Annotated in this window: 47 protein-coding genes and 1 riboswitch (2 of these 48 running past the window's edge); of the genes, 23 read left to right on the top strand and 24 right to left on the bottom strand. The window is 38.9% G+C overall.

From position 1 onward, the window contains the following. From purB to AC27JP_RS07785, 3 genes are all read left to right on the top strand, one after another. Positions 1-888 carry the 3' portion of an adenylosuccinate lyase gene (purB, locus tag AC27JP_RS07795; protein WP_487113754.1) on the top strand. 483 nt of this gene lie to the left of the window's left edge, so 888 of the gene's 1,371 nt are visible here — the last part of the coding sequence; its start codon lies off the left edge, out of view; the stop codon is at positions 886-888. A gap of 98 nt (positions 889-986) precedes the next feature. After that, positions 987-2,141 (top strand): cupin domain-containing protein, encoded by a 1,155-nt coding sequence (locus tag AC27JP_RS07790; RefSeq protein ID WP_487113753.1) that lies wholly within the window; start codon positions 987-989, stop codon positions 2,139-2,141. Between the two features lie 6 nt (positions 2,142-2,147). Further along, positions 2,148-2,609 carry a GNAT family N-acetyltransferase gene (locus AC27JP_RS07785; protein ID WP_487113751.1) on the top strand — a complete coding sequence of 154 codons (462 nt, stop codon included), beginning with the start codon at positions 2,148-2,150 and terminating at the stop codon, positions 2,607-2,609. Positions 2,610-2,639: 30 nt separating this feature from the next. On the opposite strand, the gene AC27JP_RS07780 is transcribed toward AC27JP_RS07785, so the two are convergent. Further along, the gene (locus tag AC27JP_RS07780; RefSeq protein ID WP_487113749.1) at positions 2,640-3,044 is read right to left on the bottom strand and encodes a DUF4826 family protein; all 405 of its coding nucleotides are present in this window, start codon (positions 3,042-3,044) and stop codon (positions 2,640-2,642) included. 201 nt (positions 3,045-3,245) lie between these two features. Here AC27JP_RS07780 and AC27JP_RS07775 point away from each other — a divergent pair, with 201 nt between their 5' ends. Beyond that, positions 3,246-4,289: a Leu/Phe/Val dehydrogenase gene (locus tag AC27JP_RS07775; protein WP_487113747.1), complete on the top strand. Its 1,044-nt coding sequence runs from the start codon at positions 3,246-3,248 to the stop codon at positions 4,287-4,289. Between the two features lie 110 nt (positions 4,290-4,399). On the opposite strand, the gene ydiJ is transcribed toward AC27JP_RS07775, so the two are convergent. Both ydiJ and ppsA read right to left on the bottom strand, forming a co-directional pair. Then, the gene (ydiJ, locus tag AC27JP_RS07770; protein WP_487113745.1) at positions 4,400-7,477 is read right to left on the bottom strand and encodes a D-2-hydroxyglutarate dehydrogenase YdiJ; all 3,078 of its coding nucleotides are present in this window, start codon (positions 7,475-7,477) and stop codon (positions 4,400-4,402) included. A 153-nt stretch (positions 7,478-7,630) separates the two neighbouring features. Then, on the bottom strand, positions 7,631-10,012 hold the full coding sequence (gene ppsA / locus AC27JP_RS07765; protein ID WP_487113743.1) for a phosphoenolpyruvate synthase: 2,382 nt from the start codon (positions 10,010-10,012) through the stop codon (positions 7,631-7,633). Positions 10,013-10,235: 223 nt separating this feature from the next. Between ppsA and ppsR the strand changes: the two genes are divergently transcribed. Both ppsR and AC27JP_RS07755 read left to right on the top strand, forming a co-directional pair. After that, a complete protein-coding gene (gene ppsR, locus AC27JP_RS07760; RefSeq protein ID WP_487113741.1) occupies positions 10,236-11,045 on the top strand; it encodes a posphoenolpyruvate synthetase regulatory kinase/phosphorylase PpsR in 810 nt (269 codons plus the stop codon). A gap of 131 nt (positions 11,046-11,176) precedes the next feature. After that, a complete protein-coding gene (locus AC27JP_RS07755) occupies positions 11,177-12,226 on the top strand; it encodes a 3-deoxy-7-phosphoheptulonate synthase (protein ID WP_487113739.1) in 1,050 nt (349 codons plus the stop codon). Between the two features lie 149 nt (positions 12,227-12,375). Here the strand turns inward: AC27JP_RS07755 and AC27JP_RS07750 are convergent, their stop codons facing one another. Next, positions 12,376-14,637 carry a TonB-dependent receptor gene (locus AC27JP_RS07750; RefSeq protein ID WP_487113737.1) on the bottom strand — a complete coding sequence of 754 codons (2,262 nt, stop codon included), beginning with the start codon at positions 14,635-14,637 and terminating at the stop codon, positions 12,376-12,378. 98 nt (positions 14,638-14,735) lie between these two features. Next, positions 14,736-15,959 carry a phosphopentomutase gene (locus tag AC27JP_RS07745; protein WP_487113735.1) on the bottom strand — a complete coding sequence of 408 codons (1,224 nt, stop codon included), beginning with the start codon at positions 15,957-15,959 and terminating at the stop codon, positions 14,736-14,738. Between the two features lie 352 nt (positions 15,960-16,311). Between AC27JP_RS07745 and udk the strand changes: the two genes are divergently transcribed. The 4 genes from udk (at position 16,312) to AC27JP_RS07725 (ending at position 19,821) form a co-directional block, all read left to right on the top strand. Next, positions 16,312-16,953 carry a uridine kinase gene (gene udk / locus AC27JP_RS07740; protein WP_487113733.1) on the top strand — a complete coding sequence of 214 codons (642 nt, stop codon included), beginning with the start codon at positions 16,312-16,314 and terminating at the stop codon, positions 16,951-16,953. A gap of 66 nt (positions 16,954-17,019) precedes the next feature. Beyond that, positions 17,020-18,264, top strand: a complete 1,245-nt coding sequence (locus tag AC27JP_RS07735; RefSeq protein ID WP_487113731.1) for a NupC/NupG family nucleoside CNT transporter — start codon at positions 17,020-17,022, stop codon at positions 18,262-18,264. 148 nt (positions 18,265-18,412) lie between these two features. Then, the gene (gene deoC, locus AC27JP_RS07730; protein ID WP_487113729.1) at positions 18,413-19,186 is read left to right on the top strand and encodes a deoxyribose-phosphate aldolase; all 774 of its coding nucleotides are present in this window, start codon (positions 18,413-18,415) and stop codon (positions 19,184-19,186) included. Positions 19,187-19,245: 59 nt separating this feature from the next. Next, positions 19,246-19,821: a thymidine kinase gene (locus AC27JP_RS07725; protein WP_487113727.1), complete on the top strand. Its 576-nt coding sequence runs from the start codon at positions 19,246-19,248 to the stop codon at positions 19,819-19,821. A 103-nt stretch (positions 19,822-19,924) separates the two neighbouring features. Here the strand turns inward: AC27JP_RS07725 and deoA are convergent, their stop codons facing one another. The 3 genes from deoA to AC27JP_RS07710 all read right to left on the bottom strand — a co-directional run bounded on the left by deoA (position 19,925) and on the right by AC27JP_RS07710 (position 25,049). Then, the gene (deoA, locus tag AC27JP_RS07720; RefSeq protein ID WP_487113725.1) at positions 19,925-21,241 is read right to left on the bottom strand and encodes a thymidine phosphorylase; all 1,317 of its coding nucleotides are present in this window, start codon (positions 21,239-21,241) and stop codon (positions 19,925-19,927) included. 12 nt (positions 21,242-21,253) lie between these two features. Further along, positions 21,254-21,673, bottom strand: a complete 420-nt coding sequence (locus AC27JP_RS07715) for a cytidine deaminase (protein ID WP_487113723.1) — start codon at positions 21,671-21,673, stop codon at positions 21,254-21,256. A 199-nt stretch (positions 21,674-21,872) separates the two neighbouring features. Further along, positions 21,873-25,049: a TonB-dependent receptor gene (locus AC27JP_RS07710; protein WP_487113721.1), complete on the bottom strand. Its 3,177-nt coding sequence runs from the start codon at positions 25,047-25,049 to the stop codon at positions 21,873-21,875. Between the two features lie 687 nt (positions 25,050-25,736). Here AC27JP_RS07710 and AC27JP_RS07705 point away from each other — a divergent pair. The 3 genes from AC27JP_RS07705 to AC27JP_RS07695 all read left to right on the top strand — a co-directional run bounded on the left by AC27JP_RS07705 (position 25,737) and on the right by AC27JP_RS07695 (position 29,035). Continuing rightward, complete coding sequence (locus AC27JP_RS07705) at positions 25,737-26,369, top strand: TetR family transcriptional regulator C-terminal domain-containing protein (protein WP_487113719.1); 633 nt, start codon at positions 25,737-25,739, stop codon at positions 26,367-26,369. Between the two features lie 9 nt (positions 26,370-26,378). Then, the gene (locus AC27JP_RS07700) at positions 26,379-27,584 is read left to right on the top strand and encodes an endonuclease/exonuclease/phosphatase family protein (protein WP_487113717.1); all 1,206 of its coding nucleotides are present in this window, start codon (positions 26,379-26,381) and stop codon (positions 27,582-27,584) included. Between the two features lie 107 nt (positions 27,585-27,691). Then, positions 27,692-29,035, top strand: coding sequence for an alkaline phosphatase (locus AC27JP_RS07695; protein WP_487114363.1), 1,344 nt, complete (start codon positions 27,692-27,694; stop codon positions 29,033-29,035). A 284-nt stretch (positions 29,036-29,319) separates the two neighbouring features. Here the strand turns inward: AC27JP_RS07695 and AC27JP_RS07690 are convergent, their stop codons facing one another. Both AC27JP_RS07690 and AC27JP_RS07685 read right to left on the bottom strand, forming a co-directional pair. Then, positions 29,320-30,495, bottom strand: a complete 1,176-nt coding sequence (locus tag AC27JP_RS07690) for a cystathionine beta-lyase (protein ID WP_487113715.1) — start codon at positions 30,493-30,495, stop codon at positions 29,320-29,322. Positions 30,496-30,651: 156 nt separating this feature from the next. Then, complete coding sequence (locus tag AC27JP_RS07685; RefSeq protein ID WP_487113713.1) at positions 30,652-33,120, bottom strand: DNA polymerase II; 2,469 nt, start codon at positions 33,118-33,120, stop codon at positions 30,652-30,654. Between the two features lie 93 nt (positions 33,121-33,213). Between AC27JP_RS07685 and dinG the strand changes: the two genes are divergently transcribed. Together dinG and AC27JP_RS07675 are read left to right on the top strand one after the other, a co-directional pair. Beyond that, positions 33,214-35,316 carry an ATP-dependent DNA helicase DinG gene (dinG, locus tag AC27JP_RS07680; protein ID WP_487113712.1) on the top strand — a complete coding sequence of 701 codons (2,103 nt, stop codon included), beginning with the start codon at positions 33,214-33,216 and terminating at the stop codon, positions 35,314-35,316. Positions 35,317-35,382: 66 nt separating this feature from the next. Next, the gene (locus AC27JP_RS07675) at positions 35,383-36,255 is read left to right on the top strand and encodes a LysR family transcriptional regulator (RefSeq protein WP_487113710.1); all 873 of its coding nucleotides are present in this window, start codon (positions 35,383-35,385) and stop codon (positions 36,253-36,255) included. A gap of 51 nt (positions 36,256-36,306) precedes the next feature. On the opposite strand, the gene AC27JP_RS07670 is transcribed toward AC27JP_RS07675, so the two are convergent. From AC27JP_RS07670 to pdsO, 5 genes are all read right to left on the bottom strand, one after another. Next, on the bottom strand, positions 36,307-36,822 hold the full coding sequence (locus AC27JP_RS07670; RefSeq protein ID WP_487113708.1) for a hypothetical protein: 516 nt from the start codon (positions 36,820-36,822) through the stop codon (positions 36,307-36,309). Positions 36,823-36,973: 151 nt separating this feature from the next. Further along, positions 36,974-37,345 carry a VOC family protein gene (locus AC27JP_RS07665; RefSeq protein WP_487113706.1) on the bottom strand — a complete coding sequence of 124 codons (372 nt, stop codon included), beginning with the start codon at positions 37,343-37,345 and terminating at the stop codon, positions 36,974-36,976. A gap of 173 nt (positions 37,346-37,518) precedes the next feature. Beyond that, positions 37,519-37,677 (bottom strand): YqaE/Pmp3 family membrane protein, encoded by a 159-nt coding sequence (locus tag AC27JP_RS07660; RefSeq protein WP_487113704.1) that lies wholly within the window; start codon positions 37,675-37,677, stop codon positions 37,519-37,521. Between the two features lie 91 nt (positions 37,678-37,768). Beyond that, positions 37,769-38,308: a DUF924 family protein gene (locus AC27JP_RS07655; protein WP_487113702.1), complete on the bottom strand. Its 540-nt coding sequence runs from the start codon at positions 38,306-38,308 to the stop codon at positions 37,769-37,771. A gap of 228 nt (positions 38,309-38,536) precedes the next feature. Continuing rightward, positions 38,537-39,376: a sortase-associated OmpA-like protein PdsO gene (gene pdsO, locus AC27JP_RS07650; protein WP_487113700.1), complete on the bottom strand. Its 840-nt coding sequence runs from the start codon at positions 39,374-39,376 to the stop codon at positions 38,537-38,539. 248 nt (positions 39,377-39,624) lie between these two features. Here pdsO and pdsR point away from each other — a divergent pair, with 248 nt between their 5' ends. Both pdsR and pdsS read left to right on the top strand, forming a co-directional pair. After that, entirely contained in the window at positions 39,625-40,347 is a 723-nt protein-coding gene (gene pdsR, locus AC27JP_RS07645; RefSeq protein WP_487113698.1) for a proteobacterial dedicated sortase system response regulator, read from the top strand. 12 nt (positions 40,348-40,359) lie between these two features. Then, a complete protein-coding gene (gene pdsS / locus AC27JP_RS07640) occupies positions 40,360-42,579 on the top strand; it encodes a proteobacterial dedicated sortase system histidine kinase (RefSeq protein WP_487113696.1) in 2,220 nt (739 codons plus the stop codon). A gap of 130 nt (positions 42,580-42,709) precedes the next feature. Here the strand turns inward: pdsS and AC27JP_RS07635 are convergent, their stop codons facing one another. From AC27JP_RS07635 to queE, 3 genes are all read right to left on the bottom strand, one after another. Continuing rightward, the gene (locus AC27JP_RS07635) at positions 42,710-43,141 is read right to left on the bottom strand and encodes a nuclear transport factor 2 family protein (RefSeq protein WP_487113694.1); all 432 of its coding nucleotides are present in this window, start codon (positions 43,139-43,141) and stop codon (positions 42,710-42,712) included. A gap of 83 nt (positions 43,142-43,224) precedes the next feature. Further along, complete coding sequence (locus AC27JP_RS07630) at positions 43,225-43,473, bottom strand: DUF3297 family protein (RefSeq protein ID WP_487113692.1); 249 nt, start codon at positions 43,471-43,473, stop codon at positions 43,225-43,227. Between the two features lie 127 nt (positions 43,474-43,600). Further along, a complete protein-coding gene (queE, locus tag AC27JP_RS07625) occupies positions 43,601-44,275 on the bottom strand; it encodes a 7-carboxy-7-deazaguanine synthase QueE (RefSeq protein WP_487113690.1) in 675 nt (224 codons plus the stop codon). Between the two features lie 69 nt (positions 44,276-44,344). Here queE and queC point away from each other — a divergent pair, with 69 nt between their 5' ends. Further along, a complete protein-coding gene (queC, locus tag AC27JP_RS07620; protein WP_487113688.1) occupies positions 44,345-45,004 on the top strand; it encodes a 7-cyano-7-deazaguanine synthase QueC in 660 nt (219 codons plus the stop codon). Between the two features lie 143 nt (positions 45,005-45,147). On the opposite strand, the gene lysC is transcribed toward queC, so the two are convergent. Further along, positions 45,148-46,524, bottom strand: coding sequence for a lysine-sensitive aspartokinase 3 (gene lysC / locus AC27JP_RS07615; RefSeq protein WP_487113687.1), 1,377 nt, complete (start codon positions 46,522-46,524; stop codon positions 45,148-45,150). A 262-nt stretch (positions 46,525-46,786) separates the two neighbouring features. Continuing rightward, positions 46,787-46,987: riboswitch (Lysine riboswitch) on the bottom strand. Between the two features lie 224 nt (positions 46,988-47,211). Continuing rightward, the gene (locus AC27JP_RS07610) at positions 47,212-47,952 is read right to left on the bottom strand and encodes a substrate-binding periplasmic protein (protein WP_487113685.1); all 741 of its coding nucleotides are present in this window, start codon (positions 47,950-47,952) and stop codon (positions 47,212-47,214) included. Positions 47,953-48,134: 182 nt separating this feature from the next. Between AC27JP_RS07610 and elyC the strand changes: the two genes are divergently transcribed. Then, entirely contained in the window at positions 48,135-48,890 is a 756-nt protein-coding gene (gene elyC / locus AC27JP_RS07605; protein WP_487113683.1) for an envelope biogenesis factor ElyC, read from the top strand. A gap of 106 nt (positions 48,891-48,996) precedes the next feature. On the opposite strand, the gene AC27JP_RS07600 is transcribed toward elyC, so the two are convergent. Both AC27JP_RS07600 and AC27JP_RS07595 read right to left on the bottom strand, forming a co-directional pair. Then, positions 48,997-49,755, bottom strand: coding sequence for a Nif3-like dinuclear metal center hexameric protein (locus tag AC27JP_RS07600; RefSeq protein ID WP_487113681.1), 759 nt, complete (start codon positions 49,753-49,755; stop codon positions 48,997-48,999). 70 nt (positions 49,756-49,825) lie between these two features. Beyond that, positions 49,826-50,578, bottom strand: coding sequence for a class I SAM-dependent methyltransferase (locus AC27JP_RS07595; RefSeq protein WP_487113679.1), 753 nt, complete (start codon positions 50,576-50,578; stop codon positions 49,826-49,828). Positions 50,579-50,637: 59 nt separating this feature from the next. Here AC27JP_RS07595 and gloB point away from each other — a divergent pair, with 59 nt between their 5' ends. Together gloB and AC27JP_RS07585 are read left to right on the top strand one after the other, a co-directional pair. Beyond that, the gene (gene gloB / locus AC27JP_RS07590; protein WP_487113677.1) at positions 50,638-51,447 is read left to right on the top strand and encodes a hydroxyacylglutathione hydrolase; all 810 of its coding nucleotides are present in this window, start codon (positions 50,638-50,640) and stop codon (positions 51,445-51,447) included. A gap of 79 nt (positions 51,448-51,526) precedes the next feature. Next, positions 51,527-53,179, top strand: a complete 1,653-nt coding sequence (locus AC27JP_RS07585) for a lytic transglycosylase (RefSeq protein WP_487113675.1) — start codon at positions 51,527-51,529, stop codon at positions 53,177-53,179. A 76-nt stretch (positions 53,180-53,255) separates the two neighbouring features. On the opposite strand, the gene AC27JP_RS07580 is transcribed toward AC27JP_RS07585, so the two are convergent. After that, positions 53,256-54,443, bottom strand: a complete 1,188-nt coding sequence (locus AC27JP_RS07580) for a pyroglutamyl-peptidase I (protein ID WP_487113673.1) — start codon at positions 54,441-54,443, stop codon at positions 53,256-53,258. A 450-nt stretch (positions 54,444-54,893) separates the two neighbouring features. On the opposite strand from AC27JP_RS07580, the gene asnB reads away from it, so the two are divergent. Continuing rightward, on the top strand, positions 54,894-56,558 hold the full coding sequence (gene asnB / locus AC27JP_RS07575) for an asparagine synthase B (protein ID WP_487113671.1): 1,665 nt from the start codon (positions 54,894-54,896) through the stop codon (positions 56,556-56,558). Positions 56,559-56,729: 171 nt separating this feature from the next. Beyond that, positions 56,730-57,506: a hypothetical protein gene (locus AC27JP_RS07570; protein ID WP_487113669.1), complete on the top strand. Its 777-nt coding sequence runs from the start codon at positions 56,730-56,732 to the stop codon at positions 57,504-57,506. A gap of 132 nt (positions 57,507-57,638) precedes the next feature. Here AC27JP_RS07570 and pyrD read toward each other — a convergent pair whose 3' ends face one another. Continuing rightward, positions 57,639-57,671, bottom strand: partial view of a quinone-dependent dihydroorotate dehydrogenase gene (pyrD, locus tag AC27JP_RS07565; protein WP_487113667.1) — the end only. The gene runs 978 nt beyond the window's last position; only the last 33 of its 1,011 coding nucleotides appear in the window; its start codon lies off the right edge, out of view; it ends in the stop codon at positions 57,639-57,641.

Below are 57,671 nucleotides of genomic sequence, written 5' to 3'. Positions count from 1 at the left end.
CAAAGTATCCCTATGATGTGTCGTACTCACGGCCAGCCTGCTTCGCCAAGTACATTGGGTAAAGAAATGGCTAACGTATACGTACGTTTGAAACGTCAACGTCAGCAAATTGCACAAGTTGAAATGTTAGGTAAAATTAACGGCGCTGTCGGTAACTACAACGCTCACTTATCAGCATACCCAGAAGTTAACTGGCACAATTTTGCTAATGAATTTGTTAATTCATTAGGTTTAAGCTGGAATGCCTTTACTACGCAAATTGAACCGCATGATTACATTGCTGAGCTTTTTGACGCGATCGCACGTTTCAACACCATTTTAATCGATTTTGATCGTGATGTTTGGGGCTACATTGCTCTTGGTCATTTCAAGCAAAAAACCATTGCTGGCGAAATTGGCTCTTCAACTATGCCGCATAAAGTTAACCCGATTGATTTTGAAAACTCTGAAGGTAACTTAGGTATTGCAAATGCACTATTTACACACTTAGCGCAAAAGTTACCTATTTCTCGCTGGCAGCGAGACCTTACTGACTCTACCGTTTTACGTAACTTAGGTGTTGGTTTTGCACACACGCTTATTGCTTATCAAGCAACACGTAAAGGTATTAGCAAGTTACAAGTAAACGAAGAAAACTTACTTGCTGAGCTTAATTCAAACTGGGAAGTGTTGGCTGAGCCGATTCAAACGGTTATGCGTCGTTACGGTATTGAAAAACCATACGAAAAATTAAAAGAACTGACTCGTGGTAAACGTGTCGATGGCGATTCAATGCGTGAATTCATTATGACGTTGGAATTACCAGAAGCGGCAAAAGCACAACTTTGTGAAATGACACCGGCTTCATATATTGGTCGCGCGGTTTCATTTATTAATGACCTAGACTAATCATTCCACACTTGTTTGATAAAAAGGGATCCGTAATGGCTCCCTTTTTTATTTTATATTTATATATACACAGTTACAGTTAACACATGGCAAAGCATATGAACATTGAATCATTAAATTGGGGTGAGCTAAGCCCAGAACTATTTCTTAAAGAATATTGGCAAAAAAAACCATTATTGCTCAAGCAAGCGTTCAAAAACTTTCAAGATACCATTCCAGCTGATGAATTAGCGGGCTTAGCCATGGAAACTGAAATTGAATCTCGTATTGTCAGCAATGATGGTAATGATAATTGGCAAGTCGATCATGGCCCATTTGATGATTTTAGCCAATACGGTGAAGAAAATTGGACTTTATTAGTGCAAGCAGTAAACAACTGGTCACGCCCAACTAATGCCTTATTAACACCATTTTCTTTTATTCCTCGCTGGCGTATTGACGATGTGATGGTAAGCTTTTCTACACCTAATGGTGGCGTTGGTGCCCATTTAGATCAATACGACGTATTTATTATCCAGGGCAGTGGTAAAAGGCGCTGGCAAGTCGGTGCTCCTGATAGCACATTAAAAACTCTTTTACCGCACCCAGATCTTAAGCAAGTATCAGCTTTTGAGCCCCTAATTGACGAAGTGACTGAAGCGGGCGATTTACTCTATATTCCCCCTAATCATCCACATAATGGCATATCGATTGAAAACTCTGTTAACTTTTCTGTCGGCTTTCAAGCACCATCAAGTCAAGAGCTTTGGTCTAGTTTTGCTGACAAACTAATCGATAACAATCTTGGCGAGCAACGTTTTGGTGATGCCGCACGTCAAGTTACTCAGCACAGCGCCTTGATAAGTAAGGAAGATCAACAACATCTAAAAGCTTTTATGCTAACACAGCTTGAAAATAACGAATTGTTTGAACAATTTATTGGCCAGTATTTGACACAAAGTCATCACGCATTAGAGCTACTGATGCCAGTAACTGATATAGATGACGAAAAACTTACCGACATTTTATCTGAGCCAGAGATATTATTTATGCCAGTATCAGGCATAAAAGCCGCAATAATTGATGAGCAGCAGACAACACTATTTCTAAATGGCGATAGTTTTCCTATAGATAAGCAAACCTTGCCTTTAGGCCAATTGTTAGCCCAGCAAACGCCTTTGACCACAAGCCAAGTAAAAAGTTTCAACACATGTTTGAAAAACAGCCAATTGTTAACTAGTGTTTTAAATAAGGGTTATTGGTATATAGAATAGAGTGCAATGTCATACACAGTCAGTAGAGTACGATGGGAGCAAGCTGCTCCCCTACTTAAAAACGTAAGAGAACAAGTTTTTGTCTGTGAATGGCGCATTCCGAAAAACATCGAGTTTGATCAAAAAGACAGATTTGCCTTCCATGTATTAGCCTGTAACGATATCACCAAAGAGCCCATTGGTACCGGTCGAATTCTGACCACAGGTGAAGTTAGCCGCATTGCGGTGTTAAAATCTTGCCGTAAAGATCAAGTTGATAAAGTCATCTTACAAGCATTATTTGATATTGCTAAAGAGATGAATCTAAAAGAGATTTTTATTTACAGTCCATTAGAGTCTATTGATTATTTTCGAAAATTTAATTTCAATACCGCAGGCGCTGTGTTTATGGAAGCTGGCATGCCAAGGCAAAAAATGACCTGCCCACTTGATAACGCCAGCCTAGCTAAATATTATTTAAGCCATTAAATCAAAAATTAATGGCTTTTTATTGTTCTATTACCCTTGCCACAACTCGTCTTTTTCATAGATTTTATAAAGTCCGTCTGCACGTCCTATTAACAACTGAGCAAATTCTTGTTGTTCTTTATCCTCTTGTTGCAATAAATTCTCAGCTTGTAGCTGCCATTTTAACGAGAAATGTCGAATAACTTCTCGTGCTGATTCACTACCATCAAGTGCAACATGATCAGTTGGTAAATCACCAGAAATAACCCAAACGGTAGATTTATCTAACAGGTTGATTTTCCATACTGACAATACCGGCACTAAATAGCGACTTTCTTTATCAGCAACACTTTCGGTCACTAAACCCTTGTCTGCAAGATACTTGGTTGCTTTTAGGTACTGTTCTCGGATCCACGCCTGTTGCTGCTCTGGGGTCATTGCTTGCTGTTGAGTCATGATTATTATCTTTTTTGTTAATTATTTTAATGAGATGTTAACTTTGGAAAGTTGTATGAATTAATTCACAGTAAATTTCAGTTTTATTTATTGCTTCACTAGCGAAGCACTTACCTAAATGGTATTGTGCGCAGCAAATTATTACAACCTTTGTTCAATAAAATAATTGAACAAATTCTATAATCATTGGAGATTACGATAGTGGCCGTTTTTGATTTAGTAGATTTTGATAACCACGAACAAGTCGTTTATTGTAGCGATGAAGCCTCAGGGCTAAAAGCCATCATCGCAGTGCACAGTACTGCTTTAGGACCCGCGGCAGGTGGTTGTCGTTTTTGGGATTATGCGACTGATGAAGCGGCATTAAAAGACGTTTTACGTTTGTCAAAAGGCATGACCTATAAAAATGCCATGGCAGGTTTGAAGTTAGGTGGTGGCAAAGGCGTTATTATTGGCGACCCTAAAAAATTAAAGTCAGAAGATTTATTCAAAGCCTTTGGCACAGCCGTTAATAACTTAAATGGCCGCTACTATACGGCAGAAGATGTTAATATCACCACAGGTGATATGGCAATTGTTAATCAAAGTACTGAGTTTGTTTCTGGCCTTGAAGGCAAAAGTGGCAACCCAGGTCCATTCACTGCCTTAGGTACGTTTTTAGGTATTAAAGCAGCGGTTAAGTTTAAGTTAGGTAAAGACGACTTAAATGGAATTAAAGTAGCAGTACAAGGCCTTGGCAGTGTTGGTTATTCACTTTGTGAAAAATTACACCAAGCTGGCGCAGAGTTAATTGTCACTGATATTAACCATATAGCATTGGACAAAGCCGCTACTGAATTAAACGCAACGGTTGTTGGATTAGACGAAATATACAGCCAAGACGTTGATGTCTTCTCGCCATGTGCGCTTGGCGCATCGATTGATGACAACAGCATTGAGCAAATGAAAGCCGTGATCATTGCCGGTTGTGCAAATAACCAATTAGCAGAAGCTCGTCATGATCAACTATTGCTAGAAAAAGGTATTTTATACGCGCCAGATTACGTGATAAATGCCGGTGGCATCATTAACGTAGCGTTAGAAATTTATCCTGAACCTTACTGTGCAGATAGTGCAACCGCGTTAGTTGAAAACATTTATCACACCTTGATGAATGTATTTGAAACCGCGGCATCAAAAAATATGCCGACAGGTATTATTGCAGATGAAATGGCGCGAGAAATTATTGCTAACGGCCACAAATAAATTACGCGGTAATATCACACGCTGATACGTACTAAAACTACAAGATTAAAAAAGCACCTATTAAGGTGCTTTTTTATTATTGACGAATTAGCCAAGCGAGCATACTGGAGCTAATCGAGCGCATGTAATAATGCTTGCACTGGGTGCTGTGTTATCTTGTTATCTAAACGTTTTATTTGACTTCGACATGAGTAGCCGGTAACCAATAGCTGTTCTGTTGCAAGGTCTGCCACTTTATTTTGCCAACTCATCTGATAAAGCGCCTTAGAATTATCTAAATTTACTTTCTCATGTCCATAAGTACCTGCCATACCACAACAGCCGACAGAAACATTAGCTAATGACAAACCAAAGTGTTGGAAGATATCTCGCCACTGACCTTCACTACCCGCCAATGCAGTTTTCTCTGTGCAGTGTGCAAAAAGTTTATACGCTATTGGCTTAGCGCTTTTAGAGGTTTCATCTTTCAGCACTTTATTTTGGTGATCGAGAATAGTAATTAGCCATTCATGTGCCAGAACAACATTAAACTCTCCTCTCGCTTTCCCCAAAGTCTGATGATACTCATCTCGATAACATAAAGCTAAAGAGGCATCTAAGCCAATCATAGGTAGGTTTAACTGATGTACTTTATTAAGAAAGTCTGCTGTTGATTTTGCAGTCTTAGCAAATTTTGCCAAAAAGCCTTTTACATGTTGCGGCTTACCATTGGGTTTAAATGGCAACAATATTGGTTGATAACCAAGCTTTCTCACCAATAACATAAAGTCTTCCACCACTTTTGCATCATAAAACGAGGTAAAAGGGTCTTGCACAACGAGCACTTTCTTAGCACGTTCATCCGAATTCATTTCGCCAAGCTGCTCTAAATCAAAGCTTTCAAATTGATGCTGATTAGTACGCTCTGTTAAGGTAGGTACAGACAACAAAGGTGTATCAACATAGCCGATTGTCGCTTGCGATATTTTATTATAAATATTTGAACCTAAAACACTATTAACCAGTTTTGGCGCTTTGGCCATGATTGGTGTCATCACTTCAACATTAGCCACTAGGTGATCTTTTGCTGGTCTAAAATATCTTGAGTGGTAAAGATTAATAAATCGGGCTCTAAAATCAGGCACATCGACTTTAATTGGGCATTGGCTAGCGCACGCTTTACAGGCTAAACAGCCTTGCATAGCGGCCATCACTTCATGAGAAAAATCATCACTTTCTTGGCTAGAAGTTTGGCGACTAAAGCGATTTTTGACTTTATCTAATAATTGTTTTACCGACCAATGCTGTATATTTTGCTCTAATGCTAAAATATCAACACCTTTTGCTTCAACAAGCCTTAACCACTCTCGCATCAAGCCAGCTCTGCCTTTTGGCGAATGCCTACGGTCACGCGTAACCTTGCTTGAAGGACACATAGGACTATTAACGTCATAATTAAAGCATAAACCGTTGCCGTTACAATCGAGTGCGGAGTTAAAAGAGTCTTTTACCGTTACCGGGATTTGTCGATCATAAAAGCCACGTTTTCTATCATCAACTGAGACTAATTTTTCTTCCGATTGATATGGCGTACAAATTTTCCCTGGATTCATTTTATTCAATGGATCGAATGCTGCTTTTATTTTTCTTAATTCTGTAAATAGTGCTTCACCAAAAAATTCAGGTCCGTATTCACTACGATAGCCTTTACCGTGCTCTCCCCACATTAAACCACCATATTTAGCCGTTAATGCCACAACCTTGTCAGAAATTTCTCGAAGTAAAATTTCTTGTTCGGGATCACACATATCCAATGCAGGACGAACATGTAAAACGCCAGCATCAACATGACCAAACATGCCATAATGTAAACCATAGCCATCAAGTAATTCTCTAAACTCAGCAATAAAGTCTGCTAAATTTTCTGGCGGTACGGCGGTGTCTTCTGCAAAAGCTAAAGGCTTTTGGCTGCCTTCAGTATTACCCAATAGGCCAACCGCCTTTTTGCGCATGGTATAAAGTTTAGCAATGCTGCCTAAATCAGAGGTAACTTGATAACCAATAACACCCGTGCCATTAGCAATATCTTCATCAAGCACAGCACAAAGGTCGTTTACCTGCTCAGCAACCGCTTCTATACTTTCGCCGTTATACTCGACCATATTGATGCCATCCATCACAGCACCTTCAACGTCTTGCAGCATATCGCTAACTAACTGCCAAACAATATCTTGTTTAGCTAAGTTCAGTACTTTACTGTCGATGGTTTCCACTGAGGTTGCTTTGGCTTTAACTAGCGACGGAGAATGACGTAGCGCCGAGTCAAAACTATCATACTTAATATTAATTAAGGTTTTGGCATTGGCGATTGGTGTTAAGTTTAGTTTGGCTTCACAAACAAAGGCTAATGAGCCTTCTGAGCCAGTAATGATACGACTGAGATCAACCTGAGTGAGCTCTTGGTTAAAGACATTTTCTAAATCATAACCGGTTAGAAATCGATTTAAACGAGGAAACTTTGCAAGAATAAGATCACGATTATCGCGACATGAACTCAGTACTTGCTGCATTAATTTACCAATCGTGGTTTCTTCTTCTGCCAACTCTTGGGCTGCTACCATTGATATTGGTGATGTTGCTAACAACTCGCCATTGGCTAGCACACTCTCCAATCCTAAAACATGATCTGAAGTTTTACCGTACACCAAAGAGCCTTGTCCTGAGGCATCTGTGTTGATCATGCCACCTATAGTTGCACGGTTACTGGTTGATAAATCTGGAGAAAAGAAAAAGCCATGAGGCCTTAAATAATCATTGAGCTGATCTTTAACAACGCCCGCCTCTACACGCACCCAGTTTTCGGCGACATTGATCTCTAATATACGGTTCATATATTTTGACAAATCAACCACAATGCCCGGCGTTAAACTTTGACCATTGGTACCGGTTCCGCCACCACGAGCACTAAACTTTATTTCATTAAAGCGTTGCTCTGCACCGAGTGCTGTGATCTGTTGAATATCTTGCTTGCTACGCGGGTGCAGCACCAACTGAGGCAATTGCTGGTAAACGCTATTATCTGTGGCATGGGCTAATCGAGCACTGTACTGAAAATTAATATCGCCGGTAAAGCGTTTGCTTGCTAATTCTTTGGCATATTCTTGATATAAAGGAGAAACAAGCTCTTGTGGGGCTAGCTTAGGTAACATGAAGTAAATTTTCTATTAACAATAATATGATGGCAACATTATATCATGGCAAAGTAATATTTGGCCCTGTTAACAAAAAAAGCCTAAGAACTTTTTTATCACAAGCATGACAAAAAGCACCTAGGCTTACTTTCAACAAAAAGAATTAACAAGTTAATTCTTTTTGTTATGTTGCTCAGCTAAATACAACCAAGTTGGTAATACAGTATCAGGGTTAAGCGACAAGCTTTCTATACCCTGCTCGACTAACCAAGCAGCAAAATCAGCGTGATCAGAAGGACCTTGCCCACAAATCCCTACATACTTACCACGTGCTTTACAGGCCTTAATAGCCATTTCTAGTAGTAATTTGATCGCAGGATCTCGCTCATCAAATAAGTGCGCTACTAAGCCAGAATCACGATCTAAGCCTAAGGTTAGTTGCGTTAAATCATTTGAGCCTATAGAAAAACCATCGAAATAATCTAAGAATTGGTCCGCTAATAAAGCATTAGATGGCAATTCACACATCATAATAATGCGTAAACCATTTTCACCGCGCTTTAAGCCATGTTCACCCAGAATATCAATTACCGCTGACGCTTCTTCTAATGTACGAACAAATGGGATCATAATTTCAACATGGGTCATCCCCATATCATTACGCACGCGTTTTATTGCTTCACATTCAAGTGCAAAACAATCTCTAAAATCTTTAGAAATATAACGTGAGGCACCGCGATAGCCAATCATCGGGTTTTCTTCTTCCGGTTCAAACGCTTCGCCGCCAACCAAATTAGCATATTCGTTAGATTTAAAGTCAGACATACGCACAATAACTTTTTCTGGTGCATAAGCTGCTGCTAATGTCGAAATGCCTTCCGTTAGCTTAGCAATATAAAATTCTACTGGGTTGTCATAACCGGCGGTAATATCGCGAATTTCATCTTGTAAATCAGCAGACTGCTCATCAAAGTTCAATAACGCCTTAGGGTGTACGCCGATCATTTTATTGATGATAAATTCAAGTCGCGCTAAACCAATGCCGGCGTGTGGTAAACGAGCAAAGGCGAAGGCGCGGTCTGGATTACCAACATTCATCATAACTTTCAGTGGTAAATCAGGCATTGAGTCCACTTCAGAAGTCGTCACAGTAAAGTCTAACTTGCCCTGATAAATAAAGCCGGTGTCACCTTCAGCACATGACACGGTAATTTCGTCACCGTTGGCAATTTTACTGGTGGCGTCGCCACAACCAACTACTGCAGGAATACCCATTTCACGAGCAATAATAGCCGCATGACAGGTACGACCGCCACGATTAGTTACAATAGCAGAAGCACGTTTCATGATAGGTTCCCAATCAGGATCTGTCATATCGGTCACTAATACATCACCAGGTAAAATTTTATCCATTTCTTCTAATGAAGATAGAACTTTTGCTTCACCACTACCTATTTTGTGACCAATTGAACGTCCTTCACAAACAATAGCTGCACTTGCTTGTAATTGAAATTGTTCCATTACATTTGCATTTTCGCGACTTTTCACTGTTTCTGGACGTGCTTGTACAATATACAGTTTACCGTCTAAGCCATCCTTAGCCCATTCGATATCCATCGCACGGCCGTAATGCTTTTCAATTACTACCGCTTGTTTAGCTAATTCTTCTACTTCATTATCGGTCAATGAAAAAGTATCAGACTGCGCTTGCTCAATATCAACTACTTCTACCTGCTTACCATGCTCTTGGGTATCAGCGTAAATCATTTTAATGGCTTTACTACCAATATTTCGGCGCACAACCGCTGGCTTGCCTTTAGCTAATGTTGGTTTATGAACATAAAATTCATCAGGATTAACAGCGCCTTGTACCACCATTTCACCTAAACCATAGCTAGAAGTTACAAAAACCACGTCTTCAAAGCCAGACTCTGTATCAATTGAGAACATAACACCGCTAGATGAAATATCACTGCGCACCATACGCTGGATACCTGCAGATAACGCCACCCCACGATGATCATAGCCTTGGTGAACACGGTAAGAAATTGCGCGATCGTTGAAAAGAGAAGCAAAAACATGCTTAATCGCAATCATCACCGCGTCTAAGCCACGAACATTAAGAAAAGTTTCTTGTTGACCAGCAAAAGAAGCGTCTGGCATATCTTCGGCCGTAGCTGATGAGCGAACAGCAAAGGAAGCATCGTCAGCAAAACCACCAGCAAGTTGTGCGTATGCTTGTTCGATGTCTTGCTGCATTTGAGGTAGGAATGGCGTATCAATAACCCATTGACGAATTTTATTACCACATTCAGTCAAAGCATTAATATCACTAACATCTAAATCATCTAAAAGAAGATAGATTTTGTCGTTAAGACCACTTTGTTCAAGAAATTCATTAAAGGCAAACGAGGTTGTAGCAAATCCCCCCGGCACCTGTACACCCATATTTGAAAGATTTGAAATCATTTCGCCCAATGATGCGTTTTTACCGCCGACGCGATCAACATCATTCATGCCTAAATCTTCATACCAAAGTACGTTTTCTTGCACGTCACCATCTCCATTCGTAATAAAAGAATTTAAGAAAGCTATCTTTTCTTATTAAGTCTCAAAATCAATAGCCTTAAAATAACTTTCTTAAATCTTTTCTCGAAGATAATTTTCATTTAACGGTAGTTTTCACGCCGCAGACATTTTACACTGCTAAACGTTAAACTAAAGCACTATTTGAAAGTTTTCACCTTCCATTACAGAATAATATATAGGATTATTTATGCGGGCAGCGTTTTACATTTCTGACGGCACAGCTATCACTTCTGAAGTTTTTGGTCATGCATTGTTATCACTTTTCCCTACCGAGTTCGAACACGATACCATTTCATTTGTCGAAACCAAAGAAAAAGCGCTGAAAGCCTGTGAACGCATAAATCGCGCGGCAAAGCGCACCGGTATACCTCCGTTAGTATTTCACACCTTTGTTAATCCAGATATTCGCGAAATAATCGACGGCTGCGACGGTATTATTTACAATTTCCTTGAACATTTTGTCGCACCGTTAGAGCAACATTTAGGGATTGAAGCAAAACCCAAAGCCCACAGAACACACAGTATTCACGAAAATAGCTATGACTATCGCATTGACGCGGTAAACTATTCATTAGCCAATGACGATGGTTCAAATGTCACTAACTATGAACACGCAGATGTGATTCTTGTTGGGGTTTCACGCTCAGGTAAAACGCCTACGTCACTTTACCTCGCCCTGCAATACGGTATTAAGGCGGCTAACTACCCTTTTACTGATGACGATATGGATGAGCTTAAATTGCCTGCATTTCTAAAAATGCACAAAAAGAAAATATTTGGCTTAACCATAGACGCTGAGCGCCTAGTTGATATTCGTGATGGTAGAATGGCCAATACTAAGTACTCTTCGGCACGACAATGTCGTATGGAAGTACGAGAAGTTGAAAAGCTCTACAAAAAAGAAAAGATCCCTTTTTTAAATACCACTAAGCTTTCCGTCGAAGAAATAACTGCAAAAATATTGTCAGAAACTGGCCTTCAGCGCTATAAATATTAACTTATGACAAATTAGTTGCTTAAAAACTCAGAAAGCGGTTCACTTAACAGATTATATTGGTTATGTTAGCGCGATATTATTATTGCGCTGCATATAAATAGATATGCAAGCTAACAAGCATTTGATAGCACATGACCATAAAAACAGATGAATTTAGAACCACGTTAATTGAAAATTTAGTTTCTCCAGCCGAACTTGCCCAGCAAATTCCCCTTGATGATGACACTGCCAGTTTTATTATTAATAGCCGCAAAGACATTGAAGCGATTATTAACGGTGAAGATAATCGTTTGCTTGTGATCATCGGCCCTTGTTCGATACACGATACCGATGCTGCCATTGACTATGCTAAAAAATTAAAAGTACTTCATGATAAGTATGCAGATGAATTACTTATTGTGATGCGTGTTTACTTTGAAAAACCTCGTACAACTGTGGGTTGGAAGGGGCTAATTAGTGATCCTGACTTAGACAAATCATTCCATGTTGCTAAGGGCTTAGATTTAGCTCGTAATTTATTAATGGAAATTAATAAATTAGGCTTGCCCGCAGGCACTGAATTTTTAGATATGGTTACTGGCCAATATATTTCTGATCTGATCAGCTGGGGAGCTATTGGCGCGCGTACCACTGAAAGCCAAGTTCATCGAGAACTAGCTTCTGCCCTTTCATGCCCAGTGGGTTTTAAAAACGGTACCGATGGCAATATTCAAATCGCCGTTGACGCCATTAAAGCGTCTAGTGTGCCACACGTACTTTATTCGCCAAATAAAAGCGGCCAAATGTGTATTTACCAAACCCATGGCAACCCATTTGCTCATGTAATATTACGAGGCGGAAAATTACCTAATTATCACTCCGATGATGTTAAAGGTACCTGCGCAACGCTTTCAAAAGCGGGCTTGGCTGAAAAAGTCATGATTGACTGTAGCCACGGCAATAGTTTTAAAGATCATAATAAGCAAATCGATGTTGCTCGTTCACTTGCCACTCAAATTGAAAACGGTGAAGAATCTATTTTCGGTGTCATGATCGAAAGCTTTTTAATTGCCGGTAATCAAAAAGTCATTCCTGAACAGCCATTGGTATATGGCCAAAGTATTACCGATGCGTGTATTAATTTAGATACTAGTGAAGAAATTCTTAGTGTTTTAGCGACTGCGATTAAGACAAGAATGTAATAAGGCAAATACCAAACGCTTTAAAAGTGATTTAAAATATCGTCATTCATTCACATCCATGTGATCATGACATACCGTTCATCCTGAACATAAAAAGCCGATTATCAATTTGATAATCGGCTTTTTTTTATCACTAAATAATATTTAACTTAGAAGAAGTTAGCTTTAAACTCAACGCCCCAGAAACGAGGTTCGTTAACAAAGCCAGTTAAGTTGTTAAAGTCAATTGCCCCTGTTAACTGTTCTTCATCTGTAATATTACGGCCGAACAAGGCAACTTCATATTCAGCGTCATCACCGAACCATTCATAACCAACGCGAATACCGCCTTCTAACAATGCATCACCAGTAAACTCTGTTGATTCATATAGGAAGAAATTAACTTCACTGCGATAAGACCAATCGGTATAAATGTATAGCTCACCATCGGCAATTTCTTTTGTCCAACGGGCGCTTAAGTTACTGATCCACTCTGGCGATTGTGGTAATGAATTACCATCAATAATCGCTAAACCATCGGCATTTAATGGATCGGTTACCGTACAACCACCACCACAGCCAGGTACAGCTACATTACTATCTTGCAATTCAGTGTGGTTATAACTAACACTTGCTGCCAGCACAAAATCAGGCGTAACGAAGTATTCTGAATCAAGTTCAAATCCATAGCCTACCGCCTTATCGGCATTTAGCAAGCTTGCGACATTGCCTGTACCACCAACAGCAGTTAATTGCTGATCTTTAACTTCATAATAAAACACAGAACCGTCAACACGGGCAGTATTTTCTAAAAACACTGATTTAAAACCTGTTTCTACCGAGTCTACTATTTCTGAATCAGCTGTCGTTGAATTCGCTGAGAATAATAAACTACGTCCTTGAATACTAGGTGCACGGTAACCGCGAGCAATTCGTGCATAAATATTTGTCTCATCATTAAGTACATATGATGCACTTAAATCACCGCTCACTTGCGAATCTTCAACATCATTACTTTCTTTAAATCCAGGTGCGCCAAATGGAGATTGTACTAATTCACCATCCCATTTACGTTCATCATCAGAGTAACGTAAACCACCATTAATGCTTAACTTATCAGATACTTCATAATCAAGTGAAGCAAAAATTGCCCAGGCCTTAGTTTCCATATTTTGAATAGCAAGACCATTAGGAGCGCCATTTGCTAAAGTATCAAAACTTAAGTTGTTTATGGTTAAATCTTCGTCGAATAAAAAGAAACCAAATTGATAATCTAGCTTACCTAGATCGTTACTTGCAATGCGTATTTCTTGTGTCGACTGTTTATGATCAGGCATTTTTGCGCCTGTTTCTGATGGGAAAGGAATAAAGCCAGGTCCCATATAATCAGGTAGGAATGCTGCACCGTAACCACCATCAATATCACCTACAGAAAACATTTCTGCTGATTCATGACCTGTTACGGATGTCAGCGTATGACTACCAAAGTCATATTCAATTTTTAAACTTGCGCCCTTCATATCAACCGTTTGATTGTTACGTAGTGCCGCATCTTGGAAAATAGTTTCACGATCAAAGTCATCAATTAAGTCATTGGTGCCTGGCTTGATAATATTCGCTCTAAAAATACGCGCATCGGCTTCTGCATCACGGAAGTGATAATTAAATAATGCCGAAAAGTCATCATTAGGCTCCCACAGCAACTGTAAACGACCCGCAGTTTCACTATAGCCGCCGAGTTGATCTTTCTTTTCAAAACCTGGAGCCTTATTATCAATCCAATCATCACGGTCTTGTTGTAATAACGAAACTCGTGCTGAAAGCTCATCAGTTAAACCGCCGCCAACGGCCAAGCGAAAGTCGGTTGAGCCAAAGCTTCCGTATGAACCAGAAACCGTCGCATCAAAATCTTGCGTTGGCTTTTTCGATTGCACTTTAACAATACCAGCCGGGGTATTACGGCCAAACAACGTACCTTGTGGGCCACGCAAAACCTCAACACGTTCAATATCAAACATTGGCATACCTTTAGTTAAGGCATTTTCCAATACAACATCATCATAAATAAGAGAAACCGGTTGTGATGCTAGTAAATCAAAATCAGTATTACCTAAACCACGAATATAAAAGCGCGGGAATGTGCGACCAAATGAGGATTCTATTAATAAACTAGGAACCTTTGCAGATAAGGCTCTTACGTCCATACCTGATGAACCTAATACTTCTAATTTTTTCGGTGTTAAAGCAGAAACTGAAATTGGAACATCTTTCACATTTTCTGTACGCTTACGCGCAGTGACTTCGATAACCTCAATGCCAACAACTTCGTTAGCTTTTTCTTCTGCCAGCGCTGAGTTTGAAACACCCGCAACAGACGCAAGAATAGCCGCGTTTACACAAAGTGCAAGCGACGTTTTTTTAAAAACACTCATTAAGTACTCTCCCAAGAACTGTTTATGTTTTGTATTGCTTTGATTTTATTGCTTTGCTTTATATTACTAAACGTACAAAGCGACCACGCTTATTCTTTTTATGATTTAAAATTTAAATTTGATAGAAAACTTTTACCATACGACATAGCCTCTAAACTAAAGAGCTCGGCGATAGTTTGCCCTAAATCAGCAAAGGTGCTTCTTTCACCTAAATTTACCGATTCAATGTTGTGGTGATACGCGATCATTGGCACATATTCTCGCGTGTGATCATTACCCGGCCAAGTTGGATCACAACCATGATCTGCGGTAATAAATAAGACATCATCATCATTCATGGCCTGATAAATATCAGCTAATCGCGTGTCTAAATATTCTAATGCTTGAGCATAGCCAACCGGGTCTCTTCTGTGACCGAAGTCTTGATCAAAGTTGACTAAATTAGTGAAGATGAGGCTATTATCTTTAGCTGTGTTAATGTGGTCAATTGTGGCATCAATAAGTGCCGGTAACCCTGTTGCTTTCGTTTTATCCGTGAAGCCTTGATGAGCAAAAATATCAGCAATTTTCCCGATGCTAATAACATTGCCACCAGCTTCATATAATTTATCTAAAACCGTTTTTGCCGGCGGCAATACTGAATAATCTCGCCTATTACCCGTTCGAATAAAGCTTGCTTTATCTTCGCCAACAAATGGCCGTGCTATCACTCTGCCAATATTTAAGTTTTCTTTATCAAGTAACTCTCTGACTTGTTCGCAATAGCGATATAAATTATCTAAACCAAAATGTTCTTCATGGGCAGCTATTTGAAACACGCTATCCGCTGAAGTATAACAAATAGGTAAGCCTGTTTTAATATGCTCAGCACCTAAAGCCGCAATAATATCTGTACCTGAGGCATGGCAATTACCTAACAACCCAGCATAATTTGTTGCTTGATTTACTTTTTCAACCAGATCTTTTGAGAAACTTTCTGTCCTGTCGGAGAAGTAGCCCCAGTCAAATAAAACAGGAACACCTGCCATTTCCCAATGTCCACTAGGTGTATCTTTACCGGTACTAATTTCCGCTGCGTAACCATATGCCCCTTTAGTTGGCAAAGCGCCATCAAACGGAAACGTTTTATTTGATGCTTGCTCACAAGCGCGAACTAAACCCAATGAAGAAAGCTGTGGTATTTTGGCGGCTTTACCGGTTTGTTGATGAAAAGCAATAGCAAGATTTGCAAATGTATTTGCCGATACATCACCAAAATCCGCCGCATCAGGGGCATGCCCTATGCCTAAACTATCAATAACTACAACAATTGCTCTTGCCACTTCAATTCCTAATTTATTAAGTTCAAAATAATACCAAACAAAACCTGACATATAAGTCAAGTTAAAGTAAGATTACATTAGCACCAATTTATACTAGATGGCAATTGATAAAAGCCAACTGATGCAAATTTAATTATAGAACAATAATCTTATGTCCTTTTATATAAGTATTCGCGTTAAAAATAGTTTTTTATATGCAAATATATATATTAAAAAAGCGCTTAATAAATGTGACCACATGGTCAGGTTATGATAAAGTTCAAGACAAATTATGTATGTTTTACTTCTCAAAACCTAACCTAGATAATATAAAATAGTTAATTGAAGTGATAAATTAAGAAAGGTCAACATTTTGCAAACCAATAAACCGACGATTATTGCGGTAACTGGCGCTTCGGCATCAGGAAAATCTCTTTTTGCACAAACGATTTACGATGAACTTTTGCCTGAACTTGGGGCAAATGGCATTTCTATCATCAAAGAGGATTCGTATTACAAAAGTCAATCACACCTTTCTATGGAAGAGCGTGTTAAAACTAATTACGATCACCCAAGTGCATTTGAACATAGCTTATTAACTGAGCATTTAACTAAATTAAGTAACGGCGAAAGTGTTGATATTCCAACATATTGTTATAAAACTCATACTCGTTTAGATGAAACGTTACATTTAACGCCAACATCAATAATTTTGGTCGAGGGGATATTGCTCTTCTCCGATGAAGCGTTACGCAATAAATTTGATATTAAAATTTACATTGATACCCCACTCGACATTTGTTTAGTGCGCCGAATAAATCGCGATACAATCGAGCGTTCACGCAGTGTTGAGTCAATTACTGAACAGTATTTAACCACAGTTCGTCCTATGTACCACCAATACATAGAGCCCAATAAGCCATTTGCTGACGTTGTCGTCACCCGTGGTGGTAAAAATAGAATGGCGATTGAAATGTTAAAAGCAAAAATTCGTCAACTAATGCAAAAAAAATAACAGTACTTTTAAGCGAATAGTTTTAAAAAATATAATAATGATAACAAAGTAAATTATGAGGTAAGTATGGAATTAGGTGCACTTCGAGGCGTTATTGGCATAATGGCTTTATTGGTTATTGCCTTTTTAATGTCAAAAGATCGCAAAGCAATCAATTGGCGAACAGTAGGTTTTGCATTCTCCTTGCAAATTTTACTCGGTGCTTTTGTACTTTATGTTCCATTCGGTAAAGACGTTCTAGGCTCAATCACCAATGGTGTTCAACAAGTTATCGACAGTGCGAAAGCCGGTATTAACTTTTTGTTTGGCGGCTTAGGCACCGATGCCATGTTTGGCAATGGTGTCGGGTTTGTTTTCGCTGTACGTGTTTTACCCGTTATCATCTTTTTCTCTTCACTTATTGCCGTGCTTTATTATTTAGGCATTATGCAGTGGGTGGTAAAAATTATTGGCGGTGGTTTACAAAAGTTATTAAAAACCTCAAAGCCTGAATCTCTTTCTGCAACGGCTAATATCTTTGTTGGCCAAACTGAAGCGCCATTGGTGATCCGTCCTTACATCGCAAAAATGAGCCAATCAGAATTATTTGCCATCATGGTTGGCGGCTTAGCCTCAGTTGCAGGCTCTATCCTTGCTGGTTACGCCGGTTTAGGGGTAAAGCTCGAATACTTAATTGCTGCCTCATTTATGGCTGCCCCTGGTGGACTTCTGATGGCAAAGTTAATGTTGCCAGAAACAGAAGAAATTAAAAATGACTACAGTGATGTCGAAATTGATAGCGATGGTGAAAAACCTGCTAATGTGATTGACGCCGCCGCATCGGGAGCCGCATCGGGACTAAAGCTTGCCGTGAATGTTGGTGCAATGTTACTGGCATTTATCGCGATTATCGCCCTACTTAATACTATGGTATCGGGTTTTGGTAGTTTATTAGGTTTTGAAGGTATTACCATTGAATGGATACTTGGCTATCTATTTGCTCCGTTTGCTTTTCTAATCGGTGTACCATTTGAAGAAATGCTACAGGCAGGCAGTTTTATCGGTCAAAAAGTTGTAGTAAATGAGTTTTTTGCCTACGTAAACTTTGTTGAAATTAAAGATACATTGACGCCGACAACGCAAGCGATTGTAACCTTCGCCTTATGTGGCTTTGCCAACTTATCGTCTATCGCCATTTTATTGGGTGGTATTGGCTCTATGGCGCCAAGTCGTCGCCCTGACATTGCTCGTTTAGGCATGAAAGCTATGCTAGCGGCAACCATGGCAAACTTGATGAGTGCTGCTATTGCCGGGGTTTTTGTTAGTTTATAAACACACTAGGAGCTGTTTTCTTTCAGTCTATAGCAGAGACAGAAATGAAAGTTCAACAGCCCCTAACAAGCAATAAACATCCTATTAGCCTAGCCATTATGTCTGGGCTATTTTATAAATATGACTTTTTCTTAACACGAGGCTTATCATGACTACAATCGAAAACTACGCCCAACGCGCGCTTGAGATGATGGATTTAACCAGCTTAACTGACAGTGAAAGTGCTGAAGACATTATTACGCTTTGTCAAAATGCCAAGTCAGCTAAAGGCAACACAGCAGCAATTTGTATCTTCCCTCGTTTTATCCCTTTAGCAAAGAAAACATTAGCAGCACAAGGTACACCAGAGGTAAAAATTGCTACCGTCACTAACTTCCCCCATGGTAATGATGATATCAACATTGCGGTTGCAGAAACCAAGGCGGCAGTTGCCTATGGCGCCGACGAAGTTGATGTTGTATTCCCATATCGAGCATTAATTAGCGGTAACGAAACCATTGGTTATGACTTAGTTTCAGCGTGTAAAAATGCCTGCCCTGAAAACGTACAACTTAAAGTAATTATCGAAACGGGTGAATTAAAAACCGACACCTTAATCACTAAAGCCAGTGAAATATCGATTGCGGCGGGTGCTGATTTTATAAAAACATCAACCGGAAAAGTTGCTGTTAATGCAACCCCAGAAGCGGCAAAATTAATGTTAACTGTGATCAAAGAAAAGAATACCGCTGTTGGCTTTAAGCCTGCTGGTGGTGTTAAAAATGCAGAAGATGCTGCCATTTATTTAGATTTGGCGAGTGACATTCTCGGGGAAAATTGGGCCAGCAAAAGTAACTTTAGATTCGGGGCGAGTAGCTTACTCACCAACCTATTAAATACCTTAGGTGCAAGTAATGACGTTGCAGATCCGTCAAGCTATTAAGCTATCCAATAACAATAACAATAAAAATTTCAAAATAATAATTAAGGTTTAAGCGCTTTATGGCACAGTTATATTTTTACTACTCAACGATGAATGCAGGTAAATCGACCCATTTATTACAATCTTCTTATAACTACCGCGAGCGCAACCTCAATACCTTGTTGTTTACCGCGCAAATTGACGACCGATTTGCCAAAGGTAAAGTTTCTTCAAGATTAGGCATTCATGCGGATGCACAATTGTTTGATGAAAATAGCAATATTTTTGAAAAAGTACAGGCGTTTATAGAGAATGAAAAACTTGCTTGTGTTTTGATCGACGAAGCACAATTTTTAACTAAGCAGCAAGTTAAACAATTAACCGACATTGTCGATGAGTTGAATATCCCTGTGTTAGCTTACGGTATCCGTACTGACTTTCTCGGTGAAACTTTTGGAGGCAGTGCTGCCCTGCTTGCTTGGGCCGATAAATTAGTCGAATTAAAGACTATTTGTCATTGTGGTAAAAAGGCAAATTTTGTTATTCGTTGTGATGAGCACGGCAATGCGGTCAAAGGTGGAGAGCAAATTGAAGTTGGCGGTAATGAGCGTTATGAATCGCTCTGCAGACGACACTTCAAAGCGCTGGTTTGGTAAGCCCAACAATATTTTTTACAAAACAAAAGGGATGACATCAGTCATCCTTTTTGTTTTATCTGTTTAGTCTAGCAAGTATAAAAAATACACGCTAAACCGACACTTATGCCGTTATTGTTTGGTAAATAACCGGCTGTTCGGCGACTGCCTTTTCGCTTATTGCCAAAGCAGCAAGATATTGTTCACTCGCTATCAGTGCTGATGCTTCGTCTTGCGCATGAACTCTAGCAACAGCATCACCACGATTAACTAGAGTGCCAATAGGTAGAATGCGATCAAAGCCCACACTATGGTCAATTGCTTGGCCATTTGCGGTGCGACCACCTTTTAGTCCGACTACAGACATACCAATATCACGAGTTTGCATACCAACAATATAACCATGCTCTGGTGCCAGTACATCTGTAATAAACTGACCGCGTTGCATTGAGCGCCAAGGATCTTCCATAAAGTCACTTGGTCCACCTAGAGCATGGATCATCTTAGCAAATAATTCAGCAGCTTCACCCGATGCTAATACGTGATTAATTTTCGTCAAAGCAACTTCTTCGTTTTCAGCAACCTTGGCACTGACTAGCATTGCCTTAGCCAATGACACAACGACCGCATGCAAACGAGGCTCTCTTAAAGTACCATTTAAATATTTTACCGTTTCCGCCATTTCTAAGGCATTACCTGCACTAGCACCTAAAACTTGGTTCATATCAGTAATAATCGCTTGTGTTGGTACACCTGAGCCATTGGCGACATTGACAATACTTTGAGCTAACGCACGTGCATCATCAATATTTGACATCATAGCGCCATTGCCAACCTTCACGTCCATAACAAGTGAATCTAAACCTGCCGCTAACTTTTTCGACAATATTGATGCCGTGATCAATGGAATTGATTCAACCGTTGCCGTGATATCACGAATACCATATAAACGCTTGTCCGATGGTGCCAAATTGTCTGTTTGCGAAATAATAGCGACACCTAAATCTTTCACAATACGTTTAAAGTCACCAATACTAGGCTGAATATTAAAGCCAGCAATACTTTCCAGTTTATCTGAAGTACCGCCAGTATGGCCTAAACCACGCCCTGAGATCATTGGCACATATGCACCACAAGCAGCAACAATAGCCGCAAGCATAAAGCTGACTTTATCACCGACACCGCCTGTTGAATGTTTATCAACAATAGGGCCGTCTATTTCTGGCCAACTAAGTACATCACCTGAATTTTTCATCGCTGAGGTAAAGTCGATAATCTCACGGGTTTCCATGCCCTGTTGAAAAATAGCCATTGCCATTGAACCGACTTGAGCATCATTAAAATTTTTCGTTACTAAGCCATCGACAAAATATTGTATTTGTTCTTGGGAGAGTGAACCACCGTTACGTTTGGTGCGAATAATTTCTTGTGGTAGTAACATTAATTTTAGTCCTTATTGTTCAAGTAAGTCTTTAGGTGTAAAGGCGTCAGGTAATAATTCGCTAACAGTCCATTCCTTTGTATCATTATTGTGGTTAACCGCTTTGACTAGCGCATCAGGTGATAAAAACTCAGCAATCACTTGTCGACATGCGCCACAAGGTGGAGTTAATTTATCTTGATTGGTATAAATAACAATAGCGGAAAACTCCTGCTCTCCTGCAATCACACCTTGCGCTAAACAGTTGCGCTCAGCGCAAACGGTCAAACCATAAGAGGCATTTTCAACATTACAACCTTTTACGATATTACCATTAGCCGTTAATGCCGCTGCACCAACACGAAAGTTACTGTAAGGAGCATAAGCTTTTGCAAAACCGTTTTTTGCCGCTTCAACAAGTGCCGTTATTTTATTATCTTCAATCTTTTGCATTCTAGAACCCTTTAACTGACCAGTTGGTCAACTTATTAACTATCGTAATAAAATAACCTTATAATATCAACCACAATTACTACATATTCTTTAATAAATGTGATCTTAAGTAATTTAAATTTTTTATTATTGTTAATGACAGGTAAAAAAAAGCCAGCAACTTTCGTTACTGGCTTTTAACTAACAACAATAACTATTATTAGAAAGTGTATTTAACACCAATTTTCATGCTCCAAGTCGATTCACGATCTTTAAACTCAGCCGGCGATTCACCTTCGCTAATATTGGCACTTTCATATACATATTGACCGGCATCATTAATGCTATAGTCAAGTAATTCTGTTGATGATTGGCCAAATGGCAATTGATAAACACGCGCTGAACCTTCATCAAAAATTGCTAAAGCATTTTTAATGTCGATATAGAATAAGCCTTTATGACCTTCCATAAAACCAGGAATTTCCTGCTCAAGTCGTAAATCCATGGTTGTGGTCCAAGGTGCTGTATAAGTATTTTTACCTAGATACCCGCCATCTGAACTAATCCCAGCCGTCGCAAGTTCAGCCATAATTTCTTCATAGCTTAAGCCATTTTCAAAATCAACCGCGCCGTCACTCGCACTAGTTGGAATATAAGGTAAATTAGCTGTAGTTAAATCTAAGTTACCTGATAAACCATCACGATTATTAAAGCCTAATAAGTAGCTAAATGGACGGCCTGACTTACGTTCCCAAAACATGTGCATGCCAGTGTTATAACCTTCAAAGAATTCGGTATTATATGAAAGGTTAAATGTTAAACGATGTTTAACCTCATATGCAGACGTACCAATACCTGGGTTTTCGGGATCAATTACCGGATTAAAATTATAGGCCGTGTTAGTTGAAGTACCCGTTGCGTCGATACGATTACGAATTGTAGAGTGCGTGTATGAGAAGTTAGCTTTAAAACCATTTGACCAATTTTTAGCAATGCTCAATGTTTCAATTAAGGTATGGCCACCTTCACCATTAGTTAATAATACATCACGGGCATCACGATCAGGGTCAGCAAACGTATAAATTGGACGACCTTCAACAGTATAACCATTGTTGCCTTTTGAAGTATCTAACGTGCGCGAAAGATCTGACCAGATCATGTCCTTTTGGATGTCTTTATATAACACTTCACCGCTAATTCGCCAATCATCCCCTAAGCCAATATTAGTCAAGTCAGCTACATAATCAGCCGCTATGCTGTACTGCCAGGTCGTTGGAATTTCAAAGTCAGGGTCAATAGCATCAATATTTGAGTTTGGACCACCTAAAACAGAGTTCGAAATTTGATCTTGAGCATGCTGTGGAATGCTGTTTGGATCAGCGTCTTGTAAAAATGTATTTTCCGCTACATCATCACCAAATGTGCGATAAAGAGCAATTCTTGAACCATCATTTGTAAAGGCATTAGAAATAAATACATTTGGACGACCGCCACTAAATAAACCTGCACCACCTCGAATGGTCAAATTATCATCAGCTTCCCAAGTAAAACCTAAACGAGGAAGTAAAACATCTAAACCGTCAAGATTTTCATTATTAGCATAACCATAACGGTCATAAAAGCTCTGGTTAAAGTTAGGCTTGTCATCGTTAGTAGTTAGTTCATAACGTAAACCATAAGTTACGTTTAATGAATCCGTAACATCCCAGCTATCTTCAATATAAAACGCATGGTTACCTAATGAAAACTCTGCCGCTGCATCGTCACGATTTAAGCTTGGGTTATTTTGATATTCAAACCAATCCGCTTGACCCGCTTCAAAGTCATCAATACTGTCAAAATACCATGAACCAAGATAATGCTGCATAAAGATATTATAAACATCTACTTTTTCATATTCCCAACCAAATGAAATAGCATGGTCTTCATGTAAATACTCACCACTAAGGCGAATTTGCAAGGTTTCATTTGTCAGTTGGTTTGCATGACGACTGTCATCTGCCCCTAACATAATCTCACCGCCGTTGACGGTATCAATTTTAACTTCACCAAACTCCAAGCCGCCCAATGGTACCTGCCCATTGACTGACTCTTTGTAAGATACTTTCATTTCTGTAGAAAAATCTTCGGTCCAGTATGAAAATAGTTGCCCTACATAAGTATCAAACTCATTAGAACGATTATACCAATGTGATGATAAGTATAAATCATCTGAGCGGCCTCCACCTTGGTTACCTGCACTATTACTTGAACCATGAGAATAGGTAAACGATGCTCGATGATCATCATTAATATTCCAATCTAGCTTTAATGAATACTTTTCATCTTCTAGAGGAATAGAATCATCCCAACTACCCGCATCATAGCCATATTTATCTTTTGCTATTTGGATAACACGGTCTACTTCGGCTTGTGAAACTTGGGTAACTTTGTTTGCTACGCCTGAGTCAGAAGGACCTTTATCAACGGCACTAGGTGATTCGAATGTTTCATATGCTGCAAAGAAAAACAACTTATCTTTGATGATTGGGCCACCAAGTGTTGCACCCCAGGTTTCTTCATCAAATTTTAAGTCAATCTTTTCGCCATCATCAGTTTCTGGGGTACCAGCCCATGCATCTTTTGCTTGTTCAATAAACATTGAGCCATGGAATTCGTTAGTACCTGATTTGGTTACAACACTAACCTTACCACCAGAAAAACCGCCTTCTTTTGCAGTAAACGGTGCTATAGCAACACTGATTTGATCAATTGAATCAAATGAAATCGGAGAACGTTCAGTTGGATAGCCATTACCCGCTAAACCAAAGTCATCATTAAGATTCACACCATCAACGGCTAAGCTATTATACTTAGGGTTACTACCCGCCAAAGATAAAGTGTTACCGTCGTTACCAACAACGGCCATAGGGTTTTGTCGAACAATATCTTTTAAATCTCGATTAAAAGCGGCTGATTTAGTTAATGCGTCGCCACTAAATACACTTGATGAACCCTTTGATGGATCAAAAAATGTTGAAGAGCCCGTAACGGCAATGCGTTCAATACTGGCATCTTCCAAAACTTCATTGATTCGGAATACATTACCTAAGGTAATGTAAATCCCTTCAAGTTTTTTATCGTTATATACATCTGAGTCGATGGTAACGGTATATGGCCCACCAACACGTAAACCTTTCGCTGAGAAAGAGCCAGTTTCATTTACTTTAAGAACTTTACGAGTTCCTGAAGGTTCATGAACAATGGTAATTGTTGCGTCACTTACAACGTTTCCATTAGCCGTTAAGATATTTCCGCGCATAGATGACGATGTATCGTCAGCCATAGCCGAAGTTGACAAACCAAGCGCAAGTACAACGGCGCCAGTTATGCGTGAGAGACGATGAGTTTTCATCATATTATTCCTTGGTAGAAGTTTGTTATGTTTTGTAAATTGTTTATTTTTAGTTTCACTTAGTTAATTTTTTTATCTATTTTTTATTCTTTAAGTGTATTTCAGCAGAAATTAAAACAGAGTTTTCTTACATTTTCATTACAAAATTTTACAGTCATCATTTTACTAAGTTCTATTTTTTTTAGACGCAAAACAATAAAACGACAAAGGCCAAATTTAAATCATATAAAACAAACAGTTAAAATCAGAATTAAAACAACAACAAAAAACACTTATAACAATATTTATTTAATTTTTAATTTATCATAACAAAAAATGATAAAAACAAACCATCTGGTCAAGATAAATTCTTGTATGCTTCAGTTAGCTTTTTTAAAGGCCTACAACAAATGCTTTTTATTAACCATTAGAACATATGGTGTATGTAATCAGTATTTTGTACTATTACAGTGCACAAAATGCATTAAAACAGTGCCTTAAGTAAATAATTAACTTAAACTAGTCGCTTTTAAATGAATAAGAAATGATTTTCATGGCTAAATACAATATTTTATTCATAAAATTTTATAGAATTTGAATAATAAGTGCTTTAACAAGTTATAAGCATAGAACAAGCTCAATAAAATGTAACATTAGTGTAATAAACTACGACTAAATAAATAGAAAAATAAAACTTGAAAGGTTATTAGTGTGAGCAACAATACAACAAATGATAAGCAAGGAAGCATTAGGGCTAGAAGTGAAGCCGTCATTTTAGCCGCCGCCCAAAAAGAATTTATTCTACAGGGATTTAAAGGCGCTACCGTGCAATCAATAGCAGACTCCGCCGGCTTACCTAAAGCCAATGTACTCTATTATTTTAAGAATAAAGAGAACATCTATCATGCGGTATTACAATTAACCTTAGATACTTGGGATCAAGGTATTGGTGATATCGATAGCAGCGACGGTCCTGTTGTTGCCATTGAAAAATTTATTGCCGCAAAAGTAAAAATGTCGTTTGAACATCCACAAGCATCAAAAATTTACGCCATGGAAATTATCCAAGGTGCACTGCATTTAAAAGAGTTTGCTCGCACCTATTTACGCCAATGGGTTCGTGAAAAAGCGAAATTATTTCAAGTGTGGATAGATAATGGTGAAATGGTCAATGTTGACCCAGTCAAGTTGATATTTCTTATTTGGTCTTCTACCCAACATTACGCGGATTTTGAACAACAAATACTTACTATTATGAACCGTGCCGATTATGAAGAAGATGATGTTACACAAGTAACTGAGTTTTTAACTGATTTTATTTTACGTGGCTGTGGCTTAAAGTAAGGAATACTTATGCGATTACTAACAGTCGCTATTGCGACAACACTATTGTTAACTTCTGGATGTAATATGGCTGATCCAAAAATCTCAGCACCATCTAAACTTCGTATTGCGACGTTTAATGTCAGCATGGAAGCACTCAATTATTTACCGGCCGAACAAGCTAACAATACAAAGGTTAAGGGTGATGAATTAGCCTTGGCTTTAAAAGATGATCGCCAACAAATTAAAAATATTGCCGAAATAATTCAACGGGTTAATCCCGATATTATTTTGTTAAATGAATTTGATCGCAATGATGATTCACACCGCTCTCTGCAAGCATTTATAAAGAATTATCTAAATAAACCTCAAAATGGCAATAACGCTGTAGATTACCCCTACTTTTACCAAGGACCTGTTAATACTGGCGTTCCAACAAAGTACGACTTAAATAATGACACCAAAACTGGAGCCTTGCCTAACGACGCTTATGGCTATGGCCACTTTCCAGGTCACTTTGCCATGGCCTTGTTATCTAAATATCCGATTGACCAAGAAAAAATCAGAACTTTTCAATTATTTAAATGGCAAGATATGCCAAATGCGTTGATACCCGTTGATCCTGAAACGGAGCAAGCTTGGTATAGCGAACAGGCTTGGAACAATTTTCGTTTATCATCAAAGTCACATTGGGACATTCCTGTCACCATTGCCGACAAAACTTTACACGTTTTAGCCAGTCACCCTACTCCACCTGTGTTTGATGGCCCAGAAGATAGAAACGGTAAACGTAATTTTGATGAACTACGTTTTTGGATTGATTATTTAACACCAAGTGCCGCTAGCTACATTTATGATGACAATAATGTGTATGGTGGTTTAGCGAAAGATCAGGCCTTCGTTATTTTAGGTGATCTCAATGCTGACGCTATTGATGGCAATGCTATTAAGTCTGGTATTCATCGATTAACCAATCATCCGCGTGTTATTGATCCAAAACCAGAAAGTGAAGGCGGCAAATTTCATAGAATCGATAATCCAAATGCTAAAAATCATACCGCGTTTTGGGGCATGCGCGCAGATTATGTCTTACCTGCGAAAGCACAAATGAAAGTACTAAACTCAGGTATATTTTGGCCAAAAACCGACGACGCTGAATTTAGACTAATTAAAGACCGTGCCGCATCTTCCGATCATCGCCTGGTATGGGTTGACGTTGAACTTAAAGCACAATAACAAAATTTTATTGAATAAGAGCGCTATTCGCTTTTATATACAATCCTTATTAACTGGACAAAAACATGAAAAAACTCGTTCCTAGTATTTTAACCAGCATAATGCTCATGTCGTGTAGTCAAATACAGGCAAATAACATTACTAGTATCAATACTGGCAATGCGCCTAAAAACATTATTATGATCGTAGGTGACGGTATGGGGCCAGCTTATACCTCAGCCTATCGCTATTTTCACGACAATCCTGATACTGAAGCTGTAGAACAAACCGTGTTTGATCGCCACTTAGTTGGTAGCAGCAGTACCTACCCCGCACGAGTTTCAGGCTATGTAACTGACTCAGCAGCCGCGGCTACGGCACTAGCAACAGCAACTAAGTCCTACAATGGCGCTATTGGTGTCGACGTTGATAAAAAGCCTGTTGAATCGGTACTCGTTTGGGCGAAGAAACAAGGTAAAAAAACCGGTATGGTGGTTACCTCGCAAATTAACCATGCAACGCCAGCCTCTTATTTAGCTCATAATGAAAGTCGACATAATTACGACGAAATTGCTGATAACTTTTTAGCATCACATCATAATATTGACGTATTATTAGGTGGCGGTTGGCAATACTTTATTCGTCAAGATAAAAACCTTGTTGAAGAGTTTCAAGCCAATGGTTTTAACTACATCGACAATTATAGTCAATTAACACAATTACCGAGTAACGAAAAAGTTTTAGGACTATTTGCTGATAAAGGCCTACCTTGGGCATTAGACGACAGTAACAAACATCGCCTATCTGCTATGGTAGTGCCAGCAATTGCACAACTAGAAAACAAAAATGGTTTTTTCATGTTGATTGAAGCGAGTCAAGTTGATTGGGCTGGCCATAGCAATGATATAGCCGCAGCAATGGCAGAATTGGATGATTTAGCCAAAACACTTGAATATTTAGAAGGCTACGTTGAAAAAAATCCAAATACTTTAGTGGTGCTGACGGCGGATCATAGCACGGGTGGTTTTACCATAGGTCAAGGTGGAAAATACCTATGGCAACCTGATGTTTTGCGCAGCATGACAATATCACCAAACACTATAGCTGAAAAGCTAGCAGGACAAAAAATAACATCAACTAATGTCAGTGAAATGCTTAATTTTGAAATAAGTGAAGTGGAAGCATCTGAGCTGATTGCAACAAAAAAATCTTTACCTGAAGCGTTAATTATTTTTAACAACTTGCCAAAAGCAGAGCAAGAAAAAATGAATAAGCCAACAGTACAACGTTTATTACGCCAGCATATCAATCGTATCATAGACCAACGTACCGTAACTGGCTGGACGACATTTGGCCATACTGGTGTTGATGTCCCCGTATTTGCCATGGGTAAACAAAAAGAACTTTTTGAAGGCTTAAATGATAATACTGATATTGCTAAAAAAATATTTAAGCTTCTGGGTAAGCAATAAGCTCATTCTCATTATTAAAAAATAAATTTTTTCCTAAAAAAACGCCGAATAAAATATTATTCGGCGTTTTTATTTTCACGAATTAACTTAACCTGAACTCGGGATAATGGGAATGAAAAGCATAACTACTTCAAGGCATTATCAATATTCAATCTACAGTAGTGCTATTTATGTCTAGTTCAAGGCGTTTAAGTGTGCTCAATAACGAGTTATTGGGAACTTGAACAACGTAGAAATAGGCTTTAATAGTGCTGCTGTAGCATTTTGCTTATCCCGAGCTCAGGTTAACTTAGTGCAGCATTTAAACGTGCAAAGCCTTGTTCTAAATCAGCGATTAAGTCATCAACATTTTCTAAACCAACATGTAAACGAATCAGTGGATATTCATAAGGCCACAGTGTTGCAGAGCGTAAATTATTAACCTTAGCAATCCCCAAAATTAAGCTTTCAAAACCGCCCCAAGAATAGCCCATTTTAAAATGTTCCATACCATCAAGAAGTGCTGTTAATGCTGCTTGGTTACCGCGGTTTAATACAAAGGAGAACAAACCATTTGAACCGGTAAAGTCACGGTCAAATACTTCATGGCCCGGACACGATGGCAAAGCAGGATGAAGCACTGTTTCTACTTCTTCACGGCTAGTTAACCACTGAGCTATTTTTAACGCGCTGGCTTGATGTTGTTGCAAACGTACTGGTAAAGTTCGAATACCGCGCATAGCAAGGTATAAATCATCTGGTGATGTACATTGCCCCATGGTATAGCTACTCTCTCGTAACTGAGGCCAATGAGCTTCGTTTGCGGTTGCGGTGCCAAGCATAACATCTGAATGACCAACAATATATTTGGTGGCGGCTTGAATTGACACATCAACACCGTATTCAAACGGCTGAAAATTAACACCCGCAGACCAAGTATTATCTAACATCACCACACAATTATGTCGGTGAGCAACTTCTGCAATAGCCGGTACATCTTGCACTTCCATCGTAATTGACCCTGGAGATTCCAGAAAAATCACCCGAGTATTAGGTTGAATTAACGATTCAATGTCGCTGCTAATAAGTGGGTCATAATATGTTGTTTCAATGCCGAGTTTAGCCAATATTTTATCGCAATAATCTCGAGTTGGTTCATACGCAGTATCAACCATCAAAATATGATCGCCGGTTTTCACAAAAGCTAAAATAGCATTGGTAATGGCCGCCGTACCAGAAGGATAAACTGCACAACCCGCCCCTCCCTCTAATTCAGTCATGGCATCACTAAACGCAAAAGATGTTGATGTACCACGTCGACCGTAAAACAGTACCTGATTAGTTTTATTGGCAGTTGCGTGTTTCATTTCCTTAACAGAATCAAATACTACCGTTGAAGCACGCTCTACCGGCGGGTTTACCACGCCACGAGTCCACTTGCTTTTGCGACCGGCATTAATAATTTTTGTTTCTTTCTTCATCAGCCCATGTGTTCCTATGATTAAATTGAAAACAAATTCAAATTAGCTATCTAGCCATCTACAGCTCTTTTATATATTGAATTGGGTCAAGAAGCACGCATTATTTTGTTATGAGATAGTTTTAATTGACTCTGGTACACTCTTCTAACACACTATTTATTCATCAAATAAGTTCATTTGTGCATTGGTTATTTCATCAAAGCTGGTATTAATGAACGGCAATATAGCATCGGCAACCGCTTGTAGTTGTCTATCAATATAGAATTGATAATCTAATGCTGCTGTTTGATAGCCTTTGGCTTGTGGGCCATTTGTTGTGATGACATATTCTATCCAGCCTTTATTTTGATACTTAAGTGCTTTGCCTTGCGCTTTGTTAATTTCATCAGCAAGCCTTGCTGCACGCACATGTGGTGGCACATTCTTTACGTATAGTTCAAGCTTTCGGCGTAATCGCTTTCGATAAACCAACTTATCATCATGTAAACCAGACAAAGTCTCAGCCACTATTTGTTTAATATATTCCGCCACCGGTTGATCACTAAAGATCATTTGATATAACTTACGTTGAAATTGTTTTGCTAGTTCAGTCCAATCGGTACGAACACTTTCTAAACCTTTAAATACCAATTGTTGCTCATTATTTTTAATTACTAACCCTGCATAACGCTTTTTAGTGCCAATTTCTTGGCCACGCACTGTCGGCATTAAAAATTTACTAAAATGAGTTTCAAACTCTATTTCCAATTCGCTTTCAATACTAAACTCTTCCAACAACACTGCGTGCCATTTTTGGTTAATGTAATCTTGTAAGGTTTTACCTAACGCTTTACTCGAGGCAAGTGTTTGCTCATTATCAATATGGACAAATATTGAATCGGTATCGCCGTATATCACTTGATAGCCTTTCGCTTCAATCCATGTTTTTGTCGTTTTTAACAGGCTATGGCTACGTTTAGTTATTGAGCCCGATAAGCGAGGATCAAAAAAACGACAACCGGTTGAACCTAAGATGCCATAAAAGGAATTCATAATAATTTTTATCGCCTGCGACAAAGCCGCATTTTTTTCTACTTTCGCTTTATCGCGCTCTTTCCATAACTCAGTGATGATAGTAGGTAAAAAATGCTGTTCTCTTGAGAAATAGGCCCCGTCAAAACCTTTAATGGCAGTTTCTGGCGATTTTAACCCTTCAATTAAGCCCATAGGGTCAATATTAAAACTTCGGATGATACTTGGGTACAGGCTTTTAAAATCTAAAACAAGAACATTGTTGTAAAGACCAGGTATGGAGTCCATAACAAAACCGCCCGGTGATTCAAAACCTTGCTCGCCATCGCCCATATTTGGCGCGACATAACCACTGCGGTGTAATTTCGGTAGGTATAAATTGGTAAAAGCCGCAACTGAGCCGCCTACTCTATCAATCGCTAGTCCGGTTAATTGCGCCCGCAGCATAGCGAATTCGAGCAATTGCGTATGTTGGAATATCAACCAAACTAGACGGCAATCTTCTAAGTTATATAGCGCTAGTGCGGTTTTATTGTGTTTAAAGTTATCGGTAATTTCTTGTACGCGATTATCAACATCATCAACTTTTTTACCAATTCCCAATAGCGTATTAGCAACATTATCGAGAGAAAAACTTGGAAAACTGTAAGTTGCCGTTTTTAACAAATCTATGCCGTCTAGAATTACTCGACCATTAATTTCAATAAATTGCTGTTCGCTGGCCTTATTTTTACGCCAATGCGGTGCTCTTCCGTCTCGTCCAATAGCGAATTTAATACCATGAAGCTCATAGCGTTTTTGCAGTAAATTAAAATCAAAGTTAATCACATTCCAGCCAATAACTATGTCAGGGTCATGCGCTCTAAACCAAGCTAATAAGCTCAGTAATAATGCTTTCTCATCCGCTTGCCAAATAATATCAAGTTCGGTATCAGCATGTTCATGTTGCTCACGTAGCACTTCTTCAGCACTAGCGATCATTAATACTTGCTGGCACGTTTCACTGTACAAACCAATAGAATAGAGTTCTCCTGACATTGAACACTCAATATCTAAAGAAACTGTGGTTAATTGAATATCAGTTTGCTGCGCTTTATCGATACGTTTGCATTTTACTTGCTCAAATCGTTGATAAGCGTTCGGTAAATCGTGCTGCTCTCGCTCAATTGCAACATGATTACCAGAGAAAACTAAATCTGCAGTGATAAATCGTTCCATCAAAAAACGATCGTCTGGGCGAAAATCGTCTTCGTAGCACTTAACGCCTAGGTTCTTTAGCGCCTCTCTTGCTTGATAGAACTCTCTTAAGGTTGAAAAATAAACCGCGCTAACGCCCACTTGGTTAAATGCTTTCAAAGCTACTGATTTTATTTCAGCAGAGTAAAATTGCTGGCTTTTAAGTATGCCACTAACGTTATCAACCTCATGGTTTTCGACAAAAAGCACCATACGTTCATTATTTACAACCAGTTCAACAGGCCCTTCTGGTGTTTTTAACCATAAAGTAATTTCAATTTCATTACCGCGATCGCGCACTGAACGTGTCAGTATAAAGCCTCGACCTGAATTAACAGTATTTGGCGGGGTTTCAAATTGTTGAGAAGAAATTTGCATTAAGTGGCTAATACCAAGTGGATTAATAACAACAAACTGTTAATATATACAGCAGTGTAAATCATCTATTCTCGATAGGAAACCAAAGCCGCGATGTTAAGCGAAAAAATTAAGCAAGTTATTCGAACTTCCTATAAAAGCATAGGTGAAAACCTCACCAATTTTAATCCACGTAAGCAACAAACCTTTCTAATTGCTGAAATTGCCAAAACTCTGGCTGGTGAATACGATAAACAGCGTAAAATTATTACTATTGAAGCCGGCACAGGTACAGGTAAATCATTAGCTTACTCTCTAGGCTCTATCCCATTAGCGATAAGTCGAAACAAAAAAGTCTGTATTGCAACGGCTACCGTTGCGTTGCAAGAGCAATTGGTTGATAAAGATTTACCTTTCTTAAAAAAGCACAGCGGTCTTGATTTTAACTTTACGTTGGCAAAAGGTCGTCAACGTTATGTTTGTCGTCAAAAACTTAGCCAAGCAGTAACTAATGACGATAGCCCACAAGTAGGTTTCACTTTCGCGGAAAAACCACAAGCACACGATATTAGAATGCTAAATAATATGCATAAAGCACTGACTGACAATTCTTGGTCGGGTGATATTGACTCTTGGCCCGATCCCGTTAATCACATTATTTGGCAACAAATTCAGGCTGACAAGCACAGCTGTTTAAAGCATTTATCAGAGCATGCACATTGTCCATTTCACAAAGCAAGAGAGACCATGGACGCTGCAGATGTATTAGTGGTTAACCACAGTTTATTGCTTGCTGATTTAGAACTCGGTGGTGGTAAAATATTACCCGCGCCAGAAGACACTTTTTACATAATTGACGAGGCTCATCACCTACCAAAGGTTACGCGTGACCATTCAAGCGCTAGCCTGACCATCAAGGGAGCCATTGACTGGCTTACAAAGTTGCAAGAAACCGGCGATAAAATTGCGAAATTAGTAAAATCGAACAGCGCAATCTCTCCGTCAGTAAAATTAGCGGATGACTGCCAAGATATTTTAGCGGATATGCAAAAAGTACTAGCTTTTATCGACAATAATCGCAGCATTTATTTTCATGGCACAGCTGAAAGTAACAACAAAAACCAAGCGCCGTTATACCGTTATGAAAATGGTATTATTCCAAAGTCATTAAAAAATTGGGCAGAAGATTTAAGCGAAAGGTCGAAAAAATCCCTTAGCCATTTGAACAAGCTTTATAACCTTTTAATGGAATCAGTTAAGGACGGTGACACACAAATGTATTTGGCCGAACCGTTATTAGCCGAATCAGGTTTTATGATCCAACGACTGGAAAATTTTAATGCCCTTTGGCAAATGTATGCGAAAACTGATAGCGAAAAAGGTGCACCTATGGCGCGCTGGATGGAACAACTTGACGGCAAACGTCTTGATTTTTTACTTTGCGCATCACCTATCGAAGTTGGTTTTACCTTAGAAGATATGTTGTGGTCAAAATGTGAAGGCGCGGTGTTGTGCTCAGCCACGATTTTGGCGCTTAATTCATTCGACCATTTTCGCCGACAAGCTGGTTTACAAAGCAATGACGGCAGCCAATATCAAAAAGTCGACTCACCATTCGACTATCAAAACAACGCACAATTAATGATAGCTAGCATGCAGCATGAACCGAGCGCAGATAAGTTTACCGATGAATTGATTGAAAAGCTCCCTGCCATGATCAAACGAGGCAAAGCCACTTTAGTGCTGTTTTCATCGTATTGGCAAATGGATAAAGTGGTTACTGCCCTACGTGAAAAAAACAAACTAAGTATTTTAGTGCAAGGCGAGCAATCACGACAAAAAATCATCGAAACCCATAAAGCGCTGTGTGACAAAGAACAAGTCAGCATTATATTTGGCACTCAAAGCTTTTCAGAAGGCTTAGATTTACCCGGTGATTATTTAACGAATGTGATTATCACTAAACTGCCATTTTCAGTACCGTCTTCGCCAGTTGAAGAAGCGCAGGCAGAATATATAACCGCTAAAGGCGGTAACCCGTTTATGTCGATATCAGTACCCGAAACCTCAAAAAAACTTATTCAGGCCACCGGACGTTTACTCAGAAACGAAAAAGACTACGGTATTATTACGCTAATGGATAAACGCGTAGTCAGCAAACGTTATGGCAAAGATCTACTTAATTCATTGCCACCGTTTAAACGTATTATTGAATAAGCATTCATTCGAGTAAAATTATCCGGTATCATGAAACGCAGATATTGAATTAACATTGGTATTTTGATGGAAAATTGGGATGACTATCGTTTAATACTCGCCTTATCTCGTGGTAAAACACTAAGGGCAGCAGCTCAACAATTAGCATTAAATCATAGTACCGTTTCCCGCCGACTTGCTAGCCTAAATCAAAAGTATGGCTCTGACGTTTTTGATTTAACACCTAAAGGCTATGTAATAACGGCGTCAGGTAAAACCTTGTTATCTTCCGCTGAGAAAATAGAACAACTGACAATTAACGATAATCGCTTAAAAAAAGCCCATCAATTAGATATAACCGGCGAAATAAACCTTTCTATACCCCCTGCAATTGGGCAGTTTCTTCTGTTAACAGAGTTGCATAATTTTCAAAAGCAATATCCTCAAATAACGCTCAACATACAAACTTCATATCAGCTAGCAAATTTAGATAGATCTGAGGCAGACATAGTTGTCAGAGTATCCGACATGCCATGTCAGCACTTAGTCGGCCATCGATTATTTCCTATTGCATTAAGCTATTATGCCAATCCACAATATCTTGTCGAAAAAAATCATACTGACTATCAATGGCTGACAAATATAAACAATGGTACTAGGCCGAGCTGGATTGAAAGTTCGCCCTATCCTAATGCCAGTATTGCCATGAGAATTGAAGATTTAGTGTTACGACATTATGCCGCGGCGCAAGGACAAGGTATGACAATGGGTGCCTGTTATATTGCAGAATCAATCTCAGGCTTACAACGCATAGATGAAAATATCTTATTTCCCCATCAAGATATTTGGGTGCTTACTCACCCAGACTTGCGAGATGTACCAAGAATTAAGCTCTTAATGACGTTTTTAACCCAATCATTAAGAGCAAAAGAGCCGTTAATTAGTGGCACTTGTATTTAAATTAACGAGACTGTGTAAAGCAACCAATAATCAGCAATCCGAAAAAATTAGTTATCCTTTCGTTGATAAATTAAGGACTTGCTCTGGGGCATGAAGCGCAAATGCGGATATTTCCCAACCTGTTGCGGCTTTATTTAAGAAATATGTTGCGCCAGCACGGTCGTATACCTCACCATTGGCTAAATAACGCACCGCAACATTACTAGCCAAGGCAATATTGTCGGCAAGTAATTTTACTTCAACCGTTTCCCAAGCAACTTTGCTAACACCTTTCGCTTTAAGTTGTGTTAAAAAACCAGTAACCCCTTGATTCATTTTTTCTGACGTTAAGCTTGTTGCTTTACCATTGCCTAAAATCAACATCACTTGCTCAGAATATAGTGCAGGAGATAGCTTTAATTCTTGTTTGTTAATAAAGTGATTATATTTACTCATATAATTTTCAAACACTTTTGAAATTAATAGATGCTCATTTTCAGTGGTTTGGTGGTCATTATCTATGGCTAATACATTACTACTTAACACTACTAAAGCGGCGGTTATTGTTAGCTTTTTAAGTATTTTCACATTTTCTCCTTTGCATCAGAATCATGCTTCATCAGTTGAATTGGACTAACAAAACATTATCATTGTGAAAAAAGAGTGTCGTGGATTAATATCTTTGTTCAGTGTTGCAAAAACGCACCACTGAACAATGAGATAACAAAAGTGATATTTTTTAACGATGTTGATCTATCAAAATAGCATTGCCATCTGGGTCGGTAAAAGAAAAGCTTGCCGGTCCTTGCTCTCCTTCAATAGTTTTGTGATTTACTTCAATGCCTTGCTGTTCTACATTTGCTAATAACTCTCTGACATCGGTAAAGTTATCTAAAGCTTGTGCATTTTGGTCCCACCCTGGATTAAAGGTTAAAATATTACCTTCAAACATGCCTTGAAACAGGCCAATATTGGTATCGCCATTTTTCATTATTAAATAGTTATGCGCCATTTCGCCGGCAAAAACACTAAAACCCAATTTTTCATAAAAGTCACGAGACTTTGCTAAGTCTTTAACTGATAAACTCACTGAAAAACAATCTAACTTCATGACCTTGTCCCCAAAATTTAACCAATATCAGTACTGTGATAAAGGTATAAAAAGTTAAAATCCGATTGTAATAGTCGAGATTACAATCGGAAAAAATATACATTAGTGCGGTCTCATTACATTTGTTTGAGTGCTATGCACTACGTGTTAAGTATCACGCTTACAACCGTGCTTTACTTCGTTATTAACCATATCGCGTGTAGCACACCAGGTATAAAGAACAAAAAACATAAAATAATATTGATCAATAAATCTTTTCCAACACCAGATTTTAAAAATACCGCAACTGGCGGTAACAAGATGGCAATAATGATATGTACTAGCTTGTTCATACAGACTTCCTTTTTAATTGTTGTTATTTAAAGACAAAAGTATAAATTGAATTTCACTGTTCTAATTATTAGCACAAATTGTAATTTTTGCTTAAAAAGATGAATTAGGTTGTTGTAAAAACACTAACTCTTCAGCACTAGATTCACGGCCTAAAATGGCATTTCTATGAGGATATCGACCAAAACGGGTAATGATTTCTTGATGTTTTAATTCAAACTGCAGATTCGACTCATTACCTAATGCCGAATACAATTCAACGGCTTGTTGATGAATAATAGAAGACTCACTATGCATGTAGGGCAAATACATAAAGCTACGTTGGCTAACAGGCAAATTCATATTTTCTGCTAAGCGCACCGCTTCTTGTGCCAATACTAACGCAAGTGTATCTGATGCAAATGCATTGGCGGTGTCGCGAAAGATGTTACGAGAGAACTGATCAAGGACAATAATTTCTGCTAATCGACCTTCCGCCGTATCGCGCCAATAATATAACTCGCCACGATTGGCACTTTCATGTAACTCAAGAAACCGTTTTTTTATCTCTTGATCAAAGTTTTGATCTTTAAGCCACCATTGCTCTGGTGCTATTTCATTAAACCAAAAATTGATCACCGTTTGATAATCCATAACTTGCCCTCTCATCCTAAAACTTATAATCAATAGCTTAGGCTGAACTATTCACCAATGTCTAGGAGATATTTTTTTACACGACAAGCAATAAAAAACCAAGGCGGGAGACCTTGGCTTTTTCTTCAAGTTAAATTCAATATTACTGGATGTAGCTGAGTATAATTATCGTGCGTCACCTCCTGTTATTTCAATTAAAACAATCGACTAGTTAAACTCGCTAAACAATTAAAAATTATTCGCCATTTGAGCATCTTTATTATTCATTGGCGTGCTAACCACAGCTTCATTTTTCAGTTTGATAACAACACGACGGTCGTAAAAGCTCACTTCTTTGTCATTTGAGGCAACAACAGGTTGCTGTTCACCAAAAGCAAATAAATTTATTCTGTCCGCTTTCACCCCTTGGTCAATTAAGGCATTTTTAACTGCATTGATACGAGCGAGCGAAAGCGCTTGATTTAATTCGTCACTACCTTGCTTATCGGTATAACCTGAAAGATCAATCGTTAACTCTGGAGACTGCTGCAAAATACTCACTAATGCTGTTAACTGCTCTTGGTAATGCGCTTTAATTTCGCTAGAGCCGGTTGAAAACTGTAAACTCATTAAAAGGTTTTGCGCTTGTAATAAACTCGTTTGTTGATAATTTCTTTCTAGTGCAATCAATTCTTCTTGGTAGGCTTGCTCGGCATTGGCAATTTTTTCTTGATACGCAGCCAGCGCCATTTCATTGCTTTGCTTTTCTTGTTGGTAAGCCGTCGATAGCTGTTCAATTTCATCCTCCGCATTAATGTTTTTTGCAATAAAGTTACCGGCTAAACCAGTAATGAAAGCCCCTGCTGGACCACCAAAAATAGCACCAATAACCATACCTGCGCCGAAGCCTATTTCTTCATTGCGTTGTGCTTCTTCGGTGTTGCTTTGTGGCAGTACTGCATGATTTTGAGCATTTGCAAATACTGGCGTTATTGATAGCACTGAAATTAACGCGGCACTAACCAGTGTCTGGGCAGTCGTTTTCTTGCTGTTGGTGTTTTTTGCAGTTTGTTGTCTATAAGTCGTCATAGGTATTCCCCTTAATAAAATAATATTTAAAACTCAGAGCTATAAAGTATTGTTAACTCTTCGTTTCGCCTCTCTTTCGATGAAGCTATTAAACCGCAAGAAAACGGCCACTTACCGACGCAAAAATGACAATTCACTGAGCAAATGTGGCAACATTATGGCAATTTGAACTATTAGCAGCATCACTAGGATTTATTCGATATGATGCAAATGAAAAATGGCAGTTCATAACAAGGTAATCATTTAAAATGTCAAAACGGATCGCAATTGTTGAAGATGACGCAGCAATTAGAGAAAACTACGCAGATGCTCTACGTTTACAGGGCTATCAAGTGCAAACTTATCCAAATAAAGCCACTGCTATGCAAGCATTTACGTTACGCTTACCGAATTTAGCAATTCTAGATATTGGTTTAGAGCATGAATATGATGCCGGTTTTGAGCTATGCCAGTGGTTAAGAACGAAATCGAATACCTTGCCGATAATATTTTTAACCGCCCGTGATAGTGACGTTGATACGGTCTCTGGCTTAAGAATTGGCGCTGACGACTACTTAACTAAAGATATCAGTTTGCCACATTTAGCGGCGCGTATAGCAGCGCTATTTCGTCGACAAGACGCCTTAGGCAAGCCACAACAAACGGATCATTTACTCAAGCTTGACGCATTAACTATCGATAGCCAGCGTATGACAGTTGAGTGGAACGAGCATATGGTTGATTTAACCATTACTGAATTTTGGATGCTTTATGCTTTGGCAAAACACCCAGGCCATGTAAAAAACAGAAGTCAGTTAATGCAAGACTCAAAAATCTATGTCGATGATTCAACCATTACTTCTCATATAAAACGGATTCGAAAAAAATTCACACGCATAGATGCCAACTTCAATTGTATTGATACGGTTTATGGCATGGGCTATCGCTGGAACCAAGCACATGAAAAATCAGTAGAAGAATTAGGCCAATAACGAGTAATAACAATGAAATGGCGCTTTGGCTTACGAAGTAAGCTGCTTTTATTATCAAGCTTTTTATTCACCATTCCTTGGTTTGGTTATCAATATGTTTGGGAAATGGAAAAATACCTACGTTATGGCCAAGAGCAAACCATTATTGGCACGGCGAGAGCATTGGCTACAGCCATGCATGAACGGGCGAACTTATTTAATAATCAGGCAAGTTTTTTGCCGAGCGTTGAAAAAGGTAAAGACTTATACAGTTATGGCTTATCTGCACCTATTCAACTCGATGGCTTAAACAACGATTGGCCAGACTTTGCCAATAAGGGCCATTTTTACCAACAAAACAATCAGCTTTATACGCATTTGCCACCAGAGCAACTGTCACTTAATTTTACCGCAGCGGTTGGCACTTATGGTAAGTACCTGTATTTATATTTTTCAGTAAACGATAACGAAGTCATTTACCGCAATAGTAATGCCCGCAGTATCGTCAATAATGATCATCTTGAACTCGCTTTTATTAACCCTGATGGTGTTTTTAGTCGCTTTATTATCAGCAATAAAACCACCGGCTGGATTGACGCTTATCGTATTACCGACACCTTAAACGATATTCCAGTGCCAGCGACACAAATTCAGGGCCATTGGCGTGATACTAATCAAGGCTACAATGTGGAAATCCGTATTCCTCTGACTGAATTTAACGACCATATCGCCTTTGCCGTACACGACGTAGATCGCAGCTTAGGCAAAGTAATTGCCTCACTGGGCTCTGCCGATCCAAGCTCTGCAGATACACTAGGAACTATTTTAGTGCCCTCTCCTGAAATTGAACGCATTGTTAAAGGCATGAGCTATACCAACTCAAGTATTTGGGTTGTTGATCAGCATCATAGAGTGCTCGCTAAAACCGGTGATATTAAACAAGCCAGTGGCGTTTGGAATAAACGTGTCAATAGTAACGAGACAGTCGATACCTCTTCAGATAATATTTTCTTCAACGCCATAATAAATGCTTGGTATAGTGTTGAAAAAAATTGGCTAAAACCTTTATACGAGAAAATTCTTACTCAGCCACCCCGTAACTTTATTGACCAATTATATGATTCGGAAAACTTGACGGGTAAACATATCGAAAGCGCGTTAAGTGGTAACCCTATGTCGCAATGGCGTTTATCTACAGATCAACAAGCGGTTGTGTTGTCGGCCGCCTACCCGATATTTATCGATGAAAGTGTTAAAGGTGTGGTGATAGTAGAAGAAACCACTAACGGCATTCGTACCTTACGAAACCAAGCGCTTGAAAAACTGTTTAGTTCAATACTTGCCATTATGCTATTAGGCGCATTAGCGTTTTTCTTATTTGCTTCTCGGATCTCAAATCGTATTAGAACTTTAAGTAACCAAGCTGAATTAGCCATTGATGAGCACGGCAGAATAAGTGGCAATGTTGACACTTCAACAACCAATGATGAAATTGGTGACCTCTCTCGCAGCTTTGCCACCGCCGTTAACCGCCTCGGACAATATAACCACTATTTGGAAAACATGTCTTCACGGCTTTCACATGAATTGCGTACCCCGATTGCGGTAGTTCGCACGTCGTTAGAAACCTTGGCGATGCAACATCAAAGTTCGAATAACAACATTGAACAACAAAGCCAAGAAGCTGAAAACCCTTATTTAACCCGAGCACAACGCGGTATTGAACGGTTGAGTCTTATTTTAACTAACATGAATGAAGCAACCCGCATCGAGCAAATATTGCAAAACACCGAACAAACTCAGTTTGATATTGGTGAAGTGATCAATGGTTGCATACAAGGTTATCAGCTTATTTATAAAGATATTGAATTTGCCTGTCCCCATATTCCACAAGGAAAGCTTCAACTAAATGGCTCGCCTGAACATATTGCCCAACTACTCGATAAAGTGATCGCCAACGCGGTTGAGTTTTGTGACGATAAAAAAGTAGCACTACTATTTAGCAAGCAAGCGCAAGAATGCACCATCACCATTAAAAATAATGGAGAGTTATTACCTGAGCAAATGAGTGAACAGCTTTTTGATTCTATGGTGTCTATTAGGCAAAAACATAACAACGAACAACCACATTTAGGCTTAGGCTTATATATTGCTCGGCTGATCTGCCAATTTCATCGCGGTTCAATTAGAGCGGTTAATAACACTTTAGGTAATGGTGTAGATGTGGTGATCACTTTGCCGTTAATAAAATAACGGTCATTCTCACACTATAAAATTTAACGATAGAAAGGTTGAAAACAGTGCAGTTATTACACTGTTATTTGACACTTTTAGCGGGTAAATTTAACCGCAATAAATCATCCGTTAATAGCAATATTGTTTACTACTTCTCCGCCGGAAAGTAGTAAACACGGATAATTTTTTCGTCTGAAAATTCGTAGACACTAAGCGCGCGTTGAGAATTAAGTCCACTTGCTCCTTGCCAGCTAGCAATTTCAACAGCACTGACGCGATTTTGTGTTGAAATAACACTCGATAACGTTGAGCGACACGTTGAGCAAGATTTAAAATATGCATTCATACTTTTGATCAAATCATGCTTGCCCTTCGCTTCGACAATAACTTTTGTACCATCAACACTTAACCATTCAATATCGTCAGTGACATGTTTTGCCATCGCAAGGCTATCTTGCGCATTGAACGCTATCATGAAATGCTTGACTGTAGCTAAGTGGTTCGACTCTGCTTCACTGGCTTGAGTTTCTAACGCTACAACTATAAATAAAGCGAATAATAAAACTTTTAAAGCATTCATAACCTATCCTTTGTAGATATTCAGTCAAAGCAGGCAGCTAATACTTAGCTTACATGTGCTGTAAATAAAAGCGGGTAAAGTAATTAACTATAATATGCTTCAACGGTACCTTTCATTTTCATGAGTAACGGTTGTCCGCGACGATCTAAGGCTTTAGGCGAAGGAATTTTCACCCATCCTTCACTGATACAGTACTCCTCAACATCTGTACGTTCTTTGCCGTTTAAACGAATACCAATGTTGTGCTCAAAAATTTCTGCTACATGGTGTGGGCTACGTGGATTCCCTGAAAGACGATCGGGTAAGTCTGGTAATGATTTAGTATCGTTCATAATAATGACCTGATTTTAATAAAAGTGCGCTATTCTAGACAATATAAACCCCACCCTCAACAACTCTTACGGAGTTTATCAATAAGTTGCGTTCATTAACGATTATTCGTCGCTATGTACGCAATGCTTATTCAATACCGATATATTTATGAACTTGTACCGACAAACGCCAGTTGTTTTCAATACAGGTGGCAATCGCTAGTTCCGTTGCTCGTTGTTTTTGGCTGATCGGTTGTAGATATATTGGTTTGTTTTCTACCTTAAACCTAGCCAGTAAGGCTTTCAGGTCATCTACATGTTGCTCGGTAGCAATTGGATGTTTAATTTCATTAGCCCGTTGCATAGCACTGGCTAAAATGTCGTAACCGCCACGCATATTGACTTTTGGCGACACTGTCACCCAACAATCTTGTGAAACTCGAATTTCAAAAGTGCCTGAAGTCTCTACTTGGCAACTATAGCCTTTCGCTTCAAAATATTCACACAACTGGCTTAAATCAACCATACAAGGCTCGCCACCGGTGATCACTATATGTTTTGCTTTATAGCCTTGCTGCAAAAAAACGTTAGCAATATCGTCTAGCGATAAATTTGACCACTGCTCAGTTTCTTCTGATTTAGTTAATAATTGTTGACTAGAAATTTCTAATTCTGGATGAATTTCCCATGTATGCTTGGTATCGCACCATGAACAGCCAACAGGACAACCTTGTAAACGGAGGAAAATCGATGGTTGGCCGGTGAAAGAGCCCTCACCTTGCAGAGTTTCAAACAATTCATTTATTTTATAACGTGTGGTCATTACTTTAATGCTTAGATAATTTCGAGTAGAATGCGCAAGTTTTTATTATACCCCAAGAGATAGACAAATATGAGTAATAAAGTTGTGGTAATTTTTTCCGGTGGCATGGATTCGTTCACCGTTCTTAATCGTGCCCTTAAGGACGGTAAAGAAGTCTATGCATTAACTTTTGATTATGGCCAAAAACATGTCAAGGAAATTGCCTGCGCCAGCAAAGTTTGTCAACAACTTGGGGTTGCTCATAAAGTTATCGATATTTCTGCTATCAATCAATTACTTGCCGGTTCTTCATTAACTGATGATATTGACATTCCAGAAGGTCATTATGAAGCAGAAAGCATGAAGTCTACCGTAGTGCCAAATCGTAATATGATTTTACTGTCATTAGCTGTTGGTTACGCGGTGTCGGTGAAAGCGTCACAAGTTTATTACGGCGCGCATTCTGGCGACCACGCCATATACCCTGATTGTCGCCCTGAATTTGTAATGAAAATGAATGACGTTTGCCAAATAGCTAATTATGAAGCGGTTGAAATTTTCAGCCCGTACCTTAACGTGACGAAAACTGACATTTTAACTGACGGGTTAAAAATGGGCTTACGTTATGACGATACCTGGACTTGCTACAATGGCCGAGAAAAAGCCTGTGGTAAATGTGGCGCTTGCCAAGAACGCTTAGAAGCATTCGCTGATAACAATGCCACCGACCCATTAGCTTATGAAGCGTAATAAATAGCACAATATATAGAAATAGTGACCAAATGCGCTCTTTCACATCCATGTGACCGCGTTATACCGTACTTCCTATACATAAAAAAGGGACAATGAATGTCCCCTTATTATTTTTTACTCAGCGGAAATTAATAGTAAAATTAATGGGTAAACAAGGTATCGTGCAAGCGCTCTACTACTTGACTAGCATCTTCTTCAGGCACGAGAAAACATAGATTATGATCGCTGGCGCCATGACAGATCATACGTATATTAAAATCGTTAACCTTATCAAAGATACTGCTACCAACACCTTTGGTACCATGAATTTTATTACCGATCACCGCAATTAAACTTAAACCGTGTTCAACGCTCACTTCACAAAGCTGTTCTAACTCTTCCACCACAGCTTTAGTCAATAAAGCCTGAGTTGAACCTAATGGGTTATCAAAGGTTAAGGCAACACTAATTTCACTAGTGGTGATCAAATCAACACTTAATTGGTGCTTTGCTAATACCGTAAAGACTTTCGCTAAAAAACCACTGGCATGCAGCATTTCCGGGCTTTTCACCGTTACCAAAGTTTGTTCGCGACGCAAGGCAATTGAGCGATAAGTTGGGTTAGAGTCCACTTGTCGTTGTATTCGAGTGCCACCAGCATCAGGCTCTTTACTGGAACCAACAAAAACAGGAATATCTTGCCGCATTGCCGGAATAAGTGTTGCTGGGTGTAAAATTTTAGCGCCAAAGGTCGCCATTTCAGCCGCTTCACCAAAGCTAATTTCATTAATTGAACGAGCTTGCTCGGTAATGCGAGGATCTGTGGTAAAAATACCGACCACGTCAGTCCAAATACTTAAATTACTGGCTTGAATAGCTTCGGCAAGTAATGCCGCACTATAGTCTGAGCCGCCACGGCCCAATGTTGTCGTATTCCCTTGCTCATCACTACCAATAAAGCCTTGTGTAACGATAATCTTATCCGCTAATTGCGGTAACAACAGTTCTTGGGCATTTTCTGCTAATTGTTGTAAGTCAACTTGTGCTTTACCGTATAAATCATCGGTTTTCATCACTTGTCGAGCATCAAAATAATGACCGTTCGCATCAATACTTTGCAAAACTTGGGCAAAAATACGTGAGCTCATTTGCTCACCAAAACTGAGAATTTCATCACTGTTTTGTAAACAATGTTGATTTGCTTGTTGCTGCGCGCATAGTGCTAAGGCATTTAATAGCTGCTCAATTTCTAAGTTGAGTGCTTGATGACAGGCTAAATGTTGGGTAATAGCAAACTGAATACGGCTAATATCAGCAATGATATCAGCGCGTTCTTGCTCAGGTACATTTTCTTGACTCAACCTAACTAAGTGATTCGTAACCCCTGCGCTAGCCGATACAACGACCAGGCGATTACAACTATCTTTTTTAATAATCTCTGCGCAACGCAGCATGGCATGATAGTCGGCGACACTGGTACCGCCAAACTTTGCTACGGTAATTTCATCAGCGCTTGCTTGATTTACCACTACTGACATGCAAGTTCTCCATGAAGTCGAGATTGAACGAATGTAGCGCAATTACTAATTTGTTGCAGATACATAGCCATTAACGTAACAACCAATGCGTTACTATGATTTATTTGCTGAGATATTAACATAAAAATTCTCCCTAATAGCCCAATTACCATCAATTTAATTAAAATAAACTGCATAAAATAAGCTAATAAAAAACAGGAAGAGCATGACTGAGCGTAGAGTGAATAATGGCTGAGGAAACTCATTATTCAGGCGGTACTTTTCAGCCAGAAGCTCTCCACCCAAATCAAGAAAATACTATTAAAAGCCCCTTCTTGCGGTGACAGCCCTAAGGATTCAGCCCTAGTGACCGAATGCGATATGCCACCCATATCAACATTCTCGGCAATTGTCCCCATTAGTAACCATCAACGGATGTGGTTCCTCGTGTTACCTACCTGGCAATTGCACCTCTTCTGGTGAGTAAAATAGCAACTCTTTCTTCAATAAATTCTTACCACTAGCGATAAGAATTGAATTGAGTAAAAGTTCTAATTTACTACAGCGCTATTTAACCCCATTTGATTAACCAGGTCAATAGACTTTTAGATGTCTAAACAAATTTAATTAAGATAGCGATTAATTTAGTTATAAAAAATGCATTTTAAAGGTGTGGACGTAAATTCTGCAGCATCTAGCGAGTAATAGTTAGTTACAGCGCTGTGCTAATCTTTCAATATTCCATTTTTGGGTGATTTTACCTAATGTGCCGTTACGCTTAATTTCGCTAAATGCCGCTTGAAAATGTTCGATAATTTCTCTATCTGTATTGAGGCCAAAGGCTATACTCAAGGGATTCGAGATCACTTTATTTTCATACATTCGCTTTACTTTACTAAGATCAAGGCCGAGTTTTCTGGCTGCTAATCTTAGTGAATATTCCGTCGCAAGAATAAAATCAGCCCGACCAAGAAACAGCATTTCTATACTTTGTTCTTCGTTTGACGTTAAGTAAACATTAGTAAAATTATTGTCTAATAAATATTGTGCACTGATAGAAAATCTGGGGGCGGAAAATGCTTTATCTTTTAAAGCCTTATCAACTAACTTGTTTTCAGAACCATTATGGCGAAGTGTCCAATAGCAGAGCTTTTCTTCAAAAATTTCTCCAAGCCATAAAAAATCTCGATCTCGGCTGTCCGATTTAGTAATGGAGTAGATCATGACATTTTCTGAGTATAGCGCGGTATTGTAGGCACGAGCCCAAGGCATCACTTCTATTTTTGCTGTCGACTGTGCTTGTTGAAGTAATGCTTTTATAACGTCAGTTGAAAAGCCCCCCAAAGTACCGTCGTGATTATAGACTTGATATGGCTCTAATAACTCGGTAACAACTTGTATCTCGTACTGCGACACTTGTTTGGCAACACTGTCGATTGACGATATCAATAGCACACTTAACAATAGTAATTTAGTAACTCGCAATACACAGCTTCTCATAGAATATAACGTAACGTCATTGATAAGAGTATTGTGCATCTAAAAGATGCAATTATTTGTAACTAATTACCTAGTTGCCTGATAACTAACTTGATATCATCTTATCATTCAATGTTAAGGTTAGCCTATTTATGGATTTATTCCTGTTAAAAAAAATTATTAGCTCACTTATTATGCCGCTGAGTGTGATCATTATATTATTATTTATCGCGATTATTTTTTTTCGTCGTAAACCTAAATTAAGCCTGCATGCTCTTGTAACTGCAACCGCCATATTAACTATTAGTTCCCTTTCACCGATATCAGACAGTTTGATGGCGCCTCTTGAAGATAACTACCCAGCATTTACTCGCAGTAGTGATCCTGTTGATTATATTGTGGTACTAGGGTGTTCTCATACCACAGTTCACAGTTTACCGGCAACGAGTCAATTAAAGTCATGCTCTTTAGAGCGTTTGGTCGAGGCAATTCGTATTTATCACATTCATCCAGAAGCACAAATTATTACCTCAGGTTATGCGGGTATTGATGAAACTTCTAATGCCGAGAAGGTTAAACAAGCAGCAATATTATTAGGCATACCGGAAAACAAAATACTTACTGAAAACTTTCCACAAGATACAGAAGAAGAAGCCGAGCTTATTGCGCCACGTGTGCGTAATAAAAATGTTGTACTAGTCACCAACGCTAACCACTTGCCACGGGCAATGAAGTATTTTGAAATGTATGGCGTCAATGCCATCCCTGCCCCTGCTAGTCCATGGGTTAAAGAAGATGAACATAAATCTTGGCAATACTACGTGCCAAGTACGAGAAAACTACAGCAAACCTCGACCGCATGGTATGAAACATTAGGCCGTATTGTTCAGTGGTTTAAAAGTTTATAGTATAAGAAATAATCGTATTTAAAATATATTCGAAAACGGATCACCACTAACCAGTAGCTTACAGGCATTTGTTAGTGGTTAACTAAAAGCGTTAATAAATTTACGCTTAGGCCGGATTATCAATATCAATAAACTTAGCTTCTACTGATAAATTTTCATTAAAATGTTGTGCTAATGCCTTAGCGCCATAGCGCTCAGTTGCATGATGACCGGCACAGTAAAAATGAATATCCATTTCTCGGGCAACATGGGTGGTTTGCTCTGAAACTTCACCACTTATAAAGGCATCAATACCAAGCTCTGCAGCAAGCTCAATATAACCTTGACCACCACCACTGCACCAAGCCACGGTTTTAATCGCCTTATTTGACGGTGCAGCAATATGTAAACACGTACGGTTCAATTGTTCGCTAATGCGTTGTTGTAATGCCTCGGCTGATAATAGCGAAGCAAAGTCACCACGCACAGGCACACTTAATTCATTGCCAACTTCTAATGGAGCGACGTTTTCAATGGCGAACAATTTCGCCAATTGTGCGTTATTGCCCAAGGTTGGATGAATATCTAACGGTAAATGATAAGCGAACAAATTTATATCATGGTCAAGCAAGGCTTTAATACGCTTATGTTTCATGCCACGGATAACATAGCTCTCATTTTTCCAAAAGAAACCATGATGCACCACTAAGGCATCAGCCTTTTCATTAATCGCTTGTTCAATAAGTGCTTGTGTTGCGGTTACACCGGTTATCACTTTATTGATGCGTTCAGTACCTTGAATTTGTAAACCATTTGGGCAAAAGTCTTTGATTTGCTCTGGTTTCAGTAAGCTATTGAGATAATTTTCAAATTCATGACGTTGCATGTTTTGTTTTCACCTATCTTTGGAATATTAATACACCTTTGTATTTCGTCTCGTTAGACTAAATACAAAATTACTTATGATTTTGCTTTCTAGAAGAATTCATTGTTGGCACTTTAACCGGCTCAAAGCGGGGCCTCAGTTGCCATTTCGCTTTAATTGGCGTTAGCGGTAACACTCTTTTTTTCGCCACTATAACATAAACTGAGCCCAAACTTGGAAAATAGCGCGCGGCGAATTTCCGCCACTGAGCACTGAACATGCCTTCACTATATTGTCCAGACAATGACGAATGTAAAAAGCGATGATCTAGCTGTATTTCAAAGCCCATCAAATGCAACCAATCTTTCACTCGCATCGGAGAAAATAGCCTTTCATTCCAAGGTGTTTGTTTACGTCGGTATGGAATAAATTTATTAAAGCCCACTAAACTAAAGGGGTTAAAGCCTGTGATAACTAAATAGCCATTAGGTATTAATACTCTATTGGCTTCACGCACCACGTGATGTGGGTCGAGAGAAAACTCTAATGCATGCGACAAAACACAAACGTCAACACTGTGCTCCAGCAAAGGTAAATCGTCAACCTCAGCAATAATGTCAGCAGCATTTGCTTGATTGGTTAAGGTCAGTTGATGTTTAATTGGACTTGATGAACTATCTATTTCACCACTTAAAGCCCCTAATTTTAACAAATGATAGCCGAAAAACTTTGGCCACCATGACGCTAAAACTTGATCAATATTTTTTACGATTAATCCGCCATTCGGGAGATCCAACCATGAATTGGGTAAATTGGGGTGCCTAAACGATAGTGCTGGCTTCATAGTTTAAACTTGTAAAAAAGTGAGTATAATCATCCTTTCAGTATACTCAGGAGCCGCACATGCTGCAAAGTCAAACCACCTCTAAAATGCAAGTTTCCATGATAAAAGCCTTTTCTGATAATTATATTTGGGCGATTTCATCACAGAGCAAACCTGCATTAGCAATAGTCGATCCTGGCGACGCTGACGTTTGTATTGATTATATTGAACAAAACAACAAACAGCTCAGTGCCATTTTAATCACCCACCATCATAGCGACCACGTTGGTGGTATAAATAAGCTCGTACAATATTGCCAAGATAACGCCTGGCCGTTAACCATTTATGGCCCTGAAAACGAGAGCATTCCACATTGTGATATTAAATTAAATGAGCATTCTACCTTTGTATTAAATGATTTAGCGCTCGAGTTTTCGGTAATCGAACTACCTGGACATACTAGTGGACATATTGCCTATTTGACACAAGATAGCTTGTTTTGCGGCGATACCTTATTTTCCGGTGGTTGTGGTCGATTATTTGAAGGAACTGCTGCGCAAATGTTGAATTCGTTAGAGAAACTCAGTTCCTTGCCTGAGAAGACTCATGTTTATTGTGCACACGAATACACTAAGGCCAACCTAGATTTTGCCTTAACGGTTGAGCCAAGTAATAGTGAACTTGTTTATTACTACAACCAAGTATTACAAAAGCGCACGCAAAATATTGCCACAATTCCTACCTCTATTTTACAAGAGAAAATGATCAATCCTTTTTTACGTTGTCATCGAGAGAGTTTAATGGCCAGCGCCAGTGAATTTAGTGGTAAGTCAGTAACAGATCCATTGTCTGCATTTACGATAATAAGGGCTTGGAAAGATAACTTCTAGTTGCTTTTTTATAGCAAAATCTTGAATTAGCCCGCTAAATAAGTGAAACTGGCGGCAAGTAAATTTAAATAGATCTTTCATGAAGTATATATCGTTATCAATTGCCGCGGCCCTTATGTTATCAGGCTGTCAATCAAGCCTTAGTCAAAGTAAGCCAGAAAACCCCGAGACTAACCAAGAAAATCAAATCGTTATCGATATTGCGTCGGTTGTTGAAATTAATCAAGCGCTGCTAGTCGATGAAGCAATTGATGTCATTCATCCAATTGCAGATGTGAGTGTTGATCTTGGTAATAGCGAAAAAGAAAACTATTTAGCCAATGATGTTTGGCAAAGAATACGCAGTCAACTTAACTTTCAAGTGCCTGAAAATCGTCGAATCGCCAACCAGCGAAACTGGTTTGTTAAACACCCTGACTACTTAACTAGGGTTGCTAAGCGTGCAGAGCCATTCTTGTATTATATCGTCCAAGAACTCGAAGCGAATGATATGCCAATAGAAATCGCTTTATTGCCTATTGTTGAAAGTGCATTTGACCCATTCGCCTATTCGCATGGTCGTGCATCTGGCATGTGGCAATTTGTACCAGGCACAGGCAAGCGCTTCGGTATGAAACAAAATTGGTGGTACGACGGACGACGTGATGTCGTTGCTTCCACCCAAGGTGCGATAAAATATCTCAAATACTTAAACAAGTTTTTTGATGGTGATTGGATGTTAGCCCTCGCAGCTTATAATTCTGGCGAAGGTCGTGTTCAACGTGCGGTACGAAATAATAAAAAGAAAAATAAGCCAACTGACTTTTGGTCTTTAGATTTACCGAAAGAAACTCGCGCCTATGTCCCTAAATTATTAGCACTTGCTGATATTGTAAAGCGTAATGACGAGCTAAAAATAAAACTGCATAAAATTGATAATAAAGCGGTTATAACGCAAGTAGATATTGGCTCACAATTAGACTTAGCAAAAGCCGCACAATTAGCTGATTTGTCGTTAACCGAATTGCAACGATTAAATCCTGGATTCAACCGTTGGGCAACCGATCCTGATGGTCCACACTACCTGCTATTGCCTAATCATAAAGTTGCGCAGTTTCAGCAGCAGCTAGACAAACTTGACAAAAAAGAAAGGTTAGCCTGGCAACGATACAAAATTAAAAGTGGCGATAGTTTAGGCTTAATTGCCAATAAATTTAATACTGAAATTGACCTGATCAGACAAATTAATAAAGTGAAAGGCAATCAAATAAGAGCCGGTAAATTTTTGCTGATTCCGGTTGCCACAGCCTCATTAGACAGCTATATCTTATCGCAAGATCAACGTCTAGCCAAAACACAAAATAGAGAGCTTACCGGCAAGAAACGTATTCATATCGTTAAGTCTGGTGATACGCTGTGGGATTTAAGTCGCAGTTATAATGTTTCAACTCGTAGCATTGCCAAATGGAATGGTATGGCGCCAAGAGATACCATTAAGCCTGGGCAAAAATTAGTGATTTGGCAAAAAACTTCCGTAAGCAAGCTTGTAAAAAATCAAGCAATCCCGAATGAGCAAGCGATTATGCGCCATATTACCTATCGTGTTCGCAAGGGGGATTCATTTGCCCGTATAGCAGACAAGTTTAACGTCAGCATTACCGATATCGAGCGTTGGAATAGTCTTAAACGCAGTAAATATTTGCAACCTGGACAAATGTTAAAGCTATCGGTTGATGTAACCAATAATATTTAGTGTTAAAGCTAAACAATAAAAAAAGCGCTAATACCTAGCGCTTTTTTTATGTCTAAATGAAAGTGTTAGACAACGACTATAGCTCGGCAACGCCTTGGCTGATAATGTTCTTAGTTTGATTAACAACATCCATTAACACTTGTTGGTTAAATGATTTTATTCTCGGCGTATGTATATGCCCTACCGGTAATAACGGGTTATATTTGTTGCGTAATAAAATACTACGATAAGAAATTTCATTAGAAAGATAACCGCCTCCTGAGCCACTTACCGAAACCTTGTTAACTATTTCAGCTAATGATTGTGCAGCGTACGACTTTTCCAACGTACTAACCTTGCGATTATCATTGACTTGATACTTTCCTGCCGCTTTTTGCATCGCGTCAATTGGTAAACTGAACTCAACAAATTCAGGTCCTTTTAGCTCTGTTGATTTTAACTTCGGTAACAATGGTTGGTCTTTTGACGCGCCAGTAAATACATTTAAGTTATCTGGTGCTTTAGCACTTCTGCGTAAAGCCGGGTAACGCTCTAAATCAAAGTTTTCCCGCCCCATGCTAACGGTGAGCACCATATCAATCTCTTTTCCTGCAACATATGGTGTTAAGAGTTCTTCAATCATGCCTTGGTCAAAATCGGTGAAGCGCACAGGGACAATCAGCACTTCAACTTCCGCAGTTTTACCTTCTACACTTAAAACAATATCATCTAGTGATAATGCCACGACCCCTGATGGATTGCTTTGGTCGATATGTCGGTCAAGAAAGAATGGATCAAAACCTGTGATCAAAATTTTCTTATCGGCATTTTTATCAAATTCGACATCGACTTGACCACGAGACAATAACTCAAACGTCCATAACAGCTTTTGCTGTTGGTTTGGAAATAACTTGGCAAAGCCTTTAGAAGAGCGCAACGCTTTGGTCATTTGCAAACGCGACCAATATAAAGGACGGTCGTCATAGTCGGCTAATTCAATATATGAAGTCTTCGCGTCCCGCCAAAGTGCCGCAGCATGACGTAACACTAATTGTGTAAGCACAGTGTAATTATCCGCACGCGCAACTTGCTGTGAAAATAAATCAACTCGATCAGCTAAACGTCCAGCAACATCCGGAATGGCCTTATGCGCTGTTGAAATACGTGCTTCTTCAACGGTGATCTTCGTCAAGTCGATGCTTTCAGCATAAGTATGACTACTTAAAGCAAGTGACATAGCGAGAATGAGTTTATTGATGTGAATTACTTTAAAATTTTTTAGCATGAAATTTCTTATTGTTGTCAAAATGTTATCGGACTATTTCAAACACTATTGTTTAATTGCTATTCTCATACTAATGTAAGCTAAATATTAAAACCAGTATGGATTTAATCAAGCTGGAAATAAATACCTAGAGCCAAATTGATAGCGGTTAACACTTGCTTGTTTACAGTTAGTTAGCCTTACGCCATGCATCGCATACCGTTGACAGCAAAACGATAACAATTTGAAAGAATATTCACACCTTTATAACCTTTTTGTAAATTTAGAGTAAAAATACTATTGATTTTTTATCAAATGCTGTCAAAGTGATTGGGCAGTGTTTAATTACTTCCAGCGGTAAGCCACGTCTATTTGCTAAGAAATTAAACAAGCGCACTTGTACTTAGCAATTTCGACTTAGTATGAGTCTCACAATTTGACATTTTTTAAATATAAAGGGGTAGCACTTCAATGTGTTCGATATTTTGTATATTAGATATTAAAGCCGATGCCGATGCACTGCGTCCAAAAGCATTAGAATATTCTCGTTTACTTCGTCATCGCGGACCTGATTGGTCTGGCATTTATAACAACGATAACGCAATACTGGTTCACGAACGTTTAGCGATAGTTGATACTGAACATGGTGCTCAACCACTATATAACAGTGATAAATCACTTGTGCTAGCCGTAAACGGTGAAATTTATAACCATAAGCCACTCGCCAACCAACATACGCCAGATTACAACTTTCAGACTGCTTCAGACTGTGAAATTATTATTCCTATGTTTGAAAAATATGGCAGCGATTTTGTTGATAAACTGCAAGGGATGTTTGCCTTTTGTTTATACAACGCCGCTGACAACAGTTATCTTGTTGCTCGTGATCACATGGGTATTATCCCGTTATATACCGGCTATGACGCTGACGGCAATTTTTACGTTGCCTCTGAAATGAAAGCATTAATGCCAATTTGTAAAACTGTTGAAGAATTTCCTCCTGGCCATGTGCTTGATAGCAAAGATGGCGAGTTAAAAAAATACTATAACCGTAACTGGCAGAAATATTCAGCCATCAAAGATAACAACACCAGCAAAGAAAAGTTACGCGAAGCCCTAGAAGATTCAGTAAAAAGTCATTTAATGACTGACGTTCCCTATGGTGTATTGCTTTCCGGTGGTTTAGATTCTTCATTAATCTCAGCCATTACCCAAAAGTTTGCCGCACGGCGTATCGAAGAAAATGACCTTTCCGAAGCTTGGTGGCCAAAAGTTCACTCATTTGCCTGTGGCCTAGAAGGCTCGCCAGATTTAGTTGCTGCTCAAACCGTAGCCGATAGTATAGGTACCATTCACCACAGTGTGGTTTTTACCGAACAAGAAGGCATCGATGCGCTAAAAGAAGTGATCTATCACCTAGAAACTTATGATGTCACCACTATTCGTGCATCAACTCCTATGTACCTAATGGCGAGAAAAATCAAAGCTATGGGGATAAAGATGGTGCTGTCTGGCGAAGGCGCTGATGAAATATTTGGCGGTTATCTGTACTTTCATAAAGCTCCCAATGCGCAAGAATTTCATGAAGAATTATTACGTAAGCTTGAGCGTTTACATAAGTTTGACTGTCTTCGTGCCAATAAATCAATGTCGGCTTGGGGCATTGAAGCGCGAGTGCCCTTCTTAGACAAAGGTTTTATGGATGTTGCGATGCGCATTAATCCAGAAGATAAAATGTGCGGTAATGGCAAAATGGAAAAAGCGATTTTACGCGAGTCATTTGAAGGCTACTTACCAAAAGAAATATTATGGCGTCAAAAAGAGCAATTTTCTGATGGTGTTGGTTACTCTTGGATTGATGGCTTAAAAAGCTATGTAGAATCACAAGTAACAGATCAACAACTTGCCAGTGCAAGTTTTAGGTTCCCGGTAAATACGCCAGATAGTAAAGAGGCTTACTTTTACCGCTGCATTTTTGAAGAAAGATTTCCACTAGCTGCTGCGGCTGATTGTGTTATTGGTGGAAAGTCAGTGGCATGTAGTACTCAGGAAGCACTGGCTTGGGATGAAAGTTTTCAAAATAATGCCGACCCTTCAGGTCGAGCGGTATTAAGTGTTCATAACGAGAGTTATTAATAGTCAATACACTAGCTGCTAATATCACTAAAGTAAGAAATTAGCAGCTCTTTACAAAAAGTAATAATAAAAACCGACAATATTAGTCGGTTTTTTTGTACAATATTTTCTAAATATTATACAGTTACTGTCATTGTACTTTCTCCATTTTATTGTTTATAGGACTCTCTCTTGTCAAATCGTGTAGAACCTGAAATTCCAACTATTACTTTAGACCACGACCAAGTAAAGTCGTCACGTGGCCATACTGATAACAATGCAAAAGTTGGACAGTCAAAGGTTAATAAAAGTGCCGATAAATCTTCCTTTTCCCTAGTCAAATCTTTGCTTATATTAATCCCCTATCTCGCTATAGCCGGTGGTGGTTGGTACTTTTATCAGCAACAAACGAGCTTAACCACAAACTTAAACAATAGCATGGCAAGAATTCAACAACTGGAAAATCAATTGTCTGCAACCGGCGAAGAAATGGGCGAGTCAACCATAGCTTTGAAAGTAAAGCTCGAAGCCATTAGCGAAAAAACTGAATTATTATTATCTGAGATGGACAAACTCTGGGCCTCAGCATGGCGTAAGAACCAAAAAGATATTAAAGAGTTAAATTCTCAAAGTAAAAAAATAGCCCAACAACAAGGTAAAAACACTAATACGGTTCAAGCTCAAGCAACGAGCATTAACGAATTAAACGACAAAATTACCGCAACAGAATTTTCCATTGATGCTGTGTCAGAACAAATTGTTGCCGCCAATACCATTAAAGATCAACTTAACAAGTTAACATCTCAATTTAGCACTTTAGATGCCAATTCAAAGAGCCGTGATAAACAGCAAATGATCACCGCCACTAGTATTAATGAATTTGATACCACGCTACAAATATTACTCGAACGCTTAGAAAGCATCGAAGCAAAACTTGCTAACAACAAATCGACAGCAATAAAGCCTTAGCTAAATAAATAGCAGTGCTAAAAAAACGGTAATCAAAAATCATGATTACCGTTTTTTTTATCTACTGAGAAAACACAATAACTTAAACAAAACTAGCAGTTGTCTAATTGTTAGACTGCCACAGTTCAATAGCTAAAGTGATTTTACAATATCTTTAACTAACTC

Source organism: Colwellia sp. SU-HH01172 (assembly GCF_057553355.1).
The sequence above is the reverse complement of the archived record's forward strand: the minus strand, read 5'-3'. Positions and strand labels throughout refer to the sequence as shown.

What these genes read in the sequence shown, in the direction of transcription:
- gloB (WP_487113677.1), top strand. Translation starts at nt 50,638, where the DNA reads ATGCTGCAAAGTCAAACCACCTCTAAAATGCAAGTTTCCATGATAAAA.
- elyC (WP_487113683.1), top strand. Translation starts at nt 48,135, where the DNA reads ATGGATTTATTCCTGTTAAAAAAAATTATTAGCTCACTTATTATGCCG.
- queC (WP_487113688.1), top strand. Translation starts at nt 44,345, where the DNA reads ATGAGTAATAAAGTTGTGGTAATTTTTTCCGGTGGCATGGATTCGTTC.
- AC27JP_RS07600 (WP_487113681.1), bottom strand. Translation starts at nt 49,755, where the DNA reads ATGCAACGTCATGAATTTGAAAATTATCTCAATAGCTTACTGAAACCA.
- deoA (WP_487113725.1), bottom strand. Translation starts at nt 21,241, where the DNA reads ATGTTACTACCACAAGAAATTATTCGCACCAAACGTAACGGTGGTTCA.
- AC27JP_RS07725 (WP_487113727.1), top strand. Translation starts at nt 19,246, where the DNA reads ATGGCACAGTTATATTTTTACTACTCAACGATGAATGCAGGTAAATCG.
- AC27JP_RS07660 (WP_487113704.1), bottom strand. Translation starts at nt 37,677, where the DNA reads ATGAACAAGCTAGTACATATCATTATTGCCATCTTGTTACCGCCAGTT.
- AC27JP_RS07595 (WP_487113679.1), bottom strand. Translation starts at nt 50,578, where the DNA reads ATGAAGCCAGCACTATCGTTTAGGCACCCCAATTTACCCAATTCATGG.
- queE (WP_487113690.1), bottom strand. Translation starts at nt 44,275, where the DNA reads ATGACCACACGTTATAAAATAAATGAATTGTTTGAAACTCTGCAAGGT.
- AC27JP_RS07710 (WP_487113721.1), bottom strand. Translation starts at nt 25,049, where the DNA reads ATGATGAAAACTCATCGTCTCTCACGCATAACTGGCGCCGTTGTACTT.
- AC27JP_RS07785 (WP_487113751.1), top strand. Translation starts at nt 2,148, where the DNA reads ATGTCATACACAGTCAGTAGAGTACGATGGGAGCAAGCTGCTCCCCTA.
- AC27JP_RS07655 (WP_487113702.1), bottom strand. Translation starts at nt 38,308, where the DNA reads ATGGATTATCAAACGGTGATCAATTTTTGGTTTAATGAAATAGCACCA.
- deoC (WP_487113729.1), top strand. Translation starts at nt 18,413, where the DNA reads ATGACTACAATCGAAAACTACGCCCAACGCGCGCTTGAGATGATGGAT.
- ydiJ (WP_487113745.1), bottom strand. Translation starts at nt 7,477, where the DNA reads ATGTTACCTAAGCTAGCCCCACAAGAGCTTGTTTCTCCTTTATATCAA.
- AC27JP_RS07635 (WP_487113694.1), bottom strand. Translation starts at nt 43,141, where the DNA reads ATGAATGCTTTAAAAGTTTTATTATTCGCTTTATTTATAGTTGTAGCG.
- AC27JP_RS07700 (WP_487113717.1), top strand. Translation starts at nt 26,379, where the DNA reads ATGCGATTACTAACAGTCGCTATTGCGACAACACTATTGTTAACTTCT.
- AC27JP_RS07580 (WP_487113673.1), bottom strand. Translation starts at nt 54,443, where the DNA reads ATGCTAAAAAATTTTAAAGTAATTCACATCAATAAACTCATTCTCGCT.
- pdsR (WP_487113698.1), top strand. Translation starts at nt 39,625, where the DNA reads ATGTCAAAACGGATCGCAATTGTTGAAGATGACGCAGCAATTAGAGAA.
- AC27JP_RS07780 (WP_487113749.1), bottom strand. Translation starts at nt 3,044, where the DNA reads ATGACTCAACAGCAAGCAATGACCCCAGAGCAGCAACAGGCGTGGATC.
- AC27JP_RS07675 (WP_487113710.1), top strand. Translation starts at nt 35,383, where the DNA reads ATGGAAAATTGGGATGACTATCGTTTAATACTCGCCTTATCTCGTGGT.
- AC27JP_RS07790 (WP_487113753.1), top strand. Translation starts at nt 987, where the DNA reads ATGAACATTGAATCATTAAATTGGGGTGAGCTAAGCCCAGAACTATTT.
- AC27JP_RS07735 (WP_487113731.1), top strand. Translation starts at nt 17,020, where the DNA reads ATGGAATTAGGTGCACTTCGAGGCGTTATTGGCATAATGGCTTTATTG.
- AC27JP_RS07715 (WP_487113723.1), bottom strand. Translation starts at nt 21,673, where the DNA reads ATGCAAAAGATTGAAGATAATAAAATAACGGCACTTGTTGAAGCGGCA.
- asnB (WP_487113671.1), top strand. Translation starts at nt 54,894, where the DNA reads ATGTGTTCGATATTTTGTATATTAGATATTAAAGCCGATGCCGATGCA.
- pdsO (WP_487113700.1), bottom strand. Translation starts at nt 39,376, where the DNA reads ATGACGACTTATAGACAACAAACTGCAAAAAACACCAACAGCAAGAAA.
- dinG (WP_487113712.1), top strand. Translation starts at nt 33,214, where the DNA reads ATGTTAAGCGAAAAAATTAAGCAAGTTATTCGAACTTCCTATAAAAGC.
- AC27JP_RS07685 (WP_487113713.1), bottom strand. Translation starts at nt 33,120, where the DNA reads ATGCAAATTTCTTCTCAACAATTTGAAACCCCGCCAAATACTGTTAAT.
- ppsR (WP_487113741.1), top strand. Translation starts at nt 10,236, where the DNA reads ATGCGGGCAGCGTTTTACATTTCTGACGGCACAGCTATCACTTCTGAA.
- pdsS (WP_487113696.1), top strand. Translation starts at nt 40,360, where the DNA reads ATGAAATGGCGCTTTGGCTTACGAAGTAAGCTGCTTTTATTATCAAGC.
- AC27JP_RS07665 (WP_487113706.1), bottom strand. Translation starts at nt 37,345, where the DNA reads ATGAAGTTAGATTGTTTTTCAGTGAGTTTATCAGTTAAAGACTTAGCA.
- AC27JP_RS07690 (WP_487113715.1), bottom strand. Translation starts at nt 30,495, where the DNA reads ATGAAGAAAGAAACAAAAATTATTAATGCCGGTCGCAAAAGCAAGTGG.
- AC27JP_RS07585 (WP_487113675.1), top strand. Translation starts at nt 51,527, where the DNA reads ATGAAGTATATATCGTTATCAATTGCCGCGGCCCTTATGTTATCAGGC.
- AC27JP_RS07750 (WP_487113737.1), bottom strand. Translation starts at nt 14,637, where the DNA reads ATGAGTGTTTTTAAAAAAACGTCGCTTGCACTTTGTGTAAACGCGGCT.
- AC27JP_RS07630 (WP_487113692.1), bottom strand. Translation starts at nt 43,473, where the DNA reads ATGAACGATACTAAATCATTACCAGACTTACCCGATCGTCTTTCAGGG.
- AC27JP_RS07755 (WP_487113739.1), top strand. Translation starts at nt 11,177, where the DNA reads ATGACCATAAAAACAGATGAATTTAGAACCACGTTAATTGAAAATTTA.
- lysC (WP_487113687.1), bottom strand. Translation starts at nt 46,524, where the DNA reads ATGTCAGTAGTGGTAAATCAAGCAAGCGCTGATGAAATTACCGTAGCA.
- AC27JP_RS07695 (WP_487114363.1), top strand. Translation starts at nt 27,692, where the DNA reads ATGTCGTGTAGTCAAATACAGGCAAATAACATTACTAGTATCAATACT.